56 protein-coding genes, 2 pseudogenes and 1 riboswitch (1 of these 59 cut by a window edge) are annotated in these 56287 nt (G+C 71.3%); of the genes and pseudogenes, 28 read left to right on the top strand and 30 right to left on the bottom strand.

Translation table 11 applies throughout. The features are described from left to right. From pyk to GEV28_RS12770, 4 genes are all read right to left on the bottom strand, one after another. Positions 1-1117, bottom strand: the 5' portion of a protein-coding gene (pyk, locus tag GEV28_RS12785; RefSeq protein WP_291411957.1) for a pyruvate kinase. It extends 308 nt beyond the left edge of the window; 1117 of the gene's 1425 nt are visible here — the first part of the coding sequence; it begins with the start codon at positions 1115-1117; its stop codon lies off the left edge, out of view. 75 nt (positions 1118-1192) lie between these two features. Next, positions 1193-1876, bottom strand: a complete 684-nt coding sequence (locus GEV28_RS12780) for a DUF2461 domain-containing protein (RefSeq protein WP_291411955.1) — start codon at positions 1874-1876, stop codon at positions 1193-1195. Further along, positions 1861-2625, bottom strand: coding sequence for an aminotransferase class IV (locus tag GEV28_RS12775; protein ID WP_291411953.1), 765 nt, complete (start codon positions 2623-2625; stop codon positions 1861-1863). Before GEV28_RS12775 ends, GEV28_RS12780 begins: the two co-directional genes overlap by 16 nt. A gap of 75 nt (positions 2626-2700) precedes the next feature. After that, positions 2701-3672, bottom strand: a complete 972-nt coding sequence (locus GEV28_RS12770) for a peptidase (RefSeq protein ID WP_291411951.1) — start codon at positions 3670-3672, stop codon at positions 2701-2703. A 225-nt stretch (positions 3673-3897) separates the two neighbouring features. Here GEV28_RS12770 and GEV28_RS12765 point away from each other — a divergent pair. Next, positions 3898-5345 (top strand): annotated as a pseudogene (locus tag GEV28_RS12765) (aromatic amino acid ammonia-lyase). 380 nt (positions 5346-5725) lie between these two features. Continuing rightward, entirely contained in the window at positions 5726-6115 is a 390-nt protein-coding gene (locus tag GEV28_RS12760) for a VOC family protein (protein WP_291411949.1), read from the top strand. Positions 6116-6167: 52 nt separating this feature from the next. Here the strand turns inward: GEV28_RS12760 and GEV28_RS12755 are convergent, their stop codons facing one another. After that, entirely contained in the window at positions 6168-7688 is a 1521-nt protein-coding gene (locus tag GEV28_RS12755; protein WP_291411947.1) for a glutamate synthase subunit beta, read from the bottom strand. After that, a complete protein-coding gene (gltB, locus tag GEV28_RS12750) occupies positions 7681-12285 on the bottom strand; it encodes a glutamate synthase large subunit (protein WP_291411945.1) in 4605 nt (1534 codons plus the stop codon). Before gltB ends, GEV28_RS12755 begins: the two co-directional genes overlap by 8 nt. A gap of 293 nt (positions 12286-12578) precedes the next feature. On the opposite strand from gltB, the gene GEV28_RS12745 reads away from it, so the two are divergent. The 13 genes from GEV28_RS12745 (at position 12579) to GEV28_RS12685 (ending at position 26352) form a co-directional block, all read left to right on the top strand. Further along, a complete protein-coding gene (locus GEV28_RS12745; protein ID WP_291411943.1) occupies positions 12579-14063 on the top strand; it encodes a glycoside hydrolase family 16 protein in 1485 nt (494 codons plus the stop codon). A 1-nt stretch (position 14064) separates the two neighbouring features. Then, entirely contained in the window at positions 14065-14910 is an 846-nt protein-coding gene (locus GEV28_RS12740; protein ID WP_291411941.1) for a DUF1996 domain-containing protein, read from the top strand. Then, positions 14907-15044, top strand: a complete 138-nt coding sequence (locus tag GEV28_RS12735) for a hypothetical protein (RefSeq protein ID WP_291411939.1) — start codon at positions 14907-14909, stop codon at positions 15042-15044. Before GEV28_RS12740 ends, GEV28_RS12735 begins: the two co-directional genes overlap by 4 nt. 224 nt (positions 15045-15268) lie before the next feature. After that, a complete protein-coding gene (locus GEV28_RS12730) occupies positions 15269-16558 on the top strand; it encodes an extracellular solute-binding protein (RefSeq protein ID WP_291411937.1) in 1290 nt (429 codons plus the stop codon). Continuing rightward, entirely contained in the window at positions 16555-17556 is a 1002-nt protein-coding gene (locus GEV28_RS12725) for a carbohydrate ABC transporter permease (protein ID WP_291411935.1), read from the top strand. Before GEV28_RS12730 ends, GEV28_RS12725 begins: the two co-directional genes overlap by 4 nt. Then, positions 17556-18443: a carbohydrate ABC transporter permease gene (locus tag GEV28_RS12720; RefSeq protein WP_291411933.1), complete on the top strand. Its 888-nt coding sequence runs from the start codon at positions 17556-17558 to the stop codon at positions 18441-18443. The genes GEV28_RS12725 and GEV28_RS12720 overlap by 1 nt, the downstream gene beginning before the upstream one ends. Then, positions 18440-19834: a GH1 family beta-glucosidase gene (locus tag GEV28_RS12715; protein WP_291411931.1), complete on the top strand. Its 1395-nt coding sequence runs from the start codon at positions 18440-18442 to the stop codon at positions 19832-19834. The genes GEV28_RS12720 and GEV28_RS12715 overlap by 4 nt, the downstream gene beginning before the upstream one ends. A gap of 124 nt (positions 19835-19958) precedes the next feature. Beyond that, positions 19959-20987, top strand: coding sequence for a LacI family DNA-binding transcriptional regulator (locus tag GEV28_RS12710; protein ID WP_291411930.1), 1029 nt, complete (start codon positions 19959-19961; stop codon positions 20985-20987). Between the two features lie 155 nt (positions 20988-21142). Continuing rightward, a riboswitch (cobalamin riboswitch) is annotated at positions 21143-21208 on the top strand. Between the two features lie 117 nt (positions 21209-21325). After that, the gene (locus tag GEV28_RS12705; protein WP_291411928.1) at positions 21326-22273 is read left to right on the top strand and encodes an ABC transporter substrate-binding protein; all 948 of its coding nucleotides are present in this window, start codon (positions 21326-21328) and stop codon (positions 22271-22273) included. Then, a complete protein-coding gene (locus GEV28_RS12700; protein WP_291411926.1) occupies positions 22273-23343 on the top strand; it encodes an iron ABC transporter permease in 1071 nt (356 codons plus the stop codon). Before GEV28_RS12705 ends, GEV28_RS12700 begins: the two co-directional genes overlap by 1 nt. Continuing rightward, positions 23340-24137 (top strand): ABC transporter ATP-binding protein, encoded by a 798-nt coding sequence (locus tag GEV28_RS12695; protein ID WP_291411924.1) that lies wholly within the window; start codon positions 23340-23342, stop codon positions 24135-24137. Before GEV28_RS12700 ends, GEV28_RS12695 begins: the two co-directional genes overlap by 4 nt. A gap of 329 nt (positions 24138-24466) precedes the next feature. Next, positions 24467-25255 carry an SDR family oxidoreductase gene (locus tag GEV28_RS12690; RefSeq protein WP_291411922.1) on the top strand — a complete coding sequence of 263 codons (789 nt, stop codon included), beginning with the start codon at positions 24467-24469 and terminating at the stop codon, positions 25253-25255. Continuing rightward, positions 25252-26352 (top strand): diacylglycerol kinase, encoded by a 1101-nt coding sequence (locus tag GEV28_RS12685; RefSeq protein WP_291411920.1) that lies wholly within the window; start codon positions 25252-25254, stop codon positions 26350-26352. Before GEV28_RS12690 ends, GEV28_RS12685 begins: the two co-directional genes overlap by 4 nt. 18 nt (positions 26353-26370) lie before the next feature. Here the strand turns inward: GEV28_RS12685 and lgt are convergent, their stop codons facing one another. After that, complete coding sequence (gene lgt / locus GEV28_RS12680) at positions 26371-27456, bottom strand: prolipoprotein diacylglyceryl transferase (protein ID WP_291411971.1); 1086 nt, start codon at positions 27454-27456, stop codon at positions 26371-26373. 25 nt (positions 27457-27481) lie between these two features. Here lgt and GEV28_RS12675 point away from each other — a divergent pair, with 25 nt between their 5' ends. After that, positions 27482-28144, top strand: coding sequence for a hypothetical protein (locus GEV28_RS12675; RefSeq protein ID WP_291411918.1), 663 nt, complete (start codon positions 27482-27484; stop codon positions 28142-28144). A gap of 37 nt (positions 28145-28181) precedes the next feature. Here the strand turns inward: GEV28_RS12675 and trpA are convergent, their stop codons facing one another. The 5 genes from trpA to GEV28_RS12650 form a co-directional block, all read right to left on the bottom strand. Then, complete coding sequence (trpA, locus tag GEV28_RS12670; RefSeq protein ID WP_291411916.1) at positions 28182-28973, bottom strand: tryptophan synthase subunit alpha; 792 nt, start codon at positions 28971-28973, stop codon at positions 28182-28184. Beyond that, the gene (gene trpB / locus GEV28_RS12665) at positions 28973-30238 is read right to left on the bottom strand and encodes a tryptophan synthase subunit beta (RefSeq protein WP_291411914.1); all 1266 of its coding nucleotides are present in this window, start codon (positions 30236-30238) and stop codon (positions 28973-28975) included. Before trpB ends, trpA begins: the two co-directional genes overlap by 1 nt. Further along, positions 30217-31035: an indole-3-glycerol phosphate synthase TrpC gene (gene trpC / locus GEV28_RS12660; RefSeq protein ID WP_291411912.1), complete on the bottom strand. Its 819-nt coding sequence runs from the start codon at positions 31033-31035 to the stop codon at positions 30217-30219. Before trpC ends, trpB begins: the two co-directional genes overlap by 22 nt. Positions 31036-31254: 219 nt before the next feature. After that, positions 31255-31683 (bottom strand): Trp biosynthesis-associated membrane protein, encoded by a 429-nt coding sequence (locus tag GEV28_RS12655; RefSeq protein ID WP_291411910.1) that lies wholly within the window; start codon positions 31681-31683, stop codon positions 31255-31257. A 58-nt stretch (positions 31684-31741) separates the two neighbouring features. After that, a complete protein-coding gene (locus GEV28_RS12650) occupies positions 31742-33292 on the bottom strand; it encodes an anthranilate synthase component I (RefSeq protein WP_291411908.1) in 1551 nt (516 codons plus the stop codon). A 240-nt stretch (positions 33293-33532) separates the two neighbouring features. Between GEV28_RS12650 and GEV28_RS12645 the strand changes: the two genes are divergently transcribed. Further along, positions 33533-34147 carry a TetR family transcriptional regulator gene (locus tag GEV28_RS12645; RefSeq protein WP_291411906.1) on the top strand — a complete coding sequence of 205 codons (615 nt, stop codon included), beginning with the start codon at positions 33533-33535 and terminating at the stop codon, positions 34145-34147. On the opposite strand, the gene hisI is transcribed toward GEV28_RS12645, so the two are convergent. Together hisI and hisF are read right to left on the bottom strand one after the other, a co-directional pair. Further along, positions 34140-34472: a phosphoribosyl-AMP cyclohydrolase gene (gene hisI, locus GEV28_RS12640; protein ID WP_291411904.1), complete on the bottom strand. Its 333-nt coding sequence runs from the start codon at positions 34470-34472 to the stop codon at positions 34140-34142. The genes GEV28_RS12645 and hisI overlap by 8 nt on opposite strands. A 173-nt stretch (positions 34473-34645) precedes the next feature. Further along, positions 34646-35404 (bottom strand): imidazole glycerol phosphate synthase subunit HisF, encoded by a 759-nt coding sequence (gene hisF, locus GEV28_RS12635; protein ID WP_291411902.1) that lies wholly within the window; start codon positions 35402-35404, stop codon positions 34646-34648. A gap of 39 nt (positions 35405-35443) precedes the next feature. On the opposite strand from hisF, the gene GEV28_RS12630 reads away from it, so the two are divergent. From GEV28_RS12630 to GEV28_RS12615, 4 genes are all read left to right on the top strand, one after another. Further along, positions 35444-36016, top strand: coding sequence for a TetR family transcriptional regulator (locus GEV28_RS12630; RefSeq protein WP_291411900.1), 573 nt, complete (start codon positions 35444-35446; stop codon positions 36014-36016). A 50-nt stretch (positions 36017-36066) separates the two neighbouring features. After that, positions 36067-36789: an ABC transporter ATP-binding protein gene (locus GEV28_RS12625; RefSeq protein WP_291411898.1), complete on the top strand. Its 723-nt coding sequence runs from the start codon at positions 36067-36069 to the stop codon at positions 36787-36789. 170 nt (positions 36790-36959) lie between these two features. Continuing rightward, positions 36960-37694 (top strand): ABC transporter permease, encoded by a 735-nt coding sequence (locus tag GEV28_RS12620; protein ID WP_291411969.1) that lies wholly within the window; start codon positions 36960-36962, stop codon positions 37692-37694. A 43-nt stretch (positions 37695-37737) separates the two neighbouring features. Then, positions 37738-38121 (top strand): PPOX class F420-dependent oxidoreductase, encoded by a 384-nt coding sequence (locus tag GEV28_RS12615; protein ID WP_291411896.1) that lies wholly within the window; start codon positions 37738-37740, stop codon positions 38119-38121. Here the strand turns inward: GEV28_RS12615 and priA are convergent. Then, positions 38111-38845, bottom strand: a complete 735-nt coding sequence (priA, locus tag GEV28_RS12610) for a bifunctional 1-(5-phosphoribosyl)-5-((5-phosphoribosylamino)methylideneamino)imidazole-4-carboxamide isomerase/phosphoribosylanthranilate isomerase PriA (RefSeq protein ID WP_291411894.1) — start codon at positions 38843-38845, stop codon at positions 38111-38113. The genes GEV28_RS12615 and priA overlap by 11 nt on opposite strands. A gap of 92 nt (positions 38846-38937) precedes the next feature. Between priA and GEV28_RS12605 the strand changes: the two genes are divergently transcribed. Then, positions 38938-39255: a hypothetical protein gene (locus GEV28_RS12605; RefSeq protein ID WP_291411892.1), complete on the top strand. Its 318-nt coding sequence runs from the start codon at positions 38938-38940 to the stop codon at positions 39253-39255. Here the strand turns inward: GEV28_RS12605 and hisH are convergent. The 5 genes and pseudogenes from hisH to GEV28_RS12580 form a co-directional block, all read right to left on the bottom strand. Continuing rightward, complete coding sequence (gene hisH, locus GEV28_RS12600; RefSeq protein ID WP_291411890.1) at positions 39252-39884, bottom strand: imidazole glycerol phosphate synthase subunit HisH; 633 nt, start codon at positions 39882-39884, stop codon at positions 39252-39254. The two genes, GEV28_RS12605 and hisH, sit on opposite strands and share 4 nt — an antisense overlap. A gap of 19 nt (positions 39885-39903) precedes the next feature. Further along, positions 39904-40599, bottom strand: a complete 696-nt coding sequence (locus tag GEV28_RS12595; RefSeq protein WP_291411888.1) for a fibronectin type III domain-containing protein — start codon at positions 40597-40599, stop codon at positions 39904-39906. After that, on the bottom strand, positions 40600-41190 hold the full coding sequence (locus GEV28_RS12590; RefSeq protein ID WP_291411886.1) for a hypothetical protein: 591 nt from the start codon (positions 41188-41190) through the stop codon (positions 40600-40602). A gap of 69 nt (positions 41191-41259) precedes the next feature. Continuing rightward, complete coding sequence (locus GEV28_RS12585) at positions 41260-42162, bottom strand: transketolase C-terminal domain-containing protein (RefSeq protein WP_291411884.1); 903 nt, start codon at positions 42160-42162, stop codon at positions 41260-41262. Next, positions 42159-42834: pseudogene (locus tag GEV28_RS12580) on the bottom strand (transketolase). Before GEV28_RS12580 ends, GEV28_RS12585 begins: the two are co-directional and overlap by 4 nt. A 101-nt stretch (positions 42835-42935) precedes the next feature. Here GEV28_RS12580 and soxR point away from each other — a divergent pair. Next, a complete protein-coding gene (soxR, locus tag GEV28_RS12575; RefSeq protein WP_291411882.1) occupies positions 42936-43400 on the top strand; it encodes a redox-sensitive transcriptional activator SoxR in 465 nt (154 codons plus the stop codon). Between the two features lie 93 nt (positions 43401-43493). On the opposite strand, the gene GEV28_RS12570 is transcribed toward soxR, so the two are convergent. Then, positions 43494-43892 carry a DUF1992 domain-containing protein gene (locus tag GEV28_RS12570; protein WP_291411881.1) on the bottom strand — a complete coding sequence of 133 codons (399 nt, stop codon included), beginning with the start codon at positions 43890-43892 and terminating at the stop codon, positions 43494-43496. A gap of 30 nt (positions 43893-43922) precedes the next feature. Here GEV28_RS12570 and GEV28_RS12565 point away from each other — a divergent pair, with 30 nt between their 5' ends. Next, positions 43923-44495 (top strand): TetR/AcrR family transcriptional regulator, encoded by a 573-nt coding sequence (locus GEV28_RS12565; RefSeq protein ID WP_291411879.1) that lies wholly within the window; start codon positions 43923-43925, stop codon positions 44493-44495. Next, positions 44492-44944, top strand: a complete 453-nt coding sequence (locus GEV28_RS12560; RefSeq protein WP_291411877.1) for a GNAT family N-acetyltransferase — start codon at positions 44492-44494, stop codon at positions 44942-44944. The genes GEV28_RS12565 and GEV28_RS12560 overlap by 4 nt, the downstream gene beginning before the upstream one ends. Here GEV28_RS12560 and GEV28_RS12555 read toward each other — a convergent pair. Genes GEV28_RS12555 through hisD form a run of 4 tightly spaced genes read right to left on the bottom strand, consistent with a single transcriptional unit; the run spans position 44941 to position 48126 of the window. Beyond that, the gene (locus GEV28_RS12555) at positions 44941-45099 is read right to left on the bottom strand and encodes a hypothetical protein (RefSeq protein WP_291411875.1); all 159 of its coding nucleotides are present in this window, start codon (positions 45097-45099) and stop codon (positions 44941-44943) included. The genes GEV28_RS12560 and GEV28_RS12555 overlap by 4 nt on opposite strands. An 11-nt stretch (positions 45100-45110) precedes the next feature. Then, a complete protein-coding gene (gene hisB / locus GEV28_RS12550; protein ID WP_291411873.1) occupies positions 45111-45710 on the bottom strand; it encodes an imidazoleglycerol-phosphate dehydratase HisB in 600 nt (199 codons plus the stop codon). Then, complete coding sequence (locus tag GEV28_RS12545; protein WP_291411871.1) at positions 45707-46807, bottom strand: histidinol-phosphate transaminase; 1101 nt, start codon at positions 46805-46807, stop codon at positions 45707-45709. The genes hisB and GEV28_RS12545 overlap by 4 nt, the downstream gene beginning before the upstream one ends. Beyond that, positions 46804-48126: a histidinol dehydrogenase gene (gene hisD, locus GEV28_RS12540; RefSeq protein ID WP_291411869.1), complete on the bottom strand. Its 1323-nt coding sequence runs from the start codon at positions 48124-48126 to the stop codon at positions 46804-46806. Before hisD ends, GEV28_RS12545 begins: the two co-directional genes overlap by 4 nt. Before the next feature lie 189 nt (positions 48127-48315). Here hisD and GEV28_RS12535 point away from each other — a divergent pair, with 189 nt between their 5' ends. Further along, positions 48316-49596 (top strand): M14 family metallopeptidase, encoded by a 1281-nt coding sequence (locus GEV28_RS12535; RefSeq protein WP_291411868.1) that lies wholly within the window; start codon positions 48316-48318, stop codon positions 49594-49596. Positions 49597-49649: 53 nt separating this feature from the next. Here GEV28_RS12535 and GEV28_RS12530 read toward each other — a convergent pair whose 3' ends face one another. Both GEV28_RS12530 and GEV28_RS12525 read right to left on the bottom strand, forming a co-directional pair. Then, entirely contained in the window at positions 49650-50816 is a 1167-nt protein-coding gene (locus GEV28_RS12530) for an aminotransferase class V-fold PLP-dependent enzyme (protein WP_291411866.1), read from the bottom strand. Then, complete coding sequence (locus GEV28_RS12525) at positions 50813-52372, bottom strand: ABC transporter substrate-binding protein (RefSeq protein WP_291411864.1); 1560 nt, start codon at positions 52370-52372, stop codon at positions 50813-50815. Before GEV28_RS12525 ends, GEV28_RS12530 begins: the two co-directional genes overlap by 4 nt. A gap of 72 nt (positions 52373-52444) precedes the next feature. On the opposite strand from GEV28_RS12525, the gene GEV28_RS12520 reads away from it, so the two are divergent. Continuing rightward, on the top strand, positions 52445-53236 hold the full coding sequence (locus tag GEV28_RS12520) for a carbon-nitrogen hydrolase family protein (protein WP_291411862.1): 792 nt from the start codon (positions 52445-52447) through the stop codon (positions 53234-53236). A gap of 446 nt (positions 53237-53682) precedes the next feature. Here GEV28_RS12520 and GEV28_RS12515 read toward each other — a convergent pair whose 3' ends face one another. The 3 genes from GEV28_RS12515 to GEV28_RS42275 form a co-directional block, all read right to left on the bottom strand. After that, positions 53683-54195 carry a GNAT family N-acetyltransferase gene (locus GEV28_RS12515; RefSeq protein ID WP_291411861.1) on the bottom strand — a complete coding sequence of 171 codons (513 nt, stop codon included), beginning with the start codon at positions 54193-54195 and terminating at the stop codon, positions 53683-53685. 8 nt (positions 54196-54203) lie between these two features. Continuing rightward, a complete protein-coding gene (locus GEV28_RS12510; RefSeq protein WP_291411859.1) occupies positions 54204-55061 on the bottom strand; it encodes a transposase in 858 nt (285 codons plus the stop codon). 188 nt (positions 55062-55249) lie between these two features. Next, positions 55250-55810 carry a hypothetical protein gene (locus GEV28_RS42275; protein WP_367115095.1) on the bottom strand — a complete coding sequence of 187 codons (561 nt, stop codon included), beginning with the start codon at positions 55808-55810 and terminating at the stop codon, positions 55250-55252. Between the two features lie 155 nt (positions 55811-55965). Between GEV28_RS42275 and GEV28_RS12505 the strand changes: the two genes are divergently transcribed. After that, positions 55966-56287 (top strand): hypothetical protein (locus GEV28_RS12505; protein WP_291411858.1); only part of this gene is annotated, 322 nt, incomplete at its 3' end.

Below are 56287 nucleotides of genomic sequence, written 5' to 3'. Positions count from 1 at the left end.
CGACCAGCGCCTTGGCGTTGAGCCGCTCGCCGATGTCGCGGGCCGCGTAGGACAGCACACCGCGCTTGGTGCGCGGCACGTGGGTCAGCGGCGGCACCACGACGGACTCGGCCTCGACCGCCTCGACGATCCGGCTCATGGTCTGCACGGTCTCGATCGGGTAGCGGCCGACACTGGACTCGCCGGACAGCATCACCGCGTCGGCGCCGTCGAGCACCGCGTTCGCCACATCGGACACCTCGGCCCGGGTCGGCCGGGAGTTGTTGATCATGGACTCCAGCATCTGGGTCGCCACGATCACCGGCTTCGCGTTCTCGCGCGCGATCTGGATCGTCCGCTTCTGGACCAGCGGCACCTGCTCGAGCGGCAGCTCGACGCCCAGGTCGCCGCGGGCCACCATCACGCCGTCGAAGGCCAGCACGATCGCCTCGAGGTTCGAGACCGCCTCGGGCTTCTCCAGCTTGGCGATCACCGGCAGCCGGCCGTGGCCGACCCGGTCCATCACCTGGTGCACCAGGTCGATGTCGGCCGGGGACCGCACGAACGACAGCGCCACGAAGTCCACGCCGAGCTGCAGCGCGAACTCCAGGTCCTCGATGTCCTTCTCCGACATCGCCGGCACCGACACGTCCATGCCGGGAAGCGAGATGCCCTTGTTGTTGCTGACCTTGCCGCCCTCGGTGACCTCGCAGACCACGTCCGGGCCCTCGACAGCGGTCACGGTCAGGCCGACGTTGCCGTCGTCCACCAGCAGCCGGTCGCCCGGCCTCGCGTCGCTGGACAGGCCCTTGTAGGTGGTGGATACCCGGTCGTGGGTGCCTTCGATGTCCTCCACGGTGATCCGGACCACGTCACCGACGCGCCACTCGGCCTTGCCGCCGGCGAACGTGCCGAGGCGGATCTTGGGGCCCTGCAGGTCGGCCATGATGCCGACGGCCCGGCCGGACTCGTCGGAGGCGGCCCGCACCAGGTCGTAGACCTGCTTGTGGTCGCTCTGGCTGCCGTGGCTGAAGTTCATCCTGGCGACGTCCATGCCGGCCGCGACCAGGTCACGCACCTTCTCCGGGGTGGCAGTCGCAGGCCCCAGAGTGCATACAATCTTCGCTCGTCGACTCACGGGTACGCAGCCTAGCGCTGTTCCCTGGAACGATCCCGAAGTACCGAGCAGTAATACCGGGATCGATCCAGAAAGTTATCGCCGCGGTTGCTCGGTGATCCCTACGTGGTCACGTGCCCACTCGTTGAACGCGCGCACGGCGCGCCACGCCTTGCGCACCCGGTCGAGCAGGACCCGCTCGTGCAGCACGTCGTCCGGCGGCCAGGTCCGCGCCGCGTAGACCGAGCGGTAGCGCAGCAGGTCCAGCCGCGGATGGTCGGCCGGATACCCGCGCGGCTTCGTGGCCAGCCGGTCGCCCTTGATCTCCCAGCCCGCCTTCTCGAGCTTGGTGAGGATCTTGCCCAGCGCCTCGCCGTGGATCTCCTCGGCGACCGCGGTGCGGAACCGGGCGAGTTGGTCGGCGTGCAGGTGGAAGCAGCCGCCGCCGGTGCGCACGCCCTCGGGGCCGAGCTCGACGTAGTAGGCGCCTGCGCCGCGACCTGGCTCGATGACGCCGCCGCAGTGCGTCTTGTACGGCGTCTTGTCCTTGGCGAACCGCACGTCGCGGTAGGGCCGGAAGACCGTGGCGGAGCCGAAGTCGGTGGCGAACTCGGCGGTGAGCTCGGCGAGCAGCGCCTCCATCGGCGCCCGCACGTCGGTCAGGTAGGTCGCCTTGTTGTCGGTCCAGTACGACTTGGAGTTGTCGGCGGCGAGCCCGTCGTAGAAGTCGACCGCGTGCTCGCCGAACCCCTCGAACCGAGTGGTCAGAGTGCCTCCCACGGGACCTCCTCGTAGGCCTCGACCATGAGCTTCGCGAACGCGTAGCCGCCGTCGAACCGCACGTCGTCCACGGACTCGATCACCTGGACCGGGGCCAGCGCGTTGCTGGCGAACGCGGCCCGGAACCGCGGCAGGTCGGCCGGTGTCACCGGCCTCGTCTCGACCGGGATCCCGCGCGCGGTCAGCGCGTCCCGCAGCAGGTGCATCGCCACGCCCGGCAGCGCGGGCGCGCTCGGCCAGACCACCGTCTCACCGTCGAGGAAGCACACGTTCCAGACCGAGCCCTCACTGATCTCGCCGTCCCGGTTGACGAACAGCGCGTCGTCGTACCCGCGCCGCTTCGCGAGCCGGAACTGGTGGAACAACCCGAACGTGCCGACGTGCTTGACCCGCGGCAGGTCCCGCTCGTACGCGACGGTGCCGACCCGCAGCGACCCGGACCTCGCCGGCAGCGGGCGGACGGTCACCAGCAGGCTCGGCTCGTGCTCGGCGACGCCCGCGTCGAAGTCCCTGACGAACACGCTGACCTTGGCGTAGAGCGGGCCCTTCTGCCCGTCGACCGCCGTGCGGATCCGGTCGCAGACCAGGCCCGCGTCCAGGCCGCGGCCGAACACCTCGCGGGCGTCGCGGTCGAGCCGTTCGAGGTGCAGGCCCAGGCCGCGCACCCGGCCGTCGTCGACCCGCATGGACGTGAAGTGGCCGTAGTTGACCATGGCGAGGGTGCGCAGGTCGTCGAGGAGCGTGGTCATCACGGCCAGACTAGGCGCCACCACGCACCGGCGGGTGGCACCCCTCGAGGTGCCGCCCGCCGGCTGGTGCAGGACTCAGGCGGCCTGCGCGGTGTTGTACACACCCTGGGCGTCGGACCCGAAGTACGGGCCGAACATCCAGATCGAGATGAGATTGATCTTGTAGCTGTTCACCGAGTTCTGGATCCCGGCGCCGGTTCCCTCGTCGAAGCTCAGGAACCACGGCCCGCCGCTCGCGCCACCGGTCATGTCACAGGTCATGCCGATGCCGTCGCTGATGAACGCGTCGAACGTCGTGCCGCTGCAGTAGATCATCGCGGTGCCGTCGTACGGGTCCGCCGCCGGCCAGCCGAACGCGTACATGTCCTGCCCGCGTTCCTGGTTGAAGGCGATGCCCTGGCCGCCGACGACGTCGGTGAGGCTCTGCCCGTTCAGCGGGCTGACCACCGCCGCGCCGACGTCGTAGTTGATGTCCTCGCTCGCCACCCACTGCGGCGTGGCCATCGTGGCCCGTGCCGACCAGGTGCCGAACGGGGCGTTGCCGTTGTCGTAGGCCGGGACGAACACCCAGTCGGTGTGCCAGGCGCCGTCCAGCTTCACACAGTGCCCCGCGGTCATCACGACGCTCTTGTTACCGCTGGTCACCGCGTTGCCGCTGCACGAGGCCTGCCGCCCGCCGTAGGTGAAGAAGACCCGACCCGCGGTCGACTCGACCGCGCCGCCGCCGGTCCACTCGCCGCCGCCCTCCGGGAACACCTGCGGCAGCAGCGCGTTGAGCAGCGAGCTCGTCGGCTGCACCACCTGCGGGGCGCCGCGCCGGACGTCCTGGGTCAGCTTCGACGCGTCCGCCCTCGGCAGGAGCCGGTCGAGCGGGATGGCGTCGCGCATCGCCTCTGGTGTCCACTTCGCCGCCGCGTCGCCGGTGCCGACCTGGTGCACCGCCACCGAGGCGCCGGTGGGGGCGGCCGCGGCCGTGGGGCTCGCGAACATCGCCACCGCCAGCCCGCTCGCCGCCACGGCGACGGCGGTCCGCCACATACGTTTCATCTGTACCTACCTTCCGGATCACCTCATCGAGGGTCATCCGTACAGGGGATAGGTTGTCGCCGGTCTAACGAGGTAGGGCGCGCGAGGTTACCCAAACGGACTCGGCAGGTGGCACAGCGTGGCGTGCGGCCAGGTGTGCACCGGGGTCCGCGGGCGTCCGGGCGATGCTGCCGGCGCGGGGCGTCCACAATGGCGCCGGTTGACGGTATTCGTACGGGAGCGTCGATGGCTGAGCGTGAGCTGGTGGTGGACGGGCGGACGCTGGCCTGCGCGGACGTCGCCCTGGTCGCGGACGACGACCTGGCGGTGCGGGTGACGCCGGAGGCCCGGCAGCGCGCCGAGGACGCGTGGGCGCTGGTGACCGAGCTGTCCGCGCGGCGGGAGATCTACGGCCGGACCACCGGCGTGGGGGCGAACCGCGATCTCACGGTCGACGAGGACGCGGGGCCCGAGCACGGCAGGCGGCTGCTGCGTAGCCACGCGGGCGGCACCGGCGGGGTGTTGCCGGTCCGCCAGCTGCGGGCGATGTTGCTGATCCGGCTCAACCAGCTGGCCGCCGGCGGCTCCGGCGCGCATCCCCGCCTGCTCGACGCCCTGGCCACGGCGCTGACCACGGGCGCCGTCCCGCTCGTGCACCGCACCGGGGCGATCGGCACCGGCGACCTCACGGCGCTGGCCGAGACCGCGCTGACGCTGTCCGGCGAGCGGCCGTGGGTCGCGGGCTCGCTGCCGCCGGTGCCGCTGGACACCTCGGACGCGCTCGCGTTCATGAGCTCGAACGCCGCCACCCTGGCCGACGCGGTCCTGTCCACTCTGGAGCTCGACCGGCTGCTCCGCGCCAGCCACGCCGTGGCCGCACTGTCCTATGTGGTCCTGGGCGGCTCCCCCGAGGCGTACGCGACGCCCGTGCACGAGGCGCGCCCGCATCCCGGCCAGGTGCGCTGTGCGGCGGAGATGCGCCGCCTGCTCGGCATGGCCGGCGTGCCCCAGCGCGGCCGGCGGATCCAGGACCCGTACGGCCTGCGGGCGTTCCCGCAGGTGCAGGGCCCCGCGCTCGACGCGCTCGAGTACCTGAGAGGCGTACTGACGATCGAGATCAACGCGGCGACGGAGAACCCGATGGTGTCCCTGTCGGCCGGCGACGTCTTCCACCACGCCCACTTCCACACGGCGTACGTGGCGGTCGCGCTGGACCAGGCCCGCGCGACGATCCACCACGTGGCGGAGCTGTCCGCGACCCGGCTCGGCGACCTGGTGGAGCCGTCGTTCACCGACCTGCCGGCGTTCCTGGCGGCCGGCCCGCCGGGGAGCTCGGGCGTGATGATCCTGGAGTAGTGGCGCACGACGCCCTGGCGACCCTGCGCCAGGCGGCGCTGCCGGTGACGCTCGGCACCGCGGTCGTGTCGCGGGGCGTCGAGGACCACGCGAGCTTTGCGACGCAGGCCGCCCGCCAGACCGGCGAGGCGGCGCTCGCCTACCGCCACGTCCTGGCGTGCGAGTTGGTCGCGGCGGTCCGCGCGCTGCGCATGCGTCCCGCCGACCTGATCGACCTCCCGATCCGAGAGGCCTTCGACCTGGCCGACGCCGTCCTCGACCCGGACCTGGCGGACCGCCCGCTGTCCGCGGACCTGGACGCGGCGGCGGGACTGATGGACCGCCTTGCCGACATCTAGTGTCCCCCGCCGGAAGTTCGTCACTCGATTCGCCGGCCCAGCTTCCCGCTGGCGGCGTTGCCGATCCGCCCGAGTACGGCCCAGTACGAGGACGAACCGGCGCCTTTGCCAGCAGAAGCCTGGACTCGCCGACTCAAGCAACAGACTCCCGGCGGGGGACACTAGTGTCGCGTGACCCTGAAACCTTTACGCCGCTGCGGCCAACGCGGCCCCTGGCTGCGTTGGAGAAAAGCCCAAGTACAACCCGGTACGAGCGACTTTCCTCCGCCTTGCCAGAAGCCACGTTGATCCACAGCGGACGCAAAGGAACAGGATCACGCGACACTAGCCCGACCTCTGTTACAGTCTCGACTTATATAAGATGGGACTTTAGGAGAGCCATGCAGAAGATCACCACGTTTCTCATGTTCGAGGGGCAGGCCGAGGAGGCGATGAACTTCTACCTGTCGCTCTTCGACGCCGAGGTCGTCGCCATCATGCGGTACGGGGCCGAGGGGCCCGGCGCGGAAGGGTCCGTCCAGCACGCCACCTTCACCCTCGCCGGGCAGCGGTTCATGTGCATCGACAGCTCGGAGAAGCACGCGTTCGGGTTCACGCCCGCGGTCTCGCTGTACGTCGACACCGCCGACGAGGGGGAGATCGACCGGCTCTACGCCGCGCTCGCCGAGAAGGGCCAGGAGCTGATGCCGCTCGCCGACTACGGCTTCAGCACCAAGTTCGGCTGGGTCAACGACCGCTTCGGCGTCTCCTGGCAGCTCAACCTGACCTGAACCCGGGCCACGAAGGGGGCCGGGCCGGCACGCCGTTGTGCCGGCCCGGAGGTCAGACCACCGCGAGCGGCAGCGCCGTCGGGTGGACGGGAGACGGCAGGTCCGAGTGGCCGGTGAGGTACGCGTCGACCGCGCCGGCGACCGAGCGGCCCTCCGCGATCGCCCACACCACAAGGGAAGCGCCACGGTGCGCGTCGCCGCAGACGAAGACCCCGTCGGCGGGCGTCTGCCAGTCGGGGCCACAGGACAGGGTGCCCCGGCGGGTCAGCGTCAGGCCGAGGCCGTCCAGCAGCGGCATGTGTTCGACACCCTCGAAGCCGATCGCCAGCAGGACCAGGTCCGCGGGGACCTCCTCGGCGTGGTCGCCCACCGGGCAGACCTCCCGGACGCCCGTCTCGGGGTCCCTGCGCACCACGACCTCGCGCAGCCGCACCGAGCTCACCGCACCCGACGAGTCACCGACGAACTCCTCGACCGCCACGGCGAACCGCCGCTCCCCCGCCTCCTCGTGCGCGGGGTAGGTCCGCAGTACCCACGGCCACACCGGCCACGGCGAGATGTCGTCGTCGCGCGCGTCCGGCGGCTGCGGGTACTGGTCGAGCTGGGTCACCGACAGCGCACCCTGCCGGGTCGCCGTGCCGTAGCAGTCGGCCCCGGTGTCGCCGCCGCCGATGATCAGCACCTGCTTGCCCGCGGCGGAGATCGACGTCGGCCCGTCGCCCTCGCACTCCTTGTTGGCCGGTACCAGGTGCTCCATCGCGAGGTGCACCCCGGACAGCGACCGCCCGGGGATGTCCGGCGCGTCCCGGCCGCGCAGCGCGCCGACGGCGAGCACCACGGAGTCGAACGAGGACCGCAGCGTCTCGACCGAGAGGTCGCCCGGCTTGGCGCCGCCCACCTCGCAGCCGGTCACGAACCGGGTGCCCTCGGAACGCAGCTGCGCGAGCCGCCGGTCGAGGACCTTCTTCTCCATCTTGAACTCGGGGATGCCATAGCGCAGCAGCCCGCCGAGCCGGTCGTCGCGTTCGTACACGGTGACCTCGTGCCCGGCGCGGGTCAGCTGCTGGGCCGCGGCGAGCCCGGCCGGGCCGGAGCCGACGACCGCCACCCGCTTGCCCGAGGACACCGCCGCCTGCCACGGGCGGACCAGGTCCTTGTCCCACGACACGTCGGCGATGGCCTGCTCGACGCGCTTGATCGCCACCGGTCCGCCGGACATCGGGGAGATCGACAGCACGCACGCGGTCTCGCACGGCGCCGGGCACAGCCGCCCGGTGAACTCCGGGAAGTTGTTGGTGGCGTGCAGCCGCTCGCTCGCCGCCGACCAGTCGCCGACCCGGACCAGGTCGTTCCACTCCGGGATCAGGTTCCCGAGTGGACACCCCGCGGAATCCGAGTGACAGAACGGGATCCCGCAGTCCATACACCGCGATGCCTGGGCGCGCACCTGCTCGGCGCGCTCCGTGGGCTCGAGGTTCGCGTAGACCTCGTGCCAGTCCGCCAGCCGGTCCGCCTTGGCCCGCTTCGGCGCGTCCTTCCGGTTGTTCTTGAGAAAGCCGCTGGGGTCAGCCACGCGAAGCCTCCATGACCGCCTCGTCGATGTCGCGCCCCTCGGCGGCGGCGAGCCGCATCGCCTCGAGCACGCGCTGGTAGTCGCGCGGCATCACCTTCGTGAACGAGGCCGCACGCCGGGTCCAGTCGCCGAGCAGCGACGCCGCTACCGCCGATCCGGTGTTCTTGTGGTGCGCGGAGACGATCTCGCGCAGCCACCGCAGGTCCTCGCCGCCCGGGCGCTGCAGGTCGACCATCGCCGTGTTGACCAGCTGCGGGTCCAGGTCGAGCACGTAGGCGATGCCGCCGGACATTCCTGCCGCGAGGTTGCGCCCGGTCGGGCCGAGCACCACCGCCCGGCCGCCGGTCATGTACTCGAACGCGTGGTCGCCGACACCCTCGGCCACGGCCACCGCGCCGGAGTTCCGGACACAGAACCGCTCGCCGACCCGGCCGCGCAGGAACAGCTCTCCGCCGGTGGCGCCGTAGGCGATCACGTTGCCGCCGATCACCTGCTGCTCGGCCGCGAACGCCGAGTCGGGGTGCGGCCGCACGATGATCCGCCCGCCGGACAGGCCCTTGCCGACGTAGTCGTTGGCGTCGCCGACCAGGTCCAGCGTGATGCCGGCCGGCAGGAACGCGCCCAGCGACTGGCCCGCCGAGCCCTGGAGTCCGATGTGGATGGTGTCGTCGGGCAGCCCGTCGCCGCCGTAGCGGCGGGTGACCTCGGAGCCGAGCAGGGTGCCGACGGTCCGGTTCACGTTGCGCACCGGAAGCTCGATGCTCAGCGGGTGCGCGTCCTCCAGCGCCGCCTCGGCGAGCTGGATGAGCGTGCGGTCCAGCGCCTGGTCGAGCCCGTGGTCCTGGGCGCGGACCCGCCGCCGGGCGCCGCCGTAGCTGGTCTCCGGCACCAGGAACACCGGCGACAGGTCCAGCCCGCGGGCCTTCCAGTGCTCCACGGCCTCGTCCACGTCGAGCAGCTCCGCGTGCCCGATCGCCTCGTCGAGCGTGTGGAAGCCGAGCTCGGCCAGCATCTCCCGCACCTCGTGCGCGACGAAGTGGAAGAAGTTGACCACGTGCTCGGCCTGCCCGGTGTACCGCTCGCGCAGCACCGGGTTCTGCGTCGCGACGCCGACCGGGCAGGTGTCCAGGTGGCACACCCGCATCATCACGCAGCCGGCCACGATCAGCGGCGCGGTGGCGAACCCGTACTCCTCGGCCCCGAGCAGCGCCGCGATGACCACGTCCCGCCCGGTCTTCATCGCACCGTCCACCTGCACGGTGATCCGGTCGCGCAAACCGTTGAGCAGCAACGTCTGCTGCGTCTCGGCGAGCCCGACCTCCCACGGCGTGCCGGCGTGCTTGAGCGAGTTGAGCGGCGAGGCACCGGTGCCGCCGTCGTGCCCGGAGATCAGCACGACGTCCGCGTGCGCCTTGGACACGCCCGCGGCGACCGTGCCGACCCCGTGCTCACTCACGAGCTTCACGTGCACGCGCGCGTGCTCGTTGGCGTTCTTGAGGTCGTGGATCAGCTGGGCGAGATCCTCGATGGAGTAGATGTCGTGGTGCGGCGGCGGCGAGATCAGCCCGACCCCGGCGGTGGAGTGCCGGGTACGCGCGATCCACGGCCACACCTTGTTCGGCGGCAGCTGGCCGCCCTCCCCCGGCTTCGCGCCCTGCGCCATCTTGATCTGCAGGTCGGTGGCGTTGACCAGGTACTCGCTCGTGACGCCGAACCTGCCGCTCGCGATCTGCTTGATCGCGGAACGCCGCTCGGCGTCGTAGAGGCGGTCGGTGTCCTCTCCGCCCTCGCCGGTGTTGGACCGCCCGCCGAGCCGGTTCATCGCGACGGCGAGGGTCTCGTGCGCCTCCGCGCTGATCGAGCCGTAGGACATCGCGCCGGTGTTGAACCGCTTGAGGATCGACTCGACCGGCTCGACCTCGTCCAGCGGCACCGGGGTACGGCCCATGGACGTCGCGGTGCGCAGCTTGAACAGGCCGCGCAGCGCGCCGCCCTCCCGGTTCAGCCGCTCCACCTCGGACACGTACTCGCGGTACACGTCCTCACTGCGCGTCTTCGTCGCGTGCTGCAACAGGAACACGGTCTCCGGGGTGAACAGGTGCAGCTCGCCCTCGCGCCGGTAGGCGTACTCGCCGCCGACCTCCAGGCGCCGGTGCACCCGGTCGGTCGGGTTCTCCGGGTGCGCGCCGTGGTGGCGGACGGCCACCTCCTCGGCGAGCACGTCCAGGCCGACGCCGCCGAGCTTGGAGCTGGTGCCGGTGAAGTACTCGTCCAGCAGGTCGCCCGCGAGCCCGAACGCCTCGAACACCTGCGCGGCTGTATAGGCGCCGACGGTGGAGATGCCCATCTTGGACATGATCTTGAGGACGCCCTTGACGAGCGCGGTCACGTAGTTGCGGATGGCCCGGCGGGGATCGATGCCGGTGATCGTGCCGCGCCGGATCTCGTTCTCGATCGTCTCGAAGGCGAGGTAGGGGTTGACCGCCGCGGCGCCGTAGCCGAGCAGCAGCGCGACATGGTGCACCTCGCGCGCGTCGCCCGTCTCGACGACCAGCGCGACCCGCAGCCGCTCCTTGGTGCGCACCAGGTGGTGGTGCACCGCGGAGACGAGCAGCAGCGAGGGGATCGCCGCCATCTGGTGGTCGGAGTCCCGGTCGGACAGCACGAGGATCCGGGCACCCGCGGCGATCGCCTCGGACGCGTCCCTGCGTACCCGGGCGATGGCCGCCTCGAGGGCCGCGCCGCCACCGTCCACCTCATACAGTCCGGGGACGACCGTGCAGGCGTAGCCCGGCATGTCGCCGTCGTCGTTGACGTGGATGAGCTTGGCCAGCTCGTCGTTGTCGATGACCGGGTAGGGCAGCTGGATGTGCCGGCAGGACGCGGGGCTCGGCTCGAGCAGGTTCTGCTCGGGGCCCATGATGCGCTGCACGGACGTGACGATCTCCTCGCGGATCGCGTCCAGCGGCGGGTTGGTGACCTGGGCGAAGTTCTGCTTGAAGTAGTCGTAGAGCAGCCGGGAGCGCCGGGAGAGCGCGGCGGGCGGGGTGTCGGTGCCCATCGAGCCGATCGGCTCGGCACCGGCGAGCGCCATCGGCGCGAGCAGGACCTTGAGCTCCTCCTCGGTGTACCCGAAGGAGAGCTGGCGGCGCAGCACGGACTCGTTGGTCTGCACGACGTGCTCGCGGTCGGGCAGGTTGGCGATCTTGAGCAGCCCGGCGTGCAGCCACTCCTCGTACGGGAGCTCCTGGGCGAGCGCCGACTTGACCTGGTCGTCGTCGACGATCGTGCCGGCCTCGGTGTCCACGAGGAACATCCGGCCCGGCCGCAGCCGGCCCTTGGCCACGACCTTCTCCGGCGGCACGTCCAGCACGCCGGTCTCGCTGGCGAGCACGACCCGGTCGTCGGTCGTGCGCCACCAGCGCGCGGGGCGCAGGCCGTTGCGATCCAGGACCGCGCCGACGAGCGTGCCGTCGGAGAACGTCACGCTGGCCGGACCGTCCCACGGCTCCATGAGGCTCGAGTGGAACTTGTAGAACGCCCGAAGCTCGGCGGACATGGTGGCCGTGGTCCGATTCCCGTCTCCGACGGGGGCGTTCTCCCACGCCTCCGGGATCATCATCAGCACCGCGTGCGGCAGCGTGCGCCCGCCGAGGTGCAACAGCTCCAGCACCTCGTCGAAGGACGCGGAGTCCGAGCCGTCCGGGTCGCAGATCGGGTAGAGCCGGGTGAGGTCGCCCGGGATCATCGCGGTGGTCAGCAGCGCCTCGCGGGCGCGCATGCGGTTGCGGTTGCCGCGGATCGTGTTGATCTCACCGTTGTGCGCGACGAACCGGAACGGGTGCGCGAGCGGCCAGGACGGGAACGTGTTGGTGGAGAACCGGCTGTGCACCAGCGCGATCGCGCTCGCCAGCCGCTCGTCGGTGAGGTCGACGAAGAACACCGGCAGCTGCGCGGTGGTCAGCATTCCCTTGTAGACCACCGTCCGCGCGGACAGCGACGGGAAGTAGACCCCGCAGCCGGCGGCGACGCTCTCGTGCTCGGCACGCTTGCGCAGGCAGAAGGCCAGCCGGTCCAGCTCGATGCCGGCCACCCGGCTGCCCGCGGCGTCCGGGTACGCGGCGACGAACGGCATCGCGAAGTGCGGCATCACCGAGCGGGCGGTCGGGCCGACGCCGGCGGACTCGGGCTCGACGGGCAGGTCCCGCCAGCCGAGCACCTCCAGGCCCTCCTCCTCGGCGATGCGCTCGATCAGCGAGACGGCTCTGGCCCGCTGGTCGAGGTCGGTGGGCAGGAACGCGAGACCGGTCGCGTAGGTGTGCGCGCCTCGCTCGTCCGCCTCGGGAAGGTCGAAGTCCACGACCTCGCGAAGGAGGCCGTCGGGAAGCTGGAGCAGGATGCCGGCACCGTCGCCGCTGGTCGGCTCGGCCCCGGCGGCACCGCGGTGCTCCAGGTTGGCCAGCGCCACCAAGGCATCGGTGACGATCTCGTGGGAGCGTCGCCCGTGTATGTCGGCGACCATGGCCACGCCACACGCGTCACGCTCGGCAGTGGGGTCGTAAAGACCCTGCGCAGCGGGAATGGCAGAAAAAATCACGCGTCGACCTCCCTCGTCGTCCTCGCGCTCAGTTGCTACCTGGGCGCGGGACGGCGGTGGCCCGCGTGTTGACGTGAGCTTAACAGTCCCGAAACCCAGGATCTATGCATCGGAGGGCGGATTTGTCGGGATCGGTGTAACGATGGACGTGATCCGCACGATAAGGCGCCCTACACCCTGGTGAGGGCATCCCGGCGCCGACGTTCGCCTACTTCAGGGTAACCGGTGCGATCGGAATTGGAAGTACGCCGGTCGGTCATCAGCAGTTGACAATCCGTTGTGAGAGCGCTTCCATGGCATACGGCAATATCTGCGGCCTGTCGCGACAGGCACTCGGAACCCTGCCCGAGCGTGACAAGGAGGTCACCGCCATGCCCCCTACCTCTCCCCCGGCACACCCACCCAGGCGCCGAAGGCTGGTCGCGTTCGGCGCGGCCGCCGCGGCGGTCGCGATCATCGCGCCGATGACCCATAGCGCCGAAGCCTCTGTTCCCCCACCGGATGCGGGGTGGACGCAGGTCTGGGCCGACGACTTCGAAGGTTCTGCCGGCACCCTGCCGTCGTCGTCGAACTGGATCTTCGACATCGGCCACAGCTACCCCGGCGGCCCCGGCAACTGGGGCACCGGTGAGATCGCCGCGCACACCAACAACCCCGCCAACGTGAGCGTCGACGGCTCCGGCAACCTGCGGATCACCCCGCTGCGCGACGGCGCCGGCAACTGGACCTCGGCCCGCATCGAGACCCAGCGCACCGACTTCAAGGCACCCGAGGGCGGCGTGCTGCGCATCGAGGGCCGCATCCAGATGCCCAATGTGACCGGCAGCGAGGCGCTCGGCTACTGGCCCGCGTTCTGGGCGCTCGGCTCACCCTTCCGGGGCAACTACTGGAACTGGCCGGGCATCGGCGAGTTCGACATCATGGAGAACGTCAACGGGATCAACTCCGTGTGGGGCGTGCTCCACTGTGGAGTCGCGCCGGGCGGGCCGTGCAACGAGTTCAACGGCCTCGGCACCAGCCGCGCGTGCCCCGGCGCGTCGTGCCAGTCGGCCTTCCACACCTACCGGTTCGAGTGGGACCAGAGCGTGTCGCCCAACCAGCTGCGCTGGTACGTCGACGGGCAGCAGTTCCACAGCGTCAGCCAGGGCCAGCTGCCGGCAGACACGTGGACCCAGATGACCAGCCACGCCGGGTACTTCATCATCCTCAACGTCGCGATGGGCGGCGCGTTCCCCGACGGCGTGGCCGGCCGGGCGACCCCGGTGGCCGAGACCGTGTCCGGCCGCCCGATGCTCGTCGACTACGTGGCGGTGTGGTCGCGCGGAGGCGATGGCGGCGACCCGACCGACCCGCCGCCGGGTGGTGGCGGCAGCGCGTACACCACGCTCCAGGCCGAGAACTTCCAGCAGCAGAGCGGGCTTGCCGTCGACGGCGCGGCCGACACGGGCGGCGGCAGCTACGTGGGCTGGGCGGCCAACGGCGACTGGGCGCGCTACGACGACATCGACTTCGGCGCCGACCCGGCGCGGCAGTTCTCCGCGCGGGTCGCATCCGGCGCCGCGGGCGGGGTCAGCGGCCTGGTCGAGGTGCGGCTGGACTCGCGGTCGAACACGCCGATCGGCAGCTTCGCGGTCGGCAACACGGGCGGCTGGCAGAGCTGGCGGACCATTCCGGCGAACATCAGCGGGGTCACCGGGGTGCACGACGTGTTCCTGACCTTCACCAGCGGCCAGCCGGCCGACTTCGTCAACGTCAACTGGTTCACCTTCGGCCACTGACATGGCCACGTCCCCGCGACGAGCCACCCGAACGCCCCTGGCCAGGGCGTTCGGGCGCTCGGTGACCCTGTCCGCGACGGCGTCGGCGGTGGTGCTGGCGGTCGCCCTGCTGACAGGCTCCACCGGCGCGACCGCGCCGGTCGACCACTCCGCGCACGGGTACGTGCCGGACGCCGAGCAGCACGCGGCGATCGTGGCGCAGCAGCGCGCCCCGGTCCGCGGCTCGGAGTTCCGGGCGGAGTGCCGGTCGAGCCACCGGCAGGGCGATGACCCCATCGTCCTGCCCGGCCAGGCCGGCGCGTCGCACGTCCACGAGTTCTACGGCAACCGCACGACGAACGCGCACTCCACGCTGGACTCGCTGCGGCTGGGCGCCACCAACTGCGACCCGGACGTGGACCTGTCCGCGTACTGGACGCCGACGCTGTACCAGAACGGGCAGCCCGTTCCACCCGACCGGGTCACCGTCTACTACCAGGGCATCACCGACCACGTGCGGGCCGCGGCTCCGCCGCAGGGACTGCGGTACGTGGTGGGCAACGCCCTGGCGACGAGCCCTGCCGAGAACCCGGCCGCGCGCTGGTCCTGCGTCGGGCTGCCCGAGGCCTACCGGGACTTCCCGAGCTGCCCCGCGGGCACGAAGCTCGAGAACTACCTCGACTTCCCGACCTGTTGGGACGGTCAGCGGCTGGACAGCCCCAACCATCGCGACCACATGACGTTCGCGGTGGGGCCGACCTGCCCGGCCGGCCATCCCGTCGTGCTGCCGCGGGTGGAGCTGCTCATCACCTACCCGGTCAACGGCGCGGGCTCACGCCCGCCGGCACCCGGGACGAGGTCAACGTGACGACCGCGCCCGGGTACACCTTCCACGGCGACTTCATGAACGCCTGGGACCCCGGCGAGCTGCAACGACGGGTGACCAACTGCGTCAACGCCGGCTACATCTGCGGCACCGACGGCGATCCGATCGACCAGTAATAGGCCACGTGGCGCTCGGATCGTTTCCCGGCTCCTCTCGCACCCTGTCCCTGGTGCGAGGGGAGCCGGTCCCTATCCGCGACCTCTGTCCGCAACGTCCTGGTTACGGGGTCTTGACAGCGACCAAAGCGAACGAGATCCTTCGGTCACCCATGAGAGCGCTCTCACGAATGCGGCTCGAACCCACAGCGACGTGGCCGGCCACCCGGCCGCAGGAGGCCAACATGCGAACGGCACGACCCAGAAGCGCGATGGTCGCCTCGCTGGCAGCGGTGAGCGCCCTCGTCCTCGCCGCGTGCGGAAGCGACGAGGACGGCGCGGACCCGAACGGCGAGATCACGCTGACCATCAACGTCTTCGGCGACAGCTTCTCGTTACCGGACAACCGGGAGCTCTACGACGAGTACGAGAAGCTGCACGACAACATCACGATCAAGGAGAATCGGAGCGACTTCGGTACCCACCACCAGAACCTGCAGGCCCGGCTCACCGCGGGCTCCGGCGCCGCCGACCTCGAGGTGATCGAGGTGGGCCAGGTGTCCGGCTACATCGGGCAGCCGGACAAGTTCACCAACTTCAAGGACCAGGACGTCGACACCTCGCAGTGGACCGAGTCGACCGTCCAGCGGGCGTCCACGGCGGACGGCGGCACGCTGATCGGGCTGCCGACCGACATCGGCGGCCTCGCGATGTGCTACCGCACCGACCTGTTCGCCCAGGCGGGCCTGCCGACCAAGCGCGAGGACGTCTCCGCGCTGTGGTCCACATGGGACGACTACGTCGACGTGGGCGACCGGTTCGTCCAGAAGGTGCCCAAGGTCAAGTGGTTCGACGCGGGTGGGCACGTGTTCACCGGCATCCTCGGCAACGACGAGGAGACGTTCTACAACGCCGACGGTGAGCTGATCGTGGAGAGCAACGACGCGGTGCGCGACGCGTGGGACCTCACCGTGGCCGCGATCAAGGACGGCCAGTCGGCCGCGCTGCCGGAGTTCTCGCCGGAGTGGAACACCGGCTTCCAGCAGGGCCAGTTCGCGACGATCACCTGCCCGGCGTGGATGATGGGCTACATCCAGGCCAACGCCGCGGAGACCAAGGGCAAGTGGGACATCGCCACGATCCCCGGCGGTTCCGGCAACTGGGGCGGCTCCTACGTCACGGTGCCCTCGCAAGGCAAGAACATCGACGCCGCCGCGGAGCTGGCGAAGTGGCTGACCGCACCCGAGCAGAACGTCAAGCTGTTCAAGACGATCGGCAACTTCCCGAGCCAGACGAGCACCTGGACCCAGCCCGAGGTCGCGGACTTCACCTCGGAGTTCTTCAACAACGCCCCGGCCGGGAAGATCTTCCCCGCCTCGCTGGAGAACGCACCCGTCCAGGTCTACGGGCCGCAGAGCGGCGTCATCGGCAACACCTTCTCCGGCGCGCTGAACAGCGTCGAGCAGGGCACCGACGCCGACGAGGCCTGGGAGTCGGCGATGAACGACATCAAGGCCGCCGCGGGTGATGGATGACGGCTGAGCTGGACAGTCCGTCGGCAGCGCCACCGGAGGAGGACCGGTGGCGCTCCGCAGGGCCGCCGTCGCCGCGGCGGCAGGCCTGGCGCTCCCGGCTCTACCGGTGGGACGTCAAGGGCTCGCCGTACCTCTACATCGTCCCGTTCTTCGCGCTGTTCGCGGTTTTCGGCCTGTTTCCCCTGGTGTACACGGCGTTCATCTCGACGACGTCGTGGAGCCCGCGCAAGCCCGGCAGCGAGGACGTGTCGGTCGGGCTGGACAACTACACGAACCTGCTGCAGGACGACAGCTTCCACAACGCGCTGGTCAACACGTTCGGCATCGGGCTGGTCTCGACGGTGCCGCAGCTGCTGCTGGCGCTGGGCGTCGCGCACCTGCTGAACTACCGGCTGCGCGGGCGGCTGTTCCTGCGGATGGGCGTGCTGGTCCCCTACATCACGTCGGTGGCCGCGGTCGCGCTGATCTTCAACCAGATCTTCGCGCGTGACTTCGGTCTGCTGAACTGGTTCCTCCAGCCGTTCATGGAGAACCCGCTGGACTGGCGCGCGGAGAAGTGGTCCTCGTGGCTCGCCGTGTCGGCGATGGTGACCTGGCACTGGACCGGCTACAACGCGCTGATCTACCTCGCCGCGATGCAGACGATCCCCTACGAGCTGTACGAGTCGGCCTCGATCGACGGCGCGAGCAAGTGGCAGCAGTTCTGGTACATCACGGTCCCGAGCCTGCGGCCGACGATCATCTTCACGGTGATCGTGTCGACGATCGGCGCGCTGCAGCTGTTCGCCGAGCCGTTCCTGTTCGACACCACGCGCAACAACAACGGCGGCTCCGAACGGCAGTTCCAGACCGTGGTGCTGTACCTGTACCAGCAGTTCTGGACGAACGGCCGGTACGGCTACGCGGCCGCGATCGCGTGGACGCTGTTCCTTGTCACGGTGGTGGTCGCGCTGGTCAACTTCCTGCTGGTACGACGCATCCGATCGGCGGACGACTAGTGTCCCCCGCCACCATCGCTCCCCCGGCGGCGCCACCGGCTCCGCCGAGGAGGCGCCCGGCCAAGGCGCCCGACTCGGCGGGCTGGGTGACCTACGGGATCCTGCTCGCGATCGTGGTGTTCTCGATCTTCCCGCTGTACTGGTCGATCGTGGTGTCCTCGCGGGACCAGTCGGCGATCGGCCGCTACCCGCCGCCTCTCGTGCCCGGCGGATCGTTGTGGGACAACCTGTCCGCGGCATTCGAGCAGGGCAACTTCGGGCTGGCGCTGACCAACTCGATGCTCGTGGCCGGCACGATCACGGTGGCCGTGGTGTTCACCTCGACGCTCGCCGGGTTCGCGTTCGCCAAGCTGACCTTCCGCGGCCGCAACGGGTTGTTCACCACCGTGGTCGCCACGATGCTGGTGCCGACCCAGCTCGCGATCATCCCGCTGTACATCATGGTCACCCAGTGGTTCGGCTGGGCCAACGACCTGCGCGGGGTGATCGTGCCGGCGCTGGTGAGCGCGTTCGGCGTGTTCTTCATGCGGCAGTACCTGTCCTCCGCGATGCCGACCGAGCTGCTCGAGGCCGGCCGCGTCGACGGGGCGAGCACGCTGCGGATCTACTGGAGCGTGGTGCTGCCGGTGGCCCGGCCGGGGGCAGCGGTGCTGGGCCTGCTCACGTTCATCACCTACTGGAACGACCTGTTCTGGCCGCTCATCCTGCTGAACACACAGAACCCGACGGTCCAGGTGGCGATCGCCAACACGGCGAGCGGCATCGAGGTGGACTACTCGCTGGTGCTGGCCGGCACCGTGATCGCCACCTTCCCGATGCTGATCGTGTTCCTGCTGCTCGGACGGCAGATCATCGGAGGAATCATGCAAGGGGCGGTGAAAGGATGACGGCGACGCGACCTCAGGCCGACGGCAGGCTCGTGTTCCCCACGAACTTCATGTGGGGCGCGGCGACCGCGGCGTACCAGATCGAGGGATCGACCACTGTGGACGGTCGTGGTCCGTCCATCTGGGACACGTTCGCGCACACGCCGGGGCGGGTGGACGGCGGCGACACCGGCGACGTGGCGGCAGAGCACTACCGCAACTTCCGCGACGACGTGGCGCTGATGGCCGAGCTCGGGCTGCCGGCCTACCGGTTCTCGGTGTCCTGGCCGCGGGTGCAGCCGGGCGGCCGCGGTCCGGCGAACGCGGCGGGCCTCGACCACTACTCGCGCCTGGTGGACGAGCTGCTCGCGCACTCGGTCACACCGGTGCTGACGCTCTACCACTGGGACCTGCCGCAGGAGTTGGAGGACGCCGGCGGCTGGGGGGTACGGGACACCGCGGCTCGGTTCGCGGAGTACGCCGAGCTCGTGGGGGCCAGGCTCGGCGACCGGGTCCCGATCTGGACCACGCTGAACGAGCCGTGGTGTTCCGCCTTCCTCGGCTACGCCTCGGGCGAGCACGCGCCGGGCCGCACCGATCCCGCGCTCTCGCTGCGCGCGGCGCACCACCTGCTGCTGGCCCACGGGTACGCGACCCATGCGCTGCGGGCCGTGCTGCCAGCGGCGGCGCAGGTGTCGGTCACGCTGAACCTGTGCGCGGTGATGCCGGCCGTCACATCGCCCGCCGCGACGAACGCCGTACGGCGGATCGACGGGCTCGGCAACAGGCTGTTCCTCGACCCGCTGTTCCGCGGCCACTACCCCGCCGACGTGCAGCGCGACACCCGCGGCCTCACCGACTGGTCGTTCGTGGTGAGCGGGGACATGGACGTGATCTCGTCCCCCATCGACATGCTCGGCGTCAACTACTACACGCCGACGCTGGTGGACGCGGGCACGCCGTCCGGTGCGCCGTCGCCGTGGCCGGCGTGCGCGGACGTCCGGTTCGTCAGCCAGCCCGGGCCCGCGACCGCGATGGGCTGGGCGATCGACGCGCAGGGCCTGCGCAACGTGGTGCACCGGGTGCACGAGGAGTACGCGCCGATCCCGCTGATGATCACCGAGAACGGCGCCGCGTTCGACGACGAGCTGGGGTCGGACGGGGGTGTGCGGGACCACGAGCGGATCTCCTACCTGCGCGACCACCTGGCAGTCGTGCACGAGGCGATCGAGTCGGGGGTCGACCTTCGTGGATACTTCGTGTGGTCGCTGCTGGACAACTTCGAGTGGGCCTACGGGTACTCGAAGCGGTTCGGCATCGTCCACGTGGACTACCCGACGCAGCGCCGGGTCTGGAAGGACAGCGCGTACTGGTACCGGCAGGTGATCAACACGAACGGCATCGACGTATGAGCGAGCGTGCGAGCGAATCATCAAACGCAGGGCGACCGCGAGCGGCGCGACCGAGCCCGCGAGGGGGCGCCGTGAATGAGCTTGCGAGCGAACCGGTGTCACAGGGCGAGCTTGCGAGCGGACTATGACACCGGGTGAGATCTCGGTCCGGCGGCGGAAGCCGACCCTGGACACGGTGGCCGCGGAGGCGGGGGTCTCCCGGGCGACCGTGTCCCGGGTGATCAACGGCTCACCGCGGGTGTCGGCCGAGGTGAAGGACTCGGTCGAGTCGGCGATCGGCCGGCTCGGGTACGTCCCGAACCGGGCCGCGCGCTCGCTCGCGATGCGCCGGACCGACTCGGTGGCGCTCGTGATGCGCGAGCCCGACGCCACGGTGCTGTCCGACCCCTACCTCGGCAACATCATCATCGCGACGTCGCAGGCGCTGATCGGCACCGGTGTGCAGCTGGTGCTCGTGAACGCGCAGAACAACGCGGAGCACGCGCGGCTGGCCGACTACGTCCGAAGTGGACACGTGGACGGGGTCCTGCTGGCCTCGATGCACGACGACGACCCGCTCCCCCGGGTGCTGCTGGACGCCGGCATCCCGACGGTCGTCGGTGGCCGGCCGCAGCGGCACCTGCCCGGGCTGTCCTACGTCGACGTGGACAACGTCGGGGGTGCGCAGCTGGCCGCCGAGCGGTTGCTGACCGCCGGACGGCGGCGGATCGCCACCATCGCCGGTCCCCAGGACATGACCGCCGGGTTCGACCGGCTGGGCGGCTACCAGCGTGCGCTGTCGGCGGCGGGCCGCAAGGTCGACCGGGTCGCGTACGGCGACTTCACCCGGGAGTCGGGCGAGCGGGCGATGTCGGTGCTGCTGGACCGGCATCCGGACATCGACGGCGTGTTCGCGGCCAACGACCTGATGGCGATCGGCGCGTTGCGCACGCTGCGGGCGGCGGGGCGGCGGGTGCCGGCGGACGTGTCGGTGGTCGGCTACGACGACATCGAGATGGCCAAGCACACCGAGCCGCCGCTGACGACGATCCACCAGCCGGTGCTCGACCAGGCCCGCACGATGACCGAGCTGCTGCTGACCCAGATCGGCGGCGACCCGGTCGGCGACCCGGTGGTCCTGCCCACGGAGCTAGTCGAACGCGAGTCCGCCTGACCCCGCGAGTACCTGAACGTTGGACTCGCGGGGTTCTCGACGTGGGGCTCGCGGGTCTCCGGCCGGGTGGTAGCGTCCTTCTGCTGGTCAGCGTGCTGACCGGTGACGCGAACAGGTCGTGCCCCGTCCCGGGGTCGCGAACAGGTGGTAGCGAAGTCCGGTGCGAGTCCGGCGCTGTCCCGCAACTGTGGTGGCCCCGCGAAAGCGGCGCCCGAGCCAGGTCGCCTACCGCTCCCCGCGTCGACGCCAACCGCCCCCGGTGCAGGGATGCGGCGTCGCGACCGCCGTCGGCGGAGGCGCCCGCGGCCATGCGCCGGGCATACGACCCGAGGTGGTCCATGTCCATCCCCATCCGCAGGCGCGTGCGACGCCTCGCGGTCCTCGCCCTCACCGCCGCCCTCGTGACGGCCGGCTGCGCCGAGCGTGCCGACGACGAACCGAGTACGCCGAAGACCCCGGAGCGGCAGTTCCCCGTCACGGTCACGCCCGCCGAGGGCGCGCCGGTCACCATCGACGAGCGGCCCGAGCGCATCGTGTCGCTGTCGGCCAGCAACACCGAGACGCTCTACGCCATCGGCGCGGGTGACCAGGTCGTGGCCGTGGACGACCAGTCGACCTACCCGGCCGACGCGCCAAGGACCGACCTCTCCGGGCTGACCCCCAACGTCGAGGCCATCGTCGGCTACGACCCCGACCTCGTGGTGATCTCCGACGACGCCGACGACCTCGTGGCATCGCTCACCAGGCTCGACCGCGACGTCCTGGCCGTCCCCGCGGCAGCCACCCTCGACGACCTCTACACCGGGATGGAGCTCCTCGGCCGGGCCACCGGCCACGCCGACGAGGCGAAGGACCTGGCCAGGACGACCGAGGACGACCTCGACAAGCTCGCCGAGGACACCCCGAAGCAGGACCTGACCTACTACCACGAGCTCGACACCACGCTCTACAGCGCGACGTCCAAGACCTTCATCGGCCAGGTCTACGGCCTCTTCGGGCTCACCAACATCGCCGACCCGGCCGACAAGGACAGCGGCGGCTACCCGCAGCTGTCCGCCGAGCACATCCTCAAGGCCAACCCCGACCTGATCTTCCTCGCGGACGTGAAGTGCTGCGGCCAGAACGCGAAGACGGTCGCCGCGCGGCCCGGCTGGAGCACGCTCGACGCGGTGCGGAACGGCAACGTCGTCGAGCTCGACGACGACCTCGCCTCGCGCTGGGGGCCGCGGGTGGTCGACCTCGCCCGGTCCGTCGCCGACGCGGTGACCAAGGCGAGCCAGAGCTGATGCTCACGACGACGAGCCGCGCGACCGCGCGGCCCGCGCGCAAGGTCACGCCGACCCGGCTGCGGCCCGCGGTGCTGGTCGCGTCGGTGCTCGCGCTCGCCGTCGTGATCTCGGTGTCCACCCTGCTCGGCGCGGCCAACCTCGGCTGGACCCGCGTCGTGCACGAGGTCTGGGCGCAGCTCACCGGCGGAGTGTCGCCGCTGTCGGCCACCGAGGCGGCGATCGTCTGGGAGGTCCGGCTGCCGCGGGTCATCCTCGCCGGGCTGGTCGGCGCGGCGCTCGCGATGGCCGGCGCGGCGTTCCAGGGCGTGTTCCGCAACCCGCTCGCCGACCCGTTCCTGCTCGGCGCCGCCGCCGGCGCGGGGATGGCGGCCACGATCGTGGTCGTCGCCGCGCCCTCGGTCACCGGGTGGGTCATCGGGCCGCTCCCGCTGGCCGCGTTCGCCGGCGCGATCGGCGGCGTGTCGCTGACCTGGCTGCTCGGCCGCTCGGCCGGCGGCGGCACCGCGGTGCTGCTGCTCGCCGGCATCGCGATCGCGTCGTTCCTCACCGCGATCCAGACGTTCGTGCAGCAGCTCAACACCGACACGATCAAGCAGGTCTACAGCTGGATGCTCGGCGGCCTCAACACGACCGGCTGGCGCGAGGTGCTCATCACGCTCCCATACATCGGGCTCGCCGGGATCGTGTTGTGCGTGTGCGCGCGGCTGCTCGACGTGCTCGCGCTCGGCGACGACGAGGCCGCGTCGCTGGGCATCAACCCCGCGCGGGTGCGGATCGTCGTGCTGCTGGCCGCGTCGCTCGCCACCGCGGCGGCGGTCGCGGTGAGCGGGCTGATCGGGTTCGTCGGCATCGTCGTGCCGCACGTCGTGCGGCTGCTGGCCGGGGCGAGCTACCGGGTCGTGGTGCCGCTGTCGCTGGTCGGCGGCGCGATGTTCCTGATCATCGCGGACCACATCGCGCGCACCGCGTTCGCACCCGCCGAGCTGCCGATCGGGGTGATCACCGCGTTCACCGGCGCGCCGTTCTTCCTGCTGGTGCTGCGGATGAACCGGGGCCAGCTCCGGTGACCGCGCTGACGCTGCGCGGGGTGTCCGCGCGCTACGGGTCCAGGACGGTGGCCGCCGAGGTCGACGTCGAGGTGCCCACCGGCAGCTGGCTCGCGATCATCGGACCGAACGGCGCCGGCAAGTCCTCGCTGCTGAAGTCGATCGTCGGCGTCGTCGACCACGACGGCGAGATCCTGCTGGACGGCACCCCGACCGCGGCGTTCGGCAGCCGCGAGCGGGCCAGGGCGATCGCCTACGCCCCGCAGACGCCGCAGCTGCCGGACCGGCTGACGGTCACCGACTACGTGCTGCTCGGCCGCACCCCGCACCTGGCTCCGCTGGCCCGTGAGCGGCGCGCGGACCTGGAGATCGTCGAGCAGGTGCTCGGCCGGCTGGATCTCTCCGAGATGGCGGACCGGGCCCTGCACACCCTGTCCGGCGGCGAGCGCCAGCGGACCGTGCTCGCCCGGGTGCTCGCCCAGCAGGCGGGCCTGCTGCTGCTCGACGAGCCGACCACGGGCCTCGACATCGGGCACGCGCAGGCCCTGCTGGACCTCATCGACCGCCTCCGCGCCGAGGAAGGCGCGACGGTGGTGAGCTCGCTGCACGATCTCACGCTGTCCGCCCAGTACGCCGACCGGCTGCTGCTGCTCGACGGCGGCGAGGTCGTCGCTTCCGGGACGCCGCAACAGGTGCTCACCCGCAAGACCGTCGAGCGCCACTACGACGCGACGGTCGAGGTCGTCCGGACGGCGAACGGGAACCTGGTGGTCGCCCCGACCCGGGCCGGCCGGCCCGCTGCGCCGACCGAGTGACCGCCACCGAAACCGAGTCCTGACAAGCCTTCTCGCCGATACGATCCGCGGCATGGGCAACTGGCCTTGGTAAGCCGTCGCGGCGGCCGGGTGGGTCCTGGTGTTCGGCCGGCGGTTGGTCGCGGCGGTGCGTTTCTGGCGCGGCACCAGGCGGACCGCACGCCATGTCCGTCAGTTCCGTGGCCGGGCCGTGCCGACCACGGGTGCGGTGGTGCACAACCAGTTCGAGTCGGTGATCGGACCACCCCCGGGCTCGTGCTGCGCCTGGTCGCGGGAAGCACGACCCGACGGCGGCCGAGCCTCAACTAGAACATGTTACAGTTTCGCCCGTGATCCTGGACCGGTTCCTGCTCACCGACCATGTCGCCGTCGTGACCGGGGCCGGGCGGGGCATCGGTGCCGCCACGGCCGTCGCGCTCGCCGAGGCCGGCGCCGACGTCGTGATCTCCTCCCGTACCAAGGACGACCTCGACGCCGTCGCCGAGCGGGTCACCGCCACCGGCCGGCGGGCGCACCCGGTCGCCGCCGACCTGTCCGATGTGGACGCCGTCGCCGGGCTCGCCGACGCCGCCCGGCGGGAGTTCGGCCGGCTCGACGTCGTCGTCAACAACCTCGGCGGCACCTACCCGCGCCCGCTACTCGACACGAGCACCGACTTCCTCGAGGAAGCCTTCCGCTTCAACGTCTCCACCGCGCACGCCCTCACCCGCGCCGCCGCCCCGATCATGCTCGCCGGCGAAGGTGGTGCCGTCGTCAACGTCTCGTCGATCATGGGCCGGGTCAGCGGCCGCGGCTTCCTCGCCTACGGCACCGCGAAGGCCGCGCTCGCCCACCTCACCGAGCTGTCCGCCTACGACCTCGCGCCACGCATCCGGGTCAACGCGATCTGCGTCGGCTCAGTCGCGACGTCGGCGCTGGACATCGTGCTCACCAACGACGAGCTGCGCACGAGGATGGAGCGCGCCACTCCCCTGCGCCGCATCGGCTCGCCGGAGGAGGTCGCGGCCACCGTCCTGTTCCTCACCTCGGCGGCCGGCGGCTACCTCACCGGAAAGGTGCTCGAGGTCGACGGCGGCCTGCAGGCACCCAACCTCGACCTGGGCCTGCCGGATCTATGACGTACACAGTGGTGCAGTGGTGTACCGGCAACGTCGGTCGGCACGCGATCGCCGGGATCGCCGCCCGGCCGGACCTCACCCTCGCCGGCTGTTGGGTGTCCACTCAGGACAAGGCGGGCCGGGACGCGGGTGAGCTCGCGGGTATCGGACCGCTCGGCCTCACCGCGACCACCGACGCCGACGCGCTCCTCGCCCTGCGGCCCGACTGCGTCGTCTACACCGCGATGGCCGACGACCGGATCACCGACGCGCTGGCCGACCTCGAGCGGATCCTGCGCGCGGGCATCAACGTCGTGTCCAGCTCGCCGGTGTTCCTGCAGTATCCGACCGGCGTGGTGCCCGCCGACCTGGTCGAGCCGATCCGCCGCGCCGCGGCCGAGGGCGGCGCGTCCCTGTGGGTCAACGGCATCGACCCCGGCTTCGCCAACGACTGGCTGCCGCTCGTGCTCACCTCGGTGTGCCAGCGCATCGACCAGGTGCGCTGCCTGGAGATCCTCGACTACTCCACCTACGACAACGCCAAGGTCCTCTTCGACATCATGGGCTTCGGCCGGCCGATGGACGACCCGCCGATGCTGCTGCTCCCCGGCGTGCTGTCGCTCGCGTGGGGCAGCGTCGTGCGCCAGCTCGCGGCCGGGTTGGGCGTCGAGCTGGACGGCGTCGAGGAGACGTCGGCCCGGCTGCCGGCCCCGGAGACGTTCACCATCCGGGCGGGCACGATCGAGGCCGGCACCGCGGCCGCGCTGCGGTTCGAGGTGCGCGGGATGCTCGGCGGCCGGGCGGTGTGCGTGCTCGAGCACGTCACCCGGCTGCGCCCCGACCTCGGGCCGGGCTGGCCGCGACCGACCGGGCAGGGCGGCTACCGCGTGGAGGTCACGGGCGAGCCGAACTACACGCTCGACCTGCGGCTCGTCGCCACCGACGGCGACCACAACACGGCCGGCCTCAAGGCCACCGCGATGCGCCTGGTGAACGCGATCCCGGCGGTGGTCGCCGCGAAGCCGGGCCTGCTGACCGCGCTGGACCTGCCCCTGGTGACCGGCCGAGGCCTGGTCGCCGACGGCTCGATGCCTCGAACGCGTCACTCGGGACGTTGAGCGCCCTGAACGCGTCGTTCAGGGCATGGTCTCCTTGGCCTTCGCGGGCTTGTCCGCCTCGGCCGGCTCGTCCTCGGGCTCGTCCTCGCCGTCCTCGGGCTCGTCGCCGTCCCGGTCCTCGTCCTCGGCGTCGTCCTCGGCCGCGGCGGAGGAGTCGGTGTCGGTGGCGGTGTCGGCATCCGGTGGCACGTTGCCCTGGATGGCCGCCAGGTCCTCCCGTGGCCCACGCTTCTTCGCGAGGACCAGATATGCGATCGCGCCGAGGAACACGAGGATCGAGACCCAGACGTTGATCCGGACACCGGCCACGTGGGTGGCCTCGTCGGTGCGCATCATCTCGATCCAGGTGCGGCCGAGCGTGTAGCCGGCGACGTACACCGCGAACGCGCGGCCGTGGCCGAGGCGGAACCGCCGGTCGGCCCACACGATGAGCGCGGCGACCGCGAGGTTCCACAGCAGCTCGTAGAGAAAGGTCGGGTGCACGACCTCGATCGGGATGTGGTTGACCGCCACGCCGTTGAGGTTGTCCTCGGCGCCCGCCTCGTTGATGCGCCGGTAGATCTCCAGGCCCCAGGGCAGGTCGGTCGGCCCGCCGTAGAGCTCCTGGTTGAAGTAGTTGCCGAGCCTGCCGATGGCCTGGGCCGCGACGATGCCGGGCGCGATGACGTCGGCGAACACCGGTAGCGGCACCTTCTTGACCCGGCAGCCGATCCACGCGCCGACCGCGCCGAGCGCGATGGCGCCCCAGATGCCGAGGCCGCCGTCCCAGATGCGCAGCGCGTCGATGGGGTTGCGGCCCTCACCGAAGTAGCGCTGGTGGTCGGTGATGACGTGGTAGAGCCGCCCGCCGACCAGGCCGAACGGCACCGCGAACACCGAGATGTCGATGACGGTGCCGGGGGTGCCGCCGCGGGCGGCCCAGCGCCGTTCGCCCCACCAGATCGCCACGATGATGCCGGCGATGATGCACAGGGCGTACGCCCGCAGCGGGATGGGACCGAGCTCCCAGACACCACGGTCCGGGCTCGGGATGTTCGCCAGGAAGACACTGGACGCCACAGTCACGCGCGTCACCGTAACGGGCGACGTCCGTGCGGCGCACATAGGGTCCCGTGACACGATCTCGATCATGTTGTCACGCGAGGAAGTGGTGGCCTGGGTGGCCATTCGATACGGCCCCAGGCACGCTGAGAAGCGAGCCTCCGACGGCGGCTTCGCCTTCTGGGTCGACACACAGCCGGACGACTACCACGACGGCCACCCGAACGCGATGACCTACGGCAACGGGCCGTGCGTGATCGTCAAGCGCACCGGCGACGTGTGGCACCTCGCCTCGAACCCGGACAGCCTGCCGATCTACGGGGCCCGCTCCGCGAAGGAGCTCGCCCGGACCATGCGGGCCGCCGGCATGAACCCGAACATCCCCGACGAGACCATCGGCGGCACGCTCGCCGACCTACCCGACCCGGCGGCGCGGAAGGTCGACCACCACGCACACCTGGTCCGGTGGTTGAGCTCGAACGGCTGGCAGGAAGACGCCTACCGCATCGACGACCGGGTCTTCGCGTTCGTCGTCGTGCCCACGCCCGAGATCTCCGGCAACGGACCGATCTTCGTCGTCAAGCGGACCGCCGGAGTCTGGTACCTCGGGAGCTCACCCGCCGTGCACGCGGCCGCCTACGGTGCCCGCGGCGAGGCAGAGTTCTACGCCGCGCTCCTCTCGGTCGTGCCACAGGCCGACCCGCGGCAGCCGCACGACCGCATCCCGCAGAGTTATGAAAACCCGTTCTAGTGTCGCAGCGGCGTAAAGGTTTCAGGGTCACGCGACACTAGCGGGCGATGAGGGGGCGGCGGACGCCCTCGGCCAGCTCGGCGGCCAGCTCGCGCACCCCGGACACGTCGCCCGAGCGGGACACGAACGCCGAGCCGACGACGACCGCGTCGGCGAAGCCTGCCACCTCCGCCGCCTGGTCGCCCGACCGCACGCCGAGCCCGACGGCGATCGGCAGGTCGCCGGTGTACTCGCGGGCCCGCGAGACGAGCCCGGACGCGGCGCTGCCCACCCGGTCGCGGGCGCCGGTGACGCCCATGACCGCGGCCGCGTACAGGAAGCCCGTGGTCGCGGCGGCGGTCGAGGCGAGCCGCTCTGGCGACGAGGACGGCGCGACCAGGAAGATGCGGTCCAGGTCGTGTGCCGCCGAGGCGGCCAGCCAGTCCTCGGCCTCGTCCGGGACGAGGTCCGGCGTGATCATGCCCAGGCCACCCGCGGCGGCCAGGTCGCGGGCGAACCGGTCGACGCCGTAGCGGTGCACCGGGTTCCAGTACGTCATCACCACGGCCTGCCCGCCGCCCGACGCGACGGTCTCGACCACACCGAACAGGTCGCGCAGCCGGAACCCGCCCTTCAGCGCCAGGTCGGCGGCGGCCTGGATGGTGGGGCCGTCCATCACCGGGTCGGAGTACGGCACGCCGACCTCGACGATGTCGCAGCCCGCCTCGACCATCGCGGTCAGGCGCTCTGCCGAGCCGTCGACCGTCGGGTACCCGGCCGGCAGGTAGCCGACCAGCGCGGCCCGCCCCTCCGCGCGGGTGCGAGCGAACACCGGGTCCAGCCGTGCCATCACTGCTCCATGAAGCCGAAGTAGTCCGCGGCGGTGCCCATGTCCTTGTCGCCGCGCCCGGACAGGTTGACGAGGATCAGCCCGTCCGGCCCCAGCTCCCGGCCCAGCACCAGCGCGCCGGCCAGTGCGTGCGCCGACTCGACGGCCGGGATGATGCCCTCCGTGCGGGACAGCAGCTGGAACGCCGCCATCGCCTCCGCGTCGGTGACCGAGCGGTACTCGGCCCGGCCGATGTCCTTGAGGTAGGAGTGCTCCGGCCCGACCCCGGGGTAGTCCAGCCCGGCCGAGATCGAGTACGCCTCGATGGTCTGCCCGTCCTCGTCCTGCAGCAGGTAGGACAGCGCGCCGTGGAGCATGCCGGGGGTGCCTTCGCTGAGCGTGGCGCCGTGCTCGCCGGAGTCGATGCCCTTGCCGCCCGGCTCGAAGCCCACGAGCCGCACGTCCGGGTCGTCGATGAAGCCGTGGAAGATGCCGATGGCATTGGACCCGCCGCCGACGCACGCGGCGACCGCGTCGGGCAGCCGGCCGGCCTTCTCGAGGATCTGCGCGCGCGCCTCGGTGCCGATGATCTTGTGGAAGTTGCGCACCATCACCGGGAACGGGTGCCCGCCCGCGGCGGTGCCGAGCAGGTAGTGGGTGGTGTCGACGTTGGTGACCCAGTCGCGCAGCGCCTCGTTGATGGCGTCCTTGAGGGTGCGCGAGCCGGTCTTGACCGGGATGACCTCGGCGCCCAGCAGTCGCATCCGGGCCACGTTCAGCGCTTGACGTCGGGTGTCGACCTCGCCCATGTAGACCACACAGTCCAGGCCCATCAGCGCGCACGCGGTGGCGGTGGCCACCCCGTGCTGGCCGGCGCCGGTCTCGGCGATGACCCGCTTCTTGCCCATCCGCTTGGTGAGCAATGCCTGGCCCAGCACGTTGTTGATCTTGTGCGAGCCGGTGTGGTTGAGGTCCTCGCGCTTGAGGAAGATCCGCACGCCGCCCGCGTGCTCGGCGAACCGCGGTGCCTCGGTGAGCAGTGACGGGCGGCCGGCGTAGTCCTTCAGCAGCCTGTTGAGCTCGTCCACGAACTCCGGGTCCAGGCGTGCCTTGTCGTACTCGGCGGACAGCTCGTCCATGGCGCCGATCAGCGCCTCGGGCAGGAACCGACCGCCGTACGGGCCGAAGTGGCCGCGCGCGTCCGGGTCGTGCTTGTCCGGGTCGTGCACAGTGCCGACCTCGGGGTCCCGCGGGTCCCGCTCGGTCACCGACTCGGCCTCGGGCATGCCGGATGCGAGCCGGCCGTGACGAGCTGCACCACGGCGGCCTTGGGGTCGGGGCTCGCGACGAGGCTCTCGCCGACGAGCACGGCGTCGGCACCGGCGCCGGCGTGGGTCATGAGGTCACCCGGCCCGCGGACGCCGGACTCGGCGATCTTGATGATGTCGACCGGCAACCCGGGCGCGATGCGACCGAACACGTCCCGGTCGACCTCGAGCGTGTGCAGGTCGCGGGCGTTGATGCCCAGCACCGTGGCGCCGGCCTCGAGCGCGCGGTCGGCCTCCTCGGCGGTGTGCACCTCGACCAGCGCGGTCATGCCCAGCGACTCGACCCGGTCGAGCAGCGAGACGAGCGCGTTCTGCTCCAGCGCGGCGACGATCAGCAGGACCAGGTCGGCGCCGTGCATCCGCGCCTCGTGCACCTGGTAGGGGCCGACGACGAAGTCCTTGCGCAGCAACGGGACGTCGACCGCGGCCCGCACCGCGTCGAGGTCGGCCAGCGAGCCGCCGAACCGCCGCCCCTCGGTGAGCACGCTGATCACCCGTGCGCCCGCGTCGGCGTAGTCCTTGGCCAGCGCCGCCGGGTCGGCGATCTGCGCCAGCTCGCCCTTGGCCGGGCTGCGCCGCTTGACCTCGGCGATGACACCGATGCCGGAGCCGCGCAGCGCGGCCACGGCGTCCTTGGGCGGCGCGGCCTTGGCCGCGCGCTCCTTCACTGCTTCGAACGGGAGCGCGGCCTCGCGCTCCGCCAGGTCCTCGCGGACGCCCTCGATGATCGACTCGAGCACGCTGAGCTCGCTCATGACTCCCCCTCGCGGGCTCGGTCGAGCCGCTCGCGGTCGCCCTGTGACATTCGTTCGCTCGCAGGCTCGCTCACAGGCCACACTCGCCGGCGCTGCTCGGTCCCGGCAGTCGCGCCGTTTCCGATGTGTCGCAGGTGCTATCAGTCACCAGCTTTGCCCCTTTCCCGCCAAAGGGATGCTAACCCCGCACCGTGCGGTGACTCGTTACCGGGTCCACGCTCAGCGTTCATCCTCTGGGTTGCGAACTGTTGGATCTTCACCGTGGGACAGACCGTCCCACATGTCCTTGTCCGGATCGCCGGAACGTCGCCGCGCGTTAGCCGACTGATACCTGGCGCCGAGCGTGGGCAGCAGCGCGCCGGAACGGATCACCAGCAACCCCGCCACGACCAGCAGAACCGCGCCCAGCAAGGCGATCCAGCGGCCGAGCCCGGTGCCGTCGGCGGTCACGCTCGGCGCACCCGCGAGTACTCCGGTGATCACCACGACCGCGCCGACGACCCGCTTGCCCCAGCCGCCGACCGCGACCGTGCCGGCGAACCCGGCGAGCGCCGCGAGCGCGAGCGCCGTGCCGTAGCGCGGGGTGTCGACACCCCAGCTGATCCGGGTCGAGCCCCACAGGGCGGCCGCTGCGGCGAGTAGTAGCACCGCGACTATCCATAGTGGACCTCGGGTCGTCGTCGGCGTCGCCTGCGTCGGTCTCGGCTCAGTCACCGCGCCCCCCGGCGGCCGGGCGCATCGTCTGCGCGGTGGCGATCGCGGCGAGTACGGCCTTGGCCTTGTTGACGCACTCGATGTCCTCGGCGACCGGGTCGGAGTCGGCCACGATACCGGCGCCGGCCTGCACGTAGGCGGTGCCGTCGCGCATCAGCGCGGTGCGGATGGCGATGGCGGTGTCCGCGTCGCCGGCGAAGTCGAGATAGCCGACGACGCCGCCGTAGAGCCCGCGCCGGGTCGGCTCCAGCTCCTCGATGAGCTCCATGGCGCGCGGCTTGGGCGCGCCGGAGAGGGTGCCGGCCGGGAAGCACGCGGCCACGGCGTCGAAGGCGGTCCTGGCCTCGTCGAGGGTGCCGGTGACGGTCGACACGATGTGCATCACGTGGCTGTAGCGCTCGACCCGGAAGAAGTCGACGACGTGGACGCTGCCCGGGCGGCAGACCCGGCCGAGGTCGTTGCGCCCGAGGTCGACGAGCATCACGTGCTCCGCGCGCTCCTTCTCGTCGCTGAGCATGTCCTTCTCGAGGAGGGCGTCGTCGTCGGGGTCGACGCCGCGCCACCGGGTGCCGGCGATCGGGTGCGTGGTGGCCACGCCGTCGCGCACGGTTACCAGCGACTCCGGGCTGGAGCCGACGATGTCGAAGCCGTCGAGGCGGAGCAGGTACATGTACGGGCTGGGGTTGGTGGCGCGCAGGACGCGGTAGACGTCGAGGGGGTCGGCGTCGGTCGTCATCTCGAAACGCTGGGAGAGGACGACCTGGAAGCCCTCGCCGGCGCGGATGGCCTCCTTGGCGGTCCGCACCGCGCTCGTGTAGTCCTCGCGGCTCCTGCGCCTGTCGTACTCGGGCTCGGGCCGGTCGAAGACGGCGACGGTGGCGTCGGTCGGGGTGTGCAGCCGGCCGGTCATCGCGTCGAGCCGCCCGATGGCGGCGTCGTAGGCCGCGTCGACCCGGGCGGGGGTGTCGTCCCAGTTCACGGCGTTGGCGATGAGAGTGATGGTGCCCTCGTGGTGGTCCAGCGCGGCGAGGTCGGTGGCGAGGAGCATGGCCAGCTCGGGGAGCCGGAGGTCGTCGTCGGTGAGCTCGGGGAGGCGCTCGAGGCGGCGGACGGCGTCGTAGCCGATGAAGCCGACCATGCCGCCGGTCAGCGGGGGGAGGCCGGGGAGGGCGTCGGTGTGGAGGATCTCGACGGTCTCGCGGAGCACCTGGAGCGGGTCACCGCCGCTGGGCAGGCCGTCCGGGACGGTGCCGACCCAGCAGGCCTCGCCGTCGCGCTCGGTGAGCACGGCGGAGCTGTCGACGCCGACGAAGGACCAGCGCGACCAGGAACGCCCGTTCTCGGCGGACTCGAGGAGGAAGGTCTTCGGCCGTCCCTGCGCGAGCTTGCGGTACACGCCGACGGGCGTCTCGGCGTCGGCGAGCACCCGCCGGACCACGGGAATGACCCGCCGCTCGGCGGCGAGCTGGTGGAACTCGTCCCGGGTGGGAGAGACGACACCCAGCCCGCCGACGGCCTTCGCCGCGTTGATCACACTGACCATGCGCCCCATTGTCCCGGCACCGCGCCCGCGCCCCGCCCCGCCCCCGGACCCGCGAGTCCAACACTCCGGACCCGCGAGTCCAACGCCCAGGACCCGCGAGTCCCCCACTCGGAACCGGCGAGTCCCCCACTCGCGGACGGGGCACTCGCCGGGCGGGAATGGGGGACTCGCGGAGCCGGGCGAAGCTCGTGAAATTCATGGACTGTTGAAAATTGGCCGCGCGTGACGCATGATGATGAGGTGAGCAAGGCAGCGACGCAAGGGGCCGCCCGCCGCCGAGGCAGGCGGCCCGGTGGCACGGACACCCGCGCCGCGCTGGTCGACGCGGCCCGCGCGGTGTTCATCGAGCAGGGCTACGACGGCGCCACGGTACGCACGATCGCCGCCAGGGCCGGGGTCGACGCGGCCATGGTCAACCACTGGTTCGGCGGCAAGGAGGGCCTGTTCGCCGAGGCCGTCCTCAAGCTCCCGTTCAACCCCAAGGACGTGGCCGACCGCCTGCTCGACGGCGACGTGGACGACATCGGCCGGCGCATCGTCCGCACCTTCCTCACCACCTGGGACACCACCGGCGGCGGCGTCTTCACCGCGCTGATGCGCAGCGTCACCAGCCACGAGCAGGCCGCCCATGTGCTGCGCGACTTCCTGATCAAGCACATCGTCGAGCGGGTGCTGAAGTCGGTCGGCCTGGACAACCTCGAGTTCCGCGCGACGCTCGTCGCCTCGCAGCTGGTCGGCATGGGCATGGTGCGCTACGTCGCCCAGTTCGAGCCGCTCTCCTCCACCGATATCGACACCATGGTCGCCGCCGTCGCGCCCACCATCCAGCGCTACATCACCGGCGAGATCACCTGAGCAGGACGTCCTCGGCGAAGCACGTCGCCGCCCCGGTGTGACAGGCCGCGCCCTCCTGGTCGACGACCAGCAGCACCGTGTCGCCGTCGCAGTCGAGCCGGACCTCGTGCACCTTCTGGGTGTGCCCGGACGTCTCGCCCTTGACCCACAACCGGCCGCGGCTGCGCGAGAAGTACGTCGCCCGCCGGGTCCGCAGGGTCAGCGCGAGCGCCTCGTCGTTCATCCACGCGACCATGAGCACCTCGCCGGTCCCCCGCCGCTGGGCCACCGCGCAGACGAGACCGTCCGCGTCGCGCTTGAGCCGCGCGGCGATCCCGGAGTCCAAAGTGGGCGGTGTCGGGAGCTCGCCCTGTGACAATGGTTCGCTCGCAGGCTCGCCCTGTGACAATGGATCGCTCGCCGGCTCGCCAGGTGACAATGGATCGCTCGCCGGCTCGCCAGGTGACAATGGATCGCTCGCAGGCTCGCCAGGTGACAATGGATCGCTCGCAGGCTCGCTCATCGGACCACGACCCCGGCCTGCCGCAAGGCGTCCTTGACCTCGCCGATGCGCAGTTGTCCGAAGTGGAACACCGACGCCGCGAGCACTGCGTCCGCGCCCGCGGCGACCGCGGGCGGGAAGTGGCCCACCGCGCCCGCGCCGCCGCTCGCGATCAGCGGGACGTCGACCACCGCGCGCACGAGCTTGATCAGCTCGAGGTCGAAGCCGGCCCTGGTGCCGTCCGCGTCCATCGAGTTCAGCAGGATCTCGCCGACGCCGAGCTCCTGGCCGCGGGCGGCCCACTCGACCGCGTCGATGCCGGTGCCCTGCCGGCCGCCGTGCGTGGTGACCTCGAACCCGGACGGGGTCGCCGCCCGACGCGCGTCCACCGACAGGACGACACACTGCGCGCCGAACCGCAGCGAGCACTCGTGCAGCAGCTCGGGCCGCAGGATCGCGGCTGTGTTGATGCTCACCTTGTCCGCGCCCGCTCGCAGCAGACGGTCCACATCGGACGCCGCACGGACGCCGCCGCCCACGGTGAGCGGGATGAACACCTGCTCCGCGGTGCGCCGCACCACGTCGAACGTGGTCTCGCGGTCCGAGGAGGACGCGGTGACGTCCAAAAAGGTCAGTTCGTCGGCGCCCTCGGCGTCGTACGCGGCGGCGAGCTCGACCGGGTCGCCCGCGTCGACGAGGTCGGTGAAGTTGACGCCCTTGACCACCCGGCCGGCGTCGACGTCCAGACACGGAATCACCCGGACAGCAACTGGCATGCCGTCGAGGATACTGGCGGTGGGACGAGAGGAGCCGAGGTGGCGCGTACGGGGCGGCGGCCCGGGCAGACGCAGACCAGGGACGACATCCTGGCGGCGGCCCGCAACCAGTTCGCGGCTCGCGGCTTCGGCGGCGCCACCATCCGCGGCATCGCGGCCGAGGCCGGGGTCAACCCGGCGCTCGTGCACCACTTCTTCGGCTCGAAGGACCAGGTCTTCGTCGCGGCGATGAACCTGCCGTTCAACCCGTCGGCCCTGGTGGACGTCATCCTGGCCGGACCACGCGAGCAGATCGGCGAGCGGATCCTGCGGCTGTTTCTGGGACTGTGGTCCGAGCCGGTGACACGACTGCCCTTCTTCGCGCTGGTGCGCTCGGTCAGCAGCAACCCCGAGGTGGCCGCGCAGCTGCGCCAGTTCATGGAGACCGCGGTGCTCGCCAAGGTGGCGGCGGCGCTGGACCTGCCGCCGCTGCGGCTCACCGGCGCGGCCTCGCAGATGATCGGCCTCGTGATGATGCGCTACGTCATCGGCGCCGAGCCGATGGCCTCCGCCACCGAGGACGAGGTCGTCGAGCTCGTCGCCCCGGTGATCCAGCACTATTTCGACGGCTGATCCCGAGGTTCCGCTTGACGGCGGAACTCAACGGGCGCAGAATTAAACGCATGACTAATTACACTGTCGTCGCCGAGGGGCTGCGGGTGCGCCGCGGCACCCGGGAGGTGCTGCACGACGTGAGCTTCGCCATCGCACGCGGCTCGATCACCGGCCTGCTCGGTCCGAGCGGGTGCGGCAAGACCACCCTCATGCGCGCGGTCGTCGGGGTGCAGATCGTCGCGGGCGGCACCGTCACGGTGCTCGGCGATCCGGCCGGCAGCGCCCGGCTGCGCGACAAGATCGGCTACGCGACGCAGAACCCGTCGGTCTACGCGGACCTGACGGTCACCGAGAGCCTTCGTTACTTCGCCGCGATATTGCGGGCGCCCGGGGACGACGTGGACCGGGTGATCGGGGAGGTCGGTCTGGGCCGCAACGCCAACCAGCTGGTGGGCAACCTGTCCGGTGGTGAGCTCAGCCGGGCGAGCCTGGCCGTCGCCCTGCTCGGCCGTCCTGAGCTGCTGGTTCTCGACGAGCCGACAGTCGGCCTCGACCCGGTGCTGCGCGAGGAGCTGTGGGACCTGTTCCGCAGGCTCGCCGACCGCGGCGTCACTCTGCTCGTGTCGAGCCACGTGATGGACGAGGCCGCCCGCTGCGAGCGGCTGCTGCTGATGCGCGACGGTGACATTCTCGCCGACGACACGCCGGCCGCCCTCCGCACCGTCACCGACACCGACGACCTCGAGCAGGCCTTCCTGCACCTGGTCCGCAAGCAGGAGGCCGTGGCGTGAGCCCCCAACGCGACGTGCCCGGCAGGACCGGTGCGAATGCCTCTCACGCCGAGCGGAGCGAGGCCGGTGGGCACCGTATGAGTGAGCTTTCGAGCGAACCAACGACACCGGGAACGGGCCCACGAACCGGCGGGCGGAGCGATCCGGTGAGACAGCGCATCAACCTCGGCATGAACGCCGGCTACACGCTGGCCACCGCCCGGCGCATCCTCACCCAGCTCCGCCACGACCGCCGCACCGTCGCGCTCATGGTGCTGCTGCCCTCGCTGCTGCTGATCCTGCTGCGCTTCGTGTTCAACAGCGAGCTGGTGTTCAGCGCGACCGCGCCCGCGTTGCTCGCGGTGTTCCCGTTCGCGATCATGTTCATCGTCACGTCGATCACGACGCTGCGCGAGCGCACGACGGCGACCCTCGAGCGGCTCATGACGATGCCGATCGGCAAGTTCGACCTGCTCTTCGGCTACGCGATCGCCTTCGGGATGGTGGCGGTGCTGCAGGTGCTGGTCGCGGCCGGCATCTCGCTCACCTGGCTGGGTCTGGAGATCGGCGGCTCGGTGTGGCTGCTGCTGCTGATCGCGGTGCTCGACGCGCTGCTCGGCACCGCGCTCGGTCTGCTGGCGAGCGCGTTCGCGCGAACGGAGTTCCAGGCCGTGCAGTTCATGCCGGCCATCGTGATGCCGCAGATCCTGCTGTGCGGCCTGTTCGCGCCGCGGGAGGCGATGACGCCGGTGCTGGAGTGGCTCTCCAACATCATGCCGCTGTCCTATGCCGTCGACGCGCTGACCCAGGTCACGCATTCGTCGGACATCGACGGGGCCCTGGTGCGCAACCTCCTGATCGTGGCCGGGTGCGCGGTACTGGCACTGGTGCTCGGCTCGGCGACGCTGCGCCGCCGCACGCCGTGACGGCTGAGAGCACCCACAGGAGCCGGTGGGTAGCGTTGCCGGCATGGCGTCCGAAGTGGAACGGCTGAGCCGCGGCAACTACCTGCTCGTCACGACCTTCCGGCGGGACGGCACTCCCGTCCCGACCCCGGTCTGGGTCGGGCGGGACGGCGAGGAGCTGATCGTCTGGACGCAGGCGAAGGCCGGCAAGGTCAAGCGCGTCCGCAACACCGGGACGGTCGAGGTCGCCGAGTGCGACCTGCGCGGCAAGCCCCGCGGCGCCACCGTCAAGGGGCACGCGCGCATCCTCGACGCCGACGGCTCCGAGCGTGGCCGCACGGTGCTGAAGCGCAAGTACGGCGTCACCGGTCGCGTCGTCATCGGCGCCAGCGTCCTGCGCCGGGGCCGCACCGGCACCGTCTGCCTCGCGATCGAGCTCAGCGAGTGAGCGCCAGCGCCTCGGGCAGGGTGAACGCCCGGGTGTAGAGCGCCTTGCCGATGATCGTCCCCTCCACCCCGACGGAAGCGAGACCGGCCAGGGCCGACACGTCATCGAGGCTCGACACGCCACCGGACGCGATCACCGGCGCCTTCGACCGCTCGCACACGTCCAGCAGCAGCCGCAGGTTCGGGCCCGCCAACGTGCCGTCCTTGGTCACGTCGGTCACCACGTACCGCGAGCAGCCGTCCCGCTCCAGGCGGTCCAGCACGTCCCACAGCAGGCCGCCGTCCTCGGTCCAGCCGCGCGCCGCGAGGTGGTGCTCCCCCGCGTCGTCGATCCGCACGTCGAGACCGACCGCGACCCGGTCGCCGAACTCGCCGATCGCGCGCGAGCACCACTCGGGGTGCTCCAGCGCCGCCGTGCCCAGGTTCACCCGGGCGCAGCCGGTCGCGAGCGCCGCGGCCAGCGAGGCGTCGTCCCGGATGCCGCCGGACAGCTCCACCTCGACGTCGAGCCGGCCGACGATGTCCGCGAGCCGGGCGCGGTTGTCGCCGGTGCCGAACGCCGCGTCGAGGTCGACCAGATGGATCCACTCGGCACCGTCGTCCTGCCACGCGAGCGCGGCGTCCAACGGGTCGCCGTAACCGGTCTCGGTGCCGGATCGGCCCTGCAGCAGGCGGACGGCCCTACCGTCGCGGACATCGACAGCGGGGAGCAGCGTGAACGTCACGCTCGCAAGGGTATCGAGCCGGGCGGGAGCCACCTCGAATGTCCCCCATCGGAGGAATGCGATGATCAAGTGGCATCGTATTCGATATGGTCATGGACAATGTCTCACCCGCGGTGACCGACGCATTCCGTCTGCTGCGCGGAAATCTCTACCGGCACCTCGACGAGGCCGAGTTCCTCGCGTTGAAGTACGCCTCGTGGTCCGAAGAGGACACCGCGTCGGCCCGCTCGCTCATACCCGACCTCGTCACGGTCGTCCGCGCGGTTCTGGCCCTGCACGACACATCCACCGGCGCGGCGGGCTGCCGCACGTGCGGCGTCGAGTGGCCGTGCCCCGCGTTCGCCACGATTCACGGGCTGCTCAAGGATCCGGACCGGGAGTTCTCCAGGCTGGTCGCGCAGCCTCGTTAACCCAGCGCCTTCACCCAGTTGGTCAGCAGGTGCGCGCCCGCGTCGCCGGACTTCTCGGGGTGGAACTGGGTCGCGGCGAGCGGGCCGTTCTCCGCGGCCGCCACGAAGTCGCCGCCGTGCGTGGCCCACGTCACGAGCGGCGCGGGCATCGGGGACTCGGGCCGCAGCTCCCACTCGCGGGCCGCATAGGAGTGGACGAAGTAGAACCGGGCGCCGGCGTCGAGACCGTCGAACAGCACCGAGCCGGCCGGCGGGCGGACCGTGTTCCAACCCATGTGCGGCACGATCTCCGCGTCCAGCCGCGACACCGTGCCCGGCCATTGCGCGCAGCCGTCCGTCTCCACGCCGTGCTCGATGCCGCGCTCGAACAGGATCTGCATGCCGACACAGACCCCGAGCACCGGCCGGCCGCCGGCCAGCCGCCGCTCGATGATCGACTCGCCACCGACCCCGCGCAGGCCCGCCATGCACGCGGCGAACGCGCCCACCCCGGGCACCACCAGCCCGTCGCACTCCTGGGCGGCGTGCCGGTCACTGGTCACCTCGACGTCCGCGCCGACCCGGCGCAACGCGCGCTCGGCCGACCTCAGGTTGCCGGATCCGTAGTCCAGTACGACCACTCGTGCCACGCCCCCAGGCTACGAGATGTCACGGACCGCCGGTCGTCCGATGGGCCACATTCGACGCGGGCCCCAGCTCGTAGGCGCGGAGCCGGTACGCCGCGACGCGTTCCTCGGGGAGGGTGACCAGCCCGACGGTGTTGACGTCCGGGTCGAGCACCGCGACCACCCGGAACTCCTCGGTCCCGGCCGGACGGGACTCCAGGAGGAAGCCGGCCTCGGCGGTGGCGTTGTCGGTCCAGCTGAAGCGGACGCCGTCGGCGGCGACGACCTCGGCCGTGAGGTTGGTCGGCGCGCCGAGCCGCTCGGGCCGGGCCCGGTCGTCCGGGACGGCGCGTGGCGCGGTCCAGTCCCCGGGCGGCGCGCCCTCTACCGGCGTCATCGTGACCTCGACCGGCGAGGACGGCGGCCCGTGGACCGGGCGGACGCGGTAGTAGAACGGTGTGCGCGGGATCAGGTCGGGATGGGTGAACGTGGTCCGGTCCGGCGGCAGGAACTCGAGGATCGTGTACCGGCCGCCCGGCTCGGTGGCGAACTCGACGACGTACGCCGCCGCGGCCGGGTCGCCGGCCCGCCAGCGCAGCGCGATGTCGGTGGGCGTGACCAGCTCGGCCGACAGGTCGGGCCCGGCGGGCCCCTCGTCCGCCGGACCGTCCGCGCCGGCCGAGCCGCACGCCGTCAGCATCGACACCAGCGCCGCGAGCGCGGCCGGCACCGCCCGCATCTACTTGCGCCAGAAGCGGATGCCGCTCCGCTCCACGGTGATCTGCCCGGCGCCGCTGTCCGTGCGGTAGGCGCCGAACTTGTCGTAGTAGGGCCCGCTCGGGCCGGACACGGTGTGCTTGAGCGAGCCGTTGACATAGGTCCGATGGGTACCGCCGACGTCGTGCACCGTGTTGATCCGCACGGTCGCGCCGACGGTCGCGCCGGTGCCGACCGTGGTGCCGCCGTGCACCGCGTAGAGCCGGCCGCCGCGCTCGACCGCGAGCATGAAGAACGGCCCGTCGGCCTCGTTGAACGTCTGCTTCAGGCTGATCCGGCTGCCGCTCATGCTGGTGATCCGGAAGTAGCCCTCGAACTGCCGCGAACCGCTCGTGTAGGTGGTGTAGCGGCGCTCGGCACGCTGGTCGCCGCCGGCCGTCGAGCAGGTGAGCCGGAAGGTCAGGTCGCTCACGTCGCCACAGCCGCGCTCCTGCACGGAGAACCCCGGCGAGTACGAGCCCCATCCCCCCGGCTCCACCTCCGCGCCGGCCGTCGGTGCCGCCAGGACCAGCGCGGACAGCACCGCGAGCCCACCCACCAGTCGTCGCCTCATCGCGTACCCCCGACACAGTCCGTGGTTGGTTGACCACGGTACGGCAACGCACACATCACCCGAAAGGGTCTAGACCAAAAATGATCGGATGGATTCGGTGAGGCCGGCGGGGTCGAGCCCGTGCACCGCGTCGTGCTCGGGCGCGGTGCCGTAGGCGCGGACCTCCACGTCGCGCCGCACACCCAGCGCGCGCAACCGGTGCGGCACGTCGCCGAGCGCCACCGCGACCTCGTGCGCGGACGTGCCCGCCAGGTACGGCTCGACGAGCACGACGTCCGCCCGGTCGCCGAGCGCCGCCCGCAGGCCGGCGTGGTCGAACGGGCGCACCGTGTTCGCGTACAGCACGGTCACGTCCAGCGTGGCCGTCGCCTCGAGCACCGGGTCGAGCGTGGGCCCGACGGCGACCACGACTCCGTCATTCCCCTTGCGTACCAAGGTGAACTTCCCGCCGACCGGGTACGCCGCCGAGTTCTCCCGAGTGGACAGTCGCAGGTAGACCCGGCCGTCGCCGGCGAGCGCGTCCCGCAGCAGCGGCTCGACCTCGTCGGGGTGGCCGGGCACGTGGATGGTCCACCCGGGCAGCGCGTCGAGCAGCGCGACGTCGGCCGGGCCTTGGTGGGTGCGACCCCACACCGGGTCGTCGTAGGAGCCGCCGATGCTCACCAGCACGGCGCCGACGTCCTGGTGGCCGAGGTCGAGCTTGATCTGCTCGAGCGGCCGCTCGACGAGGAACGGTGTGTAGCTGTGCACGACCGGGCGCATCCCGGTGAGCGCGAGGCCGCCGGCCACGCCGATCATCGCCTGCTCGCGGATCCCGAGGTTGATCACCCGGTCCGGGTGACGTGCCCTGGCCTCGTCGAACGCTCCGCTGGAGATGTCCGCGGTGACGACGGCGAGCCGAGGGTCGAGGTCGAGCGCGCTGGTGACGGTGTCGACGAACGCGGTGCGCATGAGCCGCATGGTGCTGGTCACCGGTCCTCCTCGATCGTGGCGACGACGACGGCCGGGCGGCCGGCGTGCTCGGCGGTGAAGGCGTTGTGGATGGCGTCGTGGTCGCGGCCGTCGACGGTGTGGCTCGCCCAGCCCTCGACCTCGAACCGGCGCGCGATGCCACCCGGCCAGCCGTGGCTGGACGAGCCGTTGTCGATGGCGGCGACGGTGAGCCGGTCGAGCCCGAGCCGCCCGGCGACGGCGATGGCCTCGTGGTTGCTGCCCTCGTCGCGCTCGCCGTCGCCGACCAGGACGACCGTGCGCGCGGTCCGCTTCTGTGCCCGGAGGCCGAGCGCGGTGCCGACGCCGAGGCCGAGCCCGTGGCCGAGCGAGCCGGAGCCGATCTCGACGCCGGGAACGAGCACCCGGTCGGGGTGCTGGCCGAGCGGAGAGCCGAACGTGGTCCAGCTGTCGAGGGCGTCCGGGTCGAGGAAGCCCTTGGCGGCGAGGACGGCGTAGTAGGCCATGGGGCCGTGTCCCTTGGAGAGCAGGAACCGGTCCCGGTCAGGGTCGTCCTGGTTGTCGGAGCGAGATGTTCAGCACCCGGTCGTAGAGTACCCACAGAACGTCCAATGTGGACGCCGCGGCCCATTCGTGCTTCTCGTCGCCGGTCATCCTCCGGAAGAGGTCGGCGAGGTCCTGTGTCCGTCTCATGCCACGAGCGTGCAACGTCGAGTCCGGTGGAGGTCAAGCCCTGCTGTCCGCCCGGTGGACAGCTCCACCTAGGTCGAGGATCAGCCGGTAGGGTCGGTGACGTGCCCAAACTGCCGGATGTGCTGACGATCGGTGATGTGGCCAAGCGCAGTGGCGTGCCGCACACCGCACTGCGGTTCTATGAGGAACGAGGCCTGATCTCGTCCGAGAGAACCACCGGCAACCAGCGGAAATACGCCCGAGCGGTGCTCCGGCGGCTGGCGTTCATCCGGACGGCGCAGCGGGTCGGCCTGTCGCTGGAGGAGATCCACGACGCGCTGGCGACCCTGCCGGAGGGCCGCACCCCGACGAAGGCCGACTGGGCCCGGCTGTCCCAGCTGTGGCGCGGCGAGCTCGACGCGCGGATCGACTCGATGCAGCGCTTACGGGACCGCCTGACCGCATGCATCGGCTGCGGGTGCCTGTCGCTGAAGGCGTGTCACCTGATGAACCGCGAGGACACTCTCGCCGCTCTGGGTCCGGGCGCGCCGCGCCTGAAGGCGGCGTCCGAGGGCGGCATCAACTAGCGCGAGTCCGGAGTTGTCCACAGCACCCGCCGCGCTCGGCCGAAACCGTCGGTGCCCGGGGCTACGCTGGATCCCGGGGGCCGGAGGCCACGCCTATCGCGCGGCGCGCCAGGACTCGACCGCCTCCTCCACCACCACCGGGCCCATCCGCAGCGGCGGGCCGACCTGCGGCTCGCGGTGGGCCTTGGCGATCCGCGCGTTCAGGTCGGCCACGATCTCCCGCACCCGCTGCTCCGACTGCTCCTTCGTCAGCCGCGCAGGGAGGTCGGCCACCTCCTTGGGCAGCGCCAGCGACGGCGGCAGCAGCGCCGCGATGTCGGCGTTCTCCCCGCGCAGCTTCTGCGCCACCCACTCCATCGTGCCGCCACGGCGGTTCGGGATCGGTTTGCCCGCGCCCGGCAGATCGTCCAGGTCCCCGCGTTCCTGGGCCATCCGGATCTGTCGCTCGACCCAGTCCTCGACCGGCATGGCCGGCGGCTTCCGTTCGGTCACCGTTACATAGTACAGCGGTACGATAAACCGGTGCCGAAACGGGTGGACCACGACGAACGACGCCGCGAGCTCGCCGCGGCACTGGTGCGGTGCGCCGGCGTGCACGGGCTGCACGCCACCGGCTTCCGGGAGGTCGCGCGCGAGGCCGGCGTCTCGGTCAACCTCGTCCAGTACTACTTCCCCACCAAGGCCGAGCTGCTGCGGGGCGGCCTGCTCCACCTGCGCGCCACGATCGCCACGCGACTGCCGGCACCGGGCGAGGGTCCGCCGGCCGCCCAGGTCCGCGCGATCATGCACGAGCTGCTCCCGACCGACGAGGTGAGCGCGGACCTCTACCGGCTGCACGCGGCGTACGCGGCGCTGGCGTTCACCGACCCGAGGCTCGCGGACCAGCCGCACACCGCGGGCCCCGACCAGATCCAGCCGACCCTCGCCGCGCTGCTGAAGGAGGCGAACCCGGACGCCGACCCGGCCCTCGCCGCGACCAGCCTGCTGGCGCTCGGCACCGGGCTGTCGGCATATCTGGCTGCGGGCCATCTCACCATGGACGCGGCCACCCGCGTGCTCGATGATCAGCTCGACCGAGTGCTGGAGGCGGGATGATCGTGATCGGGCCGGCGGACCGGGCGGACGTGCCGGAGCTGGTGGGGCTGCTGGAGGAGCTGGACCGGCACTACGGCAAGACCGAGTTCGAGGCGGTCGACGTGCGGGAGCGGCGGATCGCGGATATCCTGTTCGGCTCGCCGCCGCTGTCGTCCGCGTTGGTCGCGCGCCGGGATGGCGTGCTGGCGGGGATCGCGACGTACTCGTTCCACTGGCCGGCCGCCGACCTGCACACGTCGATGTTCATGAAGGACCTGTTCGTCGCCGACGGGCATCGTGGCGCCGGCATCGGCGAAGGCCTGCTGCGCGCGCTGCGGAAGGTGGCCGCGGAGCGGGAATGTAGCCGGATCGAGTGGACGGTCGACCAGGGGAACACCGGCGCCGAGCGCTTCTACGCCGCGCTCGGGGCACAGCGCACCGACAAGACGTTCTACCGCTGGCCCGGCTAGGCGACCATCCAGATGATGGCGCCCGCGACCGCGACGGCGGCGGCGACCCCGAGGAGCATCGCTAGGCCCCGGGCGGTCTTCCAGGTCGAGTAGACGCCACCGATCAAGAACCCGGCAACGGCGAAGAGCCCGATGACGACGACTTCCTTGGACATGGCGAGGAAGCCTAGAGGACGCCCTTGGTGCTGGGAACGCCGGTCAGCCGCGGGTCGGACTCCGCGGCGGCGCGCAACGCCCGGGCGACCGCCTTGTACTGGGCCTCGGTGATGTGGTGCGGGTCGCGGCCGTGCACGACACGCAGGTGCAGCGCGATCCGCGCGTGGAAGGCCAGCGACTCGAACACGTGCCGGTTGAGGACCGTCGGGTAGTTGCCGCCCACGGTGAAGCCGACCATCGTCTCCGGCTCTCCCAAGTGGACGCAGTACGGGCGACCCGAGACGTCGACCGCCGCGTGCGCGAGGGTCTCGTCCATCGGGATCCAGGCGTCGCCGAAGCGGCGGATGCCCTGCTTGTCGCCCAGCGCCGTGCCGATCGCCTCGCCCAGCACGATCGCCACGTCCTCCACCGTGTGGTGGGCGTCCACCTCGACGTCGCCGGTTGCGCTGACGGTGAGGTCGAAGGCGCCGTGCACGCCGAAAGACGTGAGCATGTGGTCGTAGAACGGCACCCCGGTGGACACGTCCACCTTGCCGGCGCCGTCGAGGTCGATCTCGACGACCACCGACGACTCCTTCGTGGTCCGCTCGATCCGGCCGATGCGGTTCACCTGACGATCTCCTTACTGGCGGCCAGGAACACGTCGTTCTCGGCCGGGGTGCCGATGGTAACCCGCAGGTGCCCGGGAATGCCGACGTCGCGGAGCAGCACCCCGTGCTCCAGATAGGACTCCCAGGAGGCGCGGGCGTCCGCGAACTGTCCGAAGAGGACGAAGTTGGCGTCGCTGGGCACGACGTCGAGACCCAGACCACCCAACGACTCCATCACCCGGTCCCGCTCGGCGGCAAGCGCGTGCACCGAACGCAGCGTGTCCTCGGCGTGCCGCAGCGCCGCCCGCGCGGCCGCCTGGGTGAGCGACGACAGGTGGTAGGGCAGCCGGACGAATTGCAGCGCGTCGACCACCGCGGGCGCCGCGGCGAGGTAGCCCAGGCGCCCGCCGGCGAACGCGAACGCCTTGCTCATCGTGCGGGACACGACGAGCCGTGCCGGGAACTCCTCGATGAGCCGCACCGCGCTGGGCCGCGAGGAGAACTCCACGTAGGCCTCGTCCACGACGACGAGCCCCGGCGCGGCCTCGATGAGCGCGCGGAGCCCGTCGAGCGGGATCGAGCCGCCGGTCGGGTTGTTCGGGCTGGTGACGAACGCGACGTCGGGCGCGCGTTCGGTGAGCACCTCGGCGGCCCGCGCGGTGTCGAGCGTGAAGTCCGCGCGGCGCGGGGTCGGCGCCCACTCGGTGCGGGTGCCGGTGGCGATGATCGGGTGCATCGAGTACGACGGCTCGAAGCCCAGCGCCGTGCGGCCCGGACCGCCGAAGGCCTGCAGGATCTGCTGCAGCACCTCGTTGGACCCGTTGGCGGCCCAGAGGTTCGCGACCGACAGCGGCACGCCGGTGGACGCGGTGAGGTAGCTCGCGAGGTCGGCGCGCAGCGCGGTCGCGTCCCGGTCGGGGTAGCGGTGCAGGTCCGCGGCCGCCTCGGCCACGGCCGCGGTGACGTCGGCGACGAGCGCGGGCGGCGGCGGGTAGGGGTTCTCGTTGGTGTTGAGTCGCGTGTGGACATCCAGCTGCGGCGCGCCGTACGGGCTGGCGCCACGCAGGTCCTCCCGCAGCGGCAGGTCGTCCATCCCGATCTCGTCGCCGACACTCACTCGGCGCCTCCGAACCGGGCGGTGACCGCCTGGCCGTGCGCGGGCAGGTCCTCGGCGTTCGCGAGCGCGACCACCGTGCCGGCGACCTCCTGGAGCGCGTCGCGGGAGTAGTCGACCACGTGGATGCCACGCAGGAACGTCTGCACCGACAGGCCCGACGAGTGCCGCGCGCAGCCGCCGGTGGGCAGCACGTGGTTGGAGCCGGCGCAGTAGTCGCCGAGCGAGACCGGGCTGTGCGGCCCGACGAAGACCGCCCCGGCGGCCCGGACCCTGGCCGCTACCTCGGCCGCCGCGACCGTCTGCACCTCGAGGTGCTCGGCCGCGTAGGCGTCCACGACGGACAGTCCGTCGTCCACGGTGGACACGAGGACGCAGCCGGACTGCTTGCCGCGCAACGCGGTCGTGATCCGCTCGGCGTGCTTGGTGCGCCCGACCTGGCGCTCGAGCTCGGCGTCGACCTGGTCCGCGAGCTGCTCGGAGTCGGTGACGAGGACGCTCGCGGCGAGCGTGTCGTGCTCGGCCTGGCTGATGAGGTCGGCGGCGACGTGCACCGGGTCGGCGGTGGCGTCGGCGAGGATCGCGATCTCGGTGGGGCCGGCCTCGGAGTCGATGCCGATGAACCCGCGGAGCAGGCGCTTGGCGGCGGTCAGGTAGACGTTGCCCGGCCCGGTGACCATGTCGACGGGCCCGAGCGCGGTGCCGTCGGTGTCGGTGCCGCCGTACGCGAGCAGCGCCACGGCTTGCGCGCCGCCGACCGCCCACACCTCGGTGACGCCGAGGAGCGCGGCCGCGGCGAGGATGGTCGGGTGCGGCAGACCGCCGAACTCGGCCTGCGGCGGCGAGCACACGACCAGCGAATCGACGCCGGCGGTCTGCGCGGGCACGACGTTCATCACGACGCTCGACGGGTAGACCGCGAGGCCGCCGGGTGCGTAGAGGCCGACCCGCCGGACCGGCACCCAACGCTCGGTGACCGTGCCACCCGGCACGACCTGCGTGGTGACGTCGGGGCGCCGCTGGTCGGCGTGGACCGCGCGAGCTCGCTTGACAGACTCCTCGAGAGCCTCCCGAACCTCGCCGTCAAGCTTGTCGAGCGCCTCTTTCAGGCCTTCCTCGGCCACCCGGACGGTCTTCGGTCGCACTCCGTCGAAGCGCTCGGCGTACTCGAGGGCCGCGGACACGCCGCGATCGCGGACGTCGTCCACGATCGGGCGAACTCGATGCAGCACGGCGTCCACGTCCATGTCGGCGCGCGGCAGCAAGGCGCGCAGCTCGGCCGGGGACGGGACTCGACCACGCAGGTCGGTGCGGCTCAGCATCGGCTTCCTTCGGTTCCGGGGCCTGGTGTGTCCCAGGGTATGTGGTCGGGTGGCGCGGCCGAACGGCCCACTACGTTCGTCGGGTGATCGTCCACCAGGCGGGATTCCCCGACCAATGACGGGTTGTCGCCGGCCGAACACGCGCAGCACGCTCGGCTGATCACTCGCTCGCGTTCCTTCGGAGGGGACATGTTCACCAAACGTCGCGCGCTCGCGCTGGTCGCGGCCGCCGCGACCGGCCTGGTGGTGGTCACCGGCTGGTCGGCGGGCGCGGAGGAACCCACCGCCGCTCCATCACCTGACCGTGGTCTCTATCGGGTGACCGCTGCCAAGGACGATGCCATGGACGCCGCGTCGCGGACCGAGGTGGCCAGCTCCGGCGTCGACGTGCTGGGTGCCCGGGACGGCGCGATGGAGATCGTGGCCGGCCCCGCGCAGGCGGCCGCGCTTCGCTCGGACGGCTTCACCCTGGAGCTGACCGGCGACGTCGACGAGCTGCTCGCCGAGCGCAGCGGTGGCCCGTCGACCCGCGACGTGTCGGCCGCCGACTTCCCTGCGGGCGACGAGAGTTACCACACCTACGACGAGATGGTGGCCGAGGTGCGGGCCGCGGCGTCCGACCATGCCGCGATCAGCGCGCTGTCCAGCGTCGGCTCGTCGTACGAGGGCCGTGACCTGCCGGTTCTCAAGATCAGCGACAACGCCGCGACCGACGAGGACGAGCCCGAGGTGCTGTTCACGTGCAACATGCACGCGCGCGAGCACCTGACGACGGAGATGTGCCTGCACATCATCCAGCGGTTCACCGACGGTTACGGCACCGACCAGGCCGTCACCGGATTCGTGGACAGCCGGGAGATCTTCGTGGTGCCGAGCCTGAACCCGGACGGTTCGGAGTTCGACATCTCCGGCGGCGAGTACCAGGGTTGGCGCAAGAACCGGCAGCCGAACTCGGACGGCACGGTCGGGACGGACATCAACCGGAACTTCTCGTATCTGTGGGGCTGCTGCGGCGGGTCGAGCGGCTCGACGTCGGCCGAGGACTACCGCGGCGCATCGGCTGCGTCGACGCCCGAGGTCGCGGCGTTGCAGGCGTGGGTCGACGCCCGGCAGATCAAGGCGCACATCGACTTCCACACGTTCTCGGAGCTGGTGCTGTGGCCGTTCGGGCACACCTACGACGAGGTGACCGACGGGATGACCCAGGAGGAGTACGACCACTTCGAGGACATCGGCACCCAGATGGCGTCGTCGAACGGCTACACGCCGGACCAGTCGAGCGGTCTGTACATCACCGACGGTGACATCAACGACTGGATGTGGGGCGAGCACAAGGTGCTGACCTACTGCTTCGAGATGTACCCGAGCGGCGGCGGCATCGACGGCTTCTACCCGCCCGACGAGGACATCGTCCCCCAGACGACCCGCAACGACGGCGCGGTGGACATCCTGCTGACCAACGCCGGCTGAGCCCAATGCCCCGAACGACGCGCTCCGGACGCTGAGCGTCTCGAACGCGTCGTTCAGGGCATGAGGGCGGCGACGGCCTCGTCGAGTTGGGGCTCGGATACGAAGTAGTGCGGGGACGCTCGGACGACCTCCGGCAAGGCCCGGCGAGTCATGTCGTACTGGGTCGACAGCACACCGGTCACCGTGACGGTCACGCCTCGGGTGGCCAGGCGCTGCTGGACCTCCTTGGCCGAGACGCCGTCGACGGTGAAGCTCACGATGCCGCACTGGTCGGCGCCAAGGTCGTGGACCGTCACGCCGGGGACCGACGACAAGCCCTCCCGCAGGTAGGACGCCCGGTCGCGCACCGCCGCCGTGATCGGGTCGATCCCCAGGGACACCGCGTAGCGGACCGCGGCGAGCAGACCGAGGCGGTCGGCGATGCTCGACTCCCACAGCTCGAACACCCGGGCGTCGTCGCGCAGGGTGTACTCCGTCGGGGACCTCCACGTGCCGGAGTGCAGGTCGACCTGGCGCGGGCGCAGCCGGGGCATCGCCGAGCGGCGAACCATCAGGAACCCACTCCCCCGCGGGCCGCGCAGCCACTTGCGGCCGGTGCCCGAGATGATGTCGGCCCCCAGCGCGGCCGCGTCGACCGGGAGTTGGCCCACCGACTGGCACGCGTCCAGCAGCACCAACGCACCCACCTCATGGGCCGCCTCGACGACCGACGCCACCGGGTTCACCAGGCCACCGTTGGTCGGCACGTGCACCAGGGACACCAGCTTGACCCGCTCGTCCAGCATCGGGCGCAGCGCGGCGACGTCCACCTCGCCCGACGGCGCCGACGGGACCGGCGACACGACCGCCCCGACCTCGTCGGCCCGGCGCAGCAGCGGGATGGCGTTCCCCGCGTACTCGACCTCGGTCACCAGGATCCGGTCGCCGGCCGACAGCGGCACGGCGTCGAAGGCCGCCAGCCACGAGCGGGTCGCGCTGTCGGTGAACGCCACCTCGTCGGGCTCGCAGCCCAGCAGCGACGCCATCAGCCCGTAGCCGGCCTCCAGCTCCTCCCGCCGCTCGTCGTGCGCGCGGTACCCGCCGATCTCGGCCTCGCGGCGCAGGTGGCCGATCACCTCGTCGAGAACCTGCACCGGCGGCAGCGACGACCCCGCGCTGTCCAGGAAGACCCCGCGATGGCAGGCGGGCGTGTCGGCCCGCACGGCGGCCAGATCGATCATCGCGGCGTCCACTTCTCCAGGTTCCACCACGCCCCCCAGGTGAGGTCCGCGGTCTCGGCGTCGACAACCGGCTCGTAGCCGTCCCAGCTCTCCCGGATCACGTAGGTGTGGCTCGGCTCCGCCAGCGTCACCATGCCCGGCGCCGTCACGTACGCCCGCTGCAGCCGCCGGTACGCCGCCGCCCGCTGCGCCGGGTCGGTCGCCGAGCGGCCCGTGTCGAGCGCCGAGTCGACGGTCTCGTTGGTGTACCCGCCCAGCGCCTCCTCACCACCGGACCGCAGCATCGCGAACAGGCTCAGGTCCGGGTCGAACGGGTCGCCGAAGCCGACCACCGTCGGCCCGGTCAGCGCGGTACCGGTCACCGACTCCAGGTCGACCTGCACGCCGATCGACCGCGCGTTCGTCGCGAAGTCCTCCGCGAGGCCCGCCGAGATCGTGTCGCCGGCGAGGTAGCGCAGCGTGAACCGGGCGGCGCGGCCGTTGCGGGTACGGATGCCCGACGCGCCGGTGGTCCAGCCGCTGGACTCCAGCTGGTCGAGCGCGCGGGTGATGTCGTGGTCGAAGGTCGCGCCCGGCTCGACGAACTCCGCGAGCACGCCCGGCATCGGCGTGTACGCCACGCTCCCCTGCCCGTCGAGCACGCTGTCCAGGGCCGACTCGCGGTCAACCGCGTTGTTGAGCGCGATCCGCACGGCCGGGTCGCCGGTCACCGGGTCGCCCGACGGCAGCACGACCGCGCGCACGTCCGCGGCGCTGTGCGAGACGACCTGCAGCCCGTCGGCGCCGTCGAACTCGCGCGCGAGGTCCGGCGGCAGTGCGGCGCCGTCGAGCTTGCCGTCGCGCATCCGGTCCGCGCGGGTCTCGTCGTCCGGGATGAACTCGACGGTGACCTTCTTGATCGCGGGCGCGCCGTCGTAGTAGTCCTCGTTGGCCTCCAGCACCATCCGCGACCCGCGCTTCCAGTCGGCGAGCCGGTAGGGCCCCGTGCCGACGGGCTCGGTCCCGCCGGCCCCGGTCAGCGACTCGCTGGGCAGGATGCCGAGCACGAGCAGTTCGGGGAACGGCGCGTACGGTGCGGTGAGCGTGAACTCGACGGTCGACGGGTCGAGCGCCTGGATCGACTTGAGCATCGCGAACCGTTGCCGCACCGGCGATCGGCGTGCCGGGTCGAGCAGCGCCTGGTACGTGGCGACCACGTCCTGCGCCTCGAACGGGGTGCCGTCGGAGAACGTCACCCCGGGCCGGAGCCGGACCGTCCACGTGCGACCGTCGGTGGACGGCTCCGGCAGGTCGGCGGCGAGCGCGGGTCGCAAAGAGAGGTCGGCGTCGTGCTCCACCAGGCCGTCGAAGATCTTCGCGGCGCCGTGCTCGGCGTACCCGTCGAGCGGGTTGAGCTCGGCCGGCTCCTCGGCCACCGCGATCACGAGCGACGTGCCGTCCGGGTCGCCGGACGCGGGCGGCGCCGGGTCCCCGGTGCAGGCGCTGACCAACAGCACGCTGACCAACACAGGGGCGACGAGCGTCGGCACGATGCGTCGGTAGCGAATGGTGGGCACGAGGCCCGACCCTAGCCGGGCGACATATCCTCGCGTGGGTGGATTCCGGATTACCCGAGCCCGGGAGGTTCCGTGCGAGTCGCACTGTGCCAGATCACGTCGACGGCGTCGCCGGCGGAGAACCTTTCCTTGATCGGCGACGCGGTGGGCCGCGCCGCGGCGTCGGGGGCGTCGGTCGCGGTGTTCCCGGAGGCGACGATGGCGTGCTTCGGCACGTCGCTGGCGCCGGTCGCCGAGCCGATCGATGGTCCGTGGGCCTCGTCGGTCGCGTCGATCGCCGCCTCGCACGACATGCTGGTGGTGGCCGGCATGTTCACCCCGGCGCCGGACGGGCGGGTGTTCAACACGCTGCTCGCGACCGGACGGGGCCAGCACGTCGGCTACGACAAGATCCACCTGTTCGACGCGTTCGGCTTCGCGGAGTCCACGACCGTCGCGCCGGGCTCGGACCTGATCACGGTGTCCGTCGACGATGTCACGCTGGGCCTCGCGACCTGTTACGACGTGCGGTTCCCCGAGCTGTTCACCCGCCTGGCCGACCGCGGCGCGACCGTGGTGCTGATGGGCGCGTCGTGGGGGGCCGGACCGGGCAAGCTCGCGCAGTGGGAGCTGCTGGTGCGGGCGCGGGCACTGGACTCGACGTGCTGGCTGGTGGCGTGCGGCCAGGCCGACCCGACCGCGTCCGGGGTCGAGGCGCACCCGAAGGCGCCGACGGGCATCGGGTACAGCACGGTCGCCGGCCCGTCGGGCGAGGTGCTGGCGCAGCTGGGCGAGAGCCCGGACGTGCTGGTGGTCGACCTCGACCTGCCCCTGGTCGAGAAGACCCGCGAGTCGATCCCGGTACTGGCCAACCGTCAGCTGTAGCGCCCCGGCGTCGAGTTCGGCGGGAAGGTTCGTCGAGTGGCCAGACGGGGCCAGCGCCGCGATGTCGGCCGCGCCGGCGGCCGACGAGTGCGCGTCCCCGGACCCCGCTGGCCGGTAAGGGGAGCGAGTACGGCAGCGGATGTTCTCCCTGCCCGTCGGCGGGTTTGCCGGCATCGTGCTCGGCGACCTAGCCCACGTCCGCGGCATGCCGTACGAGACTGGATGGCTGATTCCTGGATCCTCGGTGGTTGTAGGCGATCAGGGAAGGCTTGGCTGGTGTGTCGGTGGCCCGGTTGTGTCAGGTCGCGGCGGCGAGGGTGAGGACGCGTTGGGCGACGCGGGCTCCGGTCGGGGTGCGGCCACCGTGGTGTTCCAACGACAGTGGGGACTTGGCGGTGTTACCGAGCCTGGGTGGAGCAATTGTCAATACCTGTGGATGGGTGAGTTCACGTCGTCGTTGTCATGTGCCACCTGATCTCGCCGTCGTGTCGCGTGCTGGTGGGTGTTAGCCCGGCGGCGGTGGCGACGGCGTGGGATGCGTGGTGGTCTGGGTGGATGTGGGCGATTACGGTCCGCACGGGCTGCTGGCGGAGCCAGGCGATGAGTCCTCGGGTGGCTTCGGTGGCGATGCCGCGTCCCTGCCAGGAAGTCCCTACCACCCAGGCGATTTCCGCGATGCGTTCGTTGTCGCGGGGGGTGATGGTGGCCTGGACCGTGCCGGTCAGGCATGCCTGGTCGCGGAGCCGGATTACCCAGTACGAGACAGTGGCGTCGGGCGAGCCGGCGACCAGGCGTTCGTAGCGGGCGCGCATGGCCTGCGGGTCGGCTGGTGCGCCGCCGATGAAGGTGTGTAGGACCGGGTCGGACAGGGCCGCGGCCATCTCCTCGGCGTGCTCGACGAGTAGCGGTAGGAGAACAAGCCTGTCGGTGTGGATGGTCTGGGCCCTGATGGTGTTCATGCCGGTGTTCATGCTGCGGCCGGCTCGGGTCGTTCGACGAGTTTGCCGCCTTCGAAGCGAGCGCCGGCGCGGATGAGGGCGACGAGGTGGGGTGCGTTGATCGCGCGCCAGCGGCTCTGGGCGGATTCGCTCTGGGCGGATTCGATGAGTTTGAAGGCCATGGCCGGTCCGGCGGCTCGGGAGCCGGGTCCCTTGGTTACCTTGCTGCGGTAGCGGACGGTGGCGACGGTGGACTCGATCGGGTTGGTGGCGCGCAGATGCTGCCAGTGCTCGGCGGGATAGTCGTAGAACGCGAGCAGCTGGTCGAGTTCGCCGGTGACCTTGGCAACCGCCTTGGGGAACTTGGCGCCGTAGGCGGTCTGCAAGGCCGTCACCGCGTCCACTGCATGCCGACGGTCCTCGGCGTTCCAGATCTCGGCCAGGGCCTTCTTCACGCCGGGGTGCGCGGACTTCGGCACGTAGTCCTCGGGCGAGAGGCCGTGCAGGTACAGCAGCGGCAGCACCTCGGCGATCTTCGGGGTCTTCCGCGCCCAGGGCGGCTGGATCGCCGAGGCGAACCGCTGCCGCTCACCGGTGTCCGGGTCGACGCGCATGTCGTTGACCCGCGGCATCCGCACCTCGACCGCGCCGGCCATGGTCGTCACCTGCCGCGGCTGGTGGTAACCGCTACGCACCACCACCCGGTGACCGTGCTCGTCGCGCTCCTCGCGGAACCGGGCGAGATAGGCGTCCCCCTCCGCCTGCACTGCCTCGGCCAGCATCCGCTGCGCACCCTCGCGCACCAACTCATCGACCAACGGCAACAAACCAGACGACGACCCCGGACGATCATCACCCGCTGCGGGGTCGGGCACTACGCTGCGCATGGGTCGTACCTTCCCGACCGACGCGCCAACGTCGGCCTGCTTGACAACCACTACTCGATCATCGGGAAGGTACGCCCCGTCCCAGCCGATCCACGGGTTCAGTGCTCACAACCTGATCTTGAACACCCTCGTCTCACGTCCCAGCCCGCCACCGCACAAGATCCAATAGGAATCGGTCAGCTAGACGGCTAATTCCGAGGGGTCAGTGATCGTAGGCGACCAGTGATCGCTTGACGGGCTGTGCGGTCTTGTCGTTGTGCCAGATCGTGGTGGTCAGGGCGAGTACGCACTGTAGGACCTGGATCATGACTTCGGCTGGGGTGCGTCCACCATGTCGTTCCAGGTCGAGCTGGCTTTGACGGTCCGGCTGATCGACTCGATGGTCTGGCGCAGTGGCTTGAACACCTGGGCGCCGCGGCGCTCGGTTTCCCCTTGCGGGCTGGGCGCGGTAGCTCCAGCGCCGCCTGGGCGAGGGTGTGCTCGAAGTCCGCGCCGAAGTAGTTCTTGTCCGCGATGAGGGTCTGGCAGGGGCGGTCTGCCGTCAGCGCGGGGTCCGCGGTGACGATTCCCCGGCCTCGTGGCCGAGCCCTCTGTGTCTGGCGATCGTCGGCCTTGGCGCCGGTCAGCGCGAAGCAGACAGGCAGGCCGCCCAGCGCACACACCAGATGCAGGCGAAGGCCCCGGAAGTAGCGCGAGTGCGCGGCGCAGCAGCCGTACTCGGCCCAGCCGGCCAGATCCGAGCGGTGCACCGTCTGCTTGGAGCGCCCACATTCCACCGGGGTGGAGTCGATCACCCCTACGTCGTCGGTTCACAACGTGGTGTCCTTGGCCAGCACCCGGATCACCACTCTGATCAGCTCGGCGGCGGTTCGCAACCGCCTGATGGTGGATGGGAGGAGGGGTGATGTTGACCGACGATGAGGACACCGAGGAGATCATCGAACGGGTCGCGGCGCTGGACATCGGTAAGGCCGAGCTGGGTCGCGTGCTCGGCTACGAGGTCACCCTCGAACCCGCCGCCTGGGCACCGGTCACCCCGTCCCCGGCGCAGCCCGACACGCCGCTGAGCCGACAATCCCGTTCGCCCGTCCCGACTCCATTTCGGATTGGTGCGGAGTCCCCGACCCAGCGGGAACGGTCGTGGCCCTTGACCTTCTTCAACGCGGTCGTCGACACGCCTCAGTCGCTCGCGTCAGAAGGGTGGTGGTGCGGGTTCGGGGTGGGTG

This window comes from Actinophytocola sp. (genome assembly GCF_009379765.1).
Classification (GTDB): domain Bacteria; phylum Actinomycetota; class Actinomycetes; order Mycobacteriales; family Pseudonocardiaceae; genus Actinophytocola.
This window is presented reverse-complemented; position numbering and strand designations above follow the sequence as displayed.

Bases quoted from the DNA above. Each gene is read 5' to 3' on its own strand.
- GEV28_RS12760 (WP_291411949.1), top strand. From the start codon at position 5,726: ATGCAGAAGATCACCACGTTTCTCATGTTCGAGGGGCAGGCCGAGGAG.
- GEV28_RS12535 (WP_291411868.1), top strand. From the start codon at position 48,316: ATGTTCACCAAACGTCGCGCGCTCGCGCTGGTCGCGGCCGCCGCGACC.
- trpB (WP_291411914.1), bottom strand. From the start codon at position 30,238: ATGCCCGAGGCCGAGTCGGTGACCGAGCGGGACCCGCGGGACCCCGAG.
- GEV28_RS12775 (WP_291411953.1), bottom strand. From the start codon at position 2,625: ATGACCACGCTCCTCGACGACCTGCGCACCCTCGCCATGGTCAACTAC.
- hisF (WP_291411902.1), bottom strand. From the start codon at position 35,404: ATGCCAGTTGCTGTCCGGGTGATTCCGTGTCTGGACGTCGACGCCGGC.
- GEV28_RS12700 (WP_291411926.1), top strand. From the start codon at position 22,273: ATGCTCACGACGACGAGCCGCGCGACCGCGCGGCCCGCGCGCAAGGTC.
- GEV28_RS12595 (WP_291411888.1), bottom strand. From the start codon at position 40,599: ATGCGGGCGGTGCCGGCCGCGCTCGCGGCGCTGGTGTCGATGCTGACG.
- GEV28_RS12555 (WP_291411875.1), bottom strand. From the start codon at position 45,099: ATGTCCAAGGAAGTCGTCGTCATCGGGCTCTTCGCCGTTGCCGGGTTC.
- GEV28_RS12675 (WP_291411918.1), top strand. From the start codon at position 27,482: ATGTTGTCACGCGAGGAAGTGGTGGCCTGGGTGGCCATTCGATACGGC.
- GEV28_RS12620 (WP_291411969.1), top strand. From the start codon at position 36,960: ATGAACGCCGGCTACACGCTGGCCACCGCCCGGCGCATCCTCACCCAG.
- trpA (WP_291411916.1), bottom strand. From the start codon at position 28,973: ATGGCACGGCTGGACCCGGTGTTCGCTCGCACCCGCGCGGAGGGGCGG.
- GEV28_RS12770 (WP_291411951.1), bottom strand. From the start codon at position 3,672: ATGAAACGTATGTGGCGGACCGCCGTCGCCGTGGCGGCGAGCGGGCTG.
- GEV28_RS12745 (WP_291411943.1), top strand. From the start codon at position 12,579: ATGGCATACGGCAATATCTGCGGCCTGTCGCGACAGGCACTCGGAACC.
- GEV28_RS12605 (WP_291411892.1), top strand. From the start codon at position 38,938: ATGGACAATGTCTCACCCGCGGTGACCGACGCATTCCGTCTGCTGCGC.
- lgt (WP_291411971.1), bottom strand. From the start codon at position 27,456: ATGTGCGCCGCACGGACGTCGCCCGTTACGGTGACGCGCGTGACTGTG.
- GEV28_RS12560 (WP_291411877.1), top strand. From the start codon at position 44,492: ATGATCGTGATCGGGCCGGCGGACCGGGCGGACGTGCCGGAGCTGGTG.
- GEV28_RS12510 (WP_291411859.1), bottom strand. From the start codon at position 55,061: ATGCGCAGCGTAGTGCCCGACCCCGCAGCGGGTGATGATCGTCCGGGG.
- trpC (WP_291411912.1), bottom strand. From the start codon at position 31,035: ATGAGCGAGCTCAGCGTGCTCGAGTCGATCATCGAGGGCGTCCGCGAG.
- hisD (WP_291411869.1), bottom strand. From the start codon at position 48,126: ATGCTGAGCCGCACCGACCTGCGTGGTCGAGTCCCGTCCCCGGCCGAG.
- GEV28_RS12710 (WP_291411930.1), top strand. From the start codon at position 19,959: ATGACACCGGGTGAGATCTCGGTCCGGCGGCGGAAGCCGACCCTGGAC.
- GEV28_RS12740 (WP_291411941.1), top strand. From the start codon at position 14,065: ATGGCCACGTCCCCGCGACGAGCCACCCGAACGCCCCTGGCCAGGGCG.
- GEV28_RS12530 (WP_291411866.1), bottom strand. From the start codon at position 50,816: ATGATCGATCTGGCCGCCGTGCGGGCCGACACGCCCGCCTGCCATCGC.
- GEV28_RS12685 (WP_291411920.1), top strand. From the start codon at position 25,252: ATGACGTACACAGTGGTGCAGTGGTGTACCGGCAACGTCGGTCGGCAC.
- GEV28_RS12625 (WP_291411898.1), top strand. From the start codon at position 36,067: ATGACTAATTACACTGTCGTCGCCGAGGGGCTGCGGGTGCGCCGCGGC.
- GEV28_RS12615 (WP_291411896.1), top strand. From the start codon at position 37,738: ATGGCGTCCGAAGTGGAACGGCTGAGCCGCGGCAACTACCTGCTCGTC.
- GEV28_RS12725 (WP_291411935.1), top strand. From the start codon at position 16,555: ATGACGGCTGAGCTGGACAGTCCGTCGGCAGCGCCACCGGAGGAGGAC.
- GEV28_RS12715 (WP_291411931.1), top strand. From the start codon at position 18,440: ATGACGGCGACGCGACCTCAGGCCGACGGCAGGCTCGTGTTCCCCACG.
- GEV28_RS12730 (WP_291411937.1), top strand. From the start codon at position 15,269: ATGCGAACGGCACGACCCAGAAGCGCGATGGTCGCCTCGCTGGCAGCG.
- GEV28_RS12650 (WP_291411908.1), bottom strand. From the start codon at position 33,292: ATGGTCAGTGTGATCAACGCGGCGAAGGCCGTCGGCGGGCTGGGTGTC.
- GEV28_RS12515 (WP_291411861.1), bottom strand. From the start codon at position 54,195: ATGAACACCATCAGGGCCCAGACCATCCACACCGACAGGCTTGTTCTC.
- GEV28_RS12590 (WP_291411886.1), bottom strand. From the start codon at position 41,190: ATGAGGCGACGACTGGTGGGTGGGCTCGCGGTGCTGTCCGCGCTGGTC.
- GEV28_RS12705 (WP_291411928.1), top strand. From the start codon at position 21,326: ATGTCCATCCCCATCCGCAGGCGCGTGCGACGCCTCGCGGTCCTCGCC.